This is a genomic window from Klebsiella sp. ZJOU C1, from assembly GCF_035620215.1.
GTDB classification, from domain to species: domain Bacteria; phylum Pseudomonadota; class Gammaproteobacteria; order Enterobacterales; family Enterobacteriaceae; genus Klebsiella; species Klebsiella variicola.
Map to the genome: position 1 here is coordinate 3,871,690 of NZ_CP141644.1, position 57,671 is coordinate 3,929,360.

Genomic DNA, 57,671 nt, shown 5'->3' on the forward strand with positions numbered 1-57,671 from the left:
CCGACTCTCAACGGTGATCGCCGGTCTGGTGCTGCTCCTGCTGGTGACAGCGCTCAGCCAGGTGATGGCGCAGATCCCGATGGCGGTGCTGGCAGGGGTGATGGTGATTGTGGCGGTGAAAACCTTTAGCTGGCACAGTATTCGCCCGGGCGAACTGGCGCGTAATCCGTGGCCGGAAACGCTGGTGATGCTGGTGACCGTCGCCGCGACGGTGGGAACCAGCAATCTGGCGATCGGCGTGCTGGCGGGGATCGTCGCCATGGCGCTCATCCCCCGCCGCCTGCGCACGAAGGCGCAGGCTACATCAGAAACAGCGTCGCCAGACCAAGGAAAATAAAGAAGCCGCCGGTGTCGGTGATAGCGGTGATCATCACGCTGGAGCCGACCGCCGGGTCGCGCCCCAGCTTCACCATAACCATCGGGATTATCACGCCCATCATCGCCGCCATCAGCAGGTTGAGCATCATGGCCAGCGTCATCACCCCACCGAGCTGCGGATCGTCATACAGCCACCAGGTAATGGCCCCCATAATCCCGCCCCATACCAGGCCGTTAATCAGGGCGACGCCCATTTCACGCAGGATCAGGAAGGTAAAGCTGCCGGGCTGGATCTGCTGTAGCGCCATCGCCCGGACGATCATGGTGATCGTCTGGTTGCCGGTATTGCCGCCGATCCCGGCGACGATCGGCATCAGCGAGGCCAGCGCCACCAGCTGTGAAATGGTGTGTTCGAAGCCGTCGATGACCCTGGAAGCGATAAACGCCGTACACAGGTTGACCGCCAGCCACGCCCAGCGCGTTTTCACCGCCTTGCTGACCGGGGCGAAGACATCCTCTTCATCGCTCAGGCCCCCCATCCGGCGCAGATCGTTATCGGTTTCTTCATAGACCACATCGACGATCTCATCGATGGTCAGTCGCCCGATCAGCTTACCATCGGCATCAATGACGGCGGCGCTGAGCAAGTCATCACGTTCGAAGGTGCGCGCCACCTTCTCCGCCTCTTCGTGCGGCTGAAAGGTGACCGGATCGCCCTCCATCACCTCCCCTACCCGCTTCTGCGCATCGTTGAGCAGAATGGTCTGCAGCTCCAGCTCGCCGAGCAGCAGCTTGTTACGGGTGGTGACGAACAGCTTATCGGTGTTTTCCGGCATTTTACCCAGACGCCGCAGATAGCGCTGCACCGCTGCCAGCGTGGCCTCCGGTCGCACCGTAATGACCTCAAACTCCATGATCGACCCGACGCTGTTGTCGGCGTAGCGCATAATCTGGCGAATACGGGCACGCTTCTCGGCCGGCAGGGTCGCCAGCAGCCGTCCGGTCAGGTTGCGCGGCAGATGCTGCAGCAGGTAAACCTGTTCATCGATATCCAGCGGCTGCATCGCCTGCAGCAGCTCGGGGTCGCTCATCTTGTCGATCAGGTCGCCCCAGACGTTTTCTGAGGCTTCCAGCAGCACTTCGCCACGTTTATCGTCAGGCACCAGGCACCACAGCGCGGTGCGGGCGTCATAGGGGAGCGCTTCCAGCGCATCGGCGAGATCCGGCGGCGGCAGATGCGAGACCAGGATCTCGACTTCCGCCAGGTCATCGGCCAGCGTGCCTTCATCATAGCGTTCGGCCAGCGTCAGTTTGCCCAGCAGCGCGGAGGTCACTGCTTTATCGGTACTCAAGAGCCAAATCAGACGGGCGCGCTCTTCGTCACGTAAGCGGGCGCTTTTTTTATGCAAAACGGACATCGATCGGGCAATCCTTTTGAGAATAGTGAGCCGGCCTGCGGGCCGGAAGCCTTAAGCATAGCGCGAGGAGGGGGAAATAATAACCGCCAGCAATGTAGTCGCTGAAAATTTCAGCGGCGCGGCACCCGGCTTTTCCCCCGGGCTCGCGGCGAGCATCAGGCCGTACGGGCCACCGCATCGCGGGAAGCCTGCGCCCGCTCCTCCCCGGTGAGCTCGGACAGCTGGCCGGCACGCATCTCCAGCAGGCGATCGGCGTGCTGGAAATAGTGATCGTCATGGCTGATGGCGAACACGGTTTTCCCCATCTGCTGCATCAGCGGCAGCAGCACCTGATAGAACTCGCGGCGGAAATGCGGATCCTGATCCGCCGCCCATTCATCCAGCAGAATGATGTCCCGGGACTCGGCCAGCGCCAGCAGGAGCGCCACGCGCTTCTTCTGCCCTTTCGACAGCCGGAGGTCGGCGATTTTCCCGTTCTCCAGCTGTAGCTTGTGGGCCATTTGCAAACGCTCCAGCCACGTTGCCACCAGCGCCGGATCGGCCTCCTCTCCCTGCGGCCCGAGCAGGCGGTCAAACAGCCAGACGTCGGTAAACACCGCGGAGAACAGTTTGCGATACTCCTCCGGTTTATCCGCCGCCAGCGGCTGGCCGTCCACGAGGATCTGACCGGAAACCGGCTGATACAGGCCGGTCAGGAGCATCGCCAGGGTTGACTTGCCGCTGCCGTTGCCGCCGATCAGAAACACCAGCTCGCCGCGTTTCAGCGTCAGGTTAAGCGGCCCTACCGCAAAGCGCTGGTCCGGATAATGGAAAGTGACATCGCGCAACTCCAGCGTCTGCCAGTCAGGATGCGCCTGCGGCCGGGGAAATTCGGCTTGATATGGGGCGAGAGAGAACTGGCGCAGCTTGTTAAACGCCACCTGGGCGCTGAGCAAGGTGGGCAGCGCGCCGACGGCGGAGAGCAGCGGCGTGCGCAGAAACAGCAGCGTCAGGGAATAGGTCGCCGCCACGGCGGTATCGGCCCAGCCGAGGCTGTTGGCCATCCAGAACACCAGCCCGATGGCGCCAAGCATCATAATATTCGACCAGTTAACCGCGCTGAGATGGAAGGTATCGGCGCGAACGATATGGTGCCGATACTCCCGGGCGTCCGGGAGGTAGAGCTGATTAAACACATACTCCGCGCGTTCGCGATTGAGGGTCAGCTCTTTGCGCCCCTCCAGCACCGTCTGGTAGTCGTGATACAGCTTATCTTCCGTTTCGCGCAGGCTGGCCATATGTTTGTACACCCGCGACACCAGCACAAAACCGCCCCAGATGGTGAGCGCCATCCACAGCGCCGTCACCAGCATCATTTTGCCTGACAGCCAGGCCAGATAGGCGGCAGAGCCGAAGGTCAGAATGATCCCCTGCACCAGCTCCGGCAGGCGCACAAAGGCGATGGTGATGTTACGGATATCGCTGGTCAGCCCGGCAAGCAGCGACGCGCTGCCGATCTTCTCCACCTGTTCAATCTGAGTATCGAGGATGCGTTTAACAAATTCGCCGCGCAGGCGATAAACAAAATGGTGGCCGAGGGTGGTCAGCGCCAGCTGGGAGCCCAGCGTCACCGCCATCAGCAGCCCCAGCAGGCCTAGAAACTCCGGCAGGACCCGCAGCGAGGTATCGACAGCGGTAATCAGGCGCAGGTTAATGAAGGCGATTAAGCCGATACCCAGCGCGGCGCTGAGCAGACTGAGGGCAATCACGCCGAGAAACGGCCAGCGATACTGACGCCAGACGAGAGAGAGAAGTTCCATAACAGGCTATCCGGAAAAGCAAAACAGCCAGCAGTTTAAACGGCTCGCCGATGACATCAAGAATAATTCTTATTTTAATACTGGCGACTGCCCGCCTGCCGAAAAGTGAGGTTGTAACGACAGTCGCCCGTTTCGGGGTGATGCCCGGCTTTCAGCGGCTGAATACCATGATAAAACAGACGCGACTCGCCGCCCCAGACCACCACATCGCCATGCTCCAGCAGCAGCCGCTGTAGCGGGTCGCTGCGTTGCAACCCGCCAAACTGAAAGATGGCCGGCAGACCCAGCGAGACCGAGACGATCGGCGCCCGCAGATCCTGTTCATCTTTATCCTGATGCAACGACAGTTTTGCGCCCGGCTGATAGCGGTTAATCAGACAGGCGTCGGGGGAAAAGTTCGGATAGCCGCCGGCCGCGGCTGCCGCCAGCGCCAGTTCGCGGAATACGGCAGGCATCGGCGGCCAGGTTTGATCGGTTAACGGGTCGACCGGGTCGTACAGGTAGCCGTGGCGATCGGTGGTCCAGCCCAGCGCGCCGCAGTTGGTCATGGCGACCGACATGGTGTATCCGCCCGGCGTGACCATCTGGCGAAATGGCGACTGGCGGGCGACATCGGCAATCGCCTGCAGCAGCGCCGGGGCGCGCTCGCGGGAGAAGCGTCGGAGCACCACCGCACCGGGTGCCAGCGGCTCCTGCCACGGTGGCGTATCGCTAAACAGATCGAGCATTATTCCTCCTCGTGTTGGGCCTCACGCGCCAGCAGCTGCGCTTTCCGCGCCGTTCCCCAGCGATAACCGGACAGCGCGCCGCCCTCCCGTACCACCCGATGGCAGGGAACGATCACCGCCAGCGAATTCGCCGCGCAGGCGCCAGCCACCGCTCTTGCCGCTCGTGGCAGACCAATATGCTCTGCCACCTGGCGGTAGCTGCGGGTCTCGCCCGCCGGGATCTGCCGCAGCGCCTGCCAGACCTGCAACTGAAAGGCGGTGCCCTGCAGATCCAGCGGCAGCGATACCGGCCGCCGGCTGTCGTCGAGGTGAGCGAAAACCTCGGCCATTTGGCGACGGAACTCTGGGGTGCCTTGGCGCAACTCGGCGTTGGGAAAGCGCTGGCGCAGGTCGTCGAGCAATGCCGTATCGTTATCGCCCGGCAGAACGGCGCAAACGCCACGCTCACTCTGCGCCACCAGACAGCGGCCCAGCGCGCAGTCGCCCGTGGTCCAGGTCACCACGGTGGCGGCGCCGCCGCGGCGAAACTGACGGGCCGTCATGCCTAATGCCGCATCGGCCTGACGATAATAGCTGCTGCTGTCGGGAAAACCGGCCGCCAGCGCGGCGCGGGTCACCGTGTTCCCCTGCTCCAGCGCTTCCCGCAGACGTCGGGCGCGCCACGCCTGTTGCCACGCTTTGGGGGTCATACCGGTGACGGATTTAAACAAACGGTGGAAATGAAACGGGCTGACCGCCAGCTCACGAGCCAGCGCCTCAAGGGTCAGGGGCGCGTCCTGCTCCAGCAACCGGCAGGCCTGCGCCACTTTGTCGACCCTTTGCTGCTGCGGATCGTCTTTATCCGGCTGGCAGCGTTTGCAGGGGCGGAACCCCGCCGCCACGGCAGCGGCGACGTCGGCAAAAAAGCGCACGTTTTCCCGCCGCGCACGACGCGAGCGGCAGGAAGGGCGGCAGCAGATACCGGTGGTCAGTACCGCAAAGACAAACTGACCATCGGCCCGGGTATCACGTTCGCAGACCGCCTGCCAGCGGCGGTCATCGGTATCGGCAACTATCGGTTTCATGACGAGGCTCCTGCTGTAAGTGTATCCTCAGTCTGCGGCGACGCCCGCAGCAAAAAACCCGCAATCTTGCTTTTTAATTTTTCTCGCCGACGAGGAAGGTGCGAAACTGTGGCGACATCCAGGTTTTAAACCCCTCGCCCTCTTTGACGATCATATAGACTGCCAGCCCCTGCTCGCGCACCACCTGCTGCGCTTTTTCCGGCCCGAGGACCATCAGTCCGGTATCCCAGCCATCCGCCTCCAGCGCCGTTGGCGCAATGACGGTGACGGAGACCAGCTTATGGCTTATCGGCTGCCCGGTCTGCGGATCGATGACGTGCGAGATACGTTTGCCGTCGAGTTCATAGTAATTACGATAGCTGCCGGAGGTGCTGATGCCGTGACCATTGATGTCGACAATCGCCTGGACGGCGTTTTCCCGGTCGGTCGGTTTCTGGATCGCCACCCGCCAGGGCTTGCCTTCGCCGTTCATCCCGCGGCTCACCAACGCCCCGCCCACCGACACCAGATAGCGGGAGATCCCCTCCTGCTCCATCAATCGCGCGAGGTGATCGGCAGCATAGCCCTCCCCCACCGTGGAGAGATCGACAAACAGATCGGGGATATCTTTTTGCAGGAATTGCCTGCCGCTCTGATTGATAACCTGCAGATGCTGCAGGCCGGTGCGCGCCTTCGCCGCGGCTATCGCCTGGGCATCCGGGGTGGTGACCGGCTGTTTATCCGGACCAAAGCCCCACAGATTGACCAGCGGCCCCACGGTAATATCCATCGCGCCGTGCGTTTTGGCGCCAATCCGCAACGACAGCGTCACGATGTCCGCCATCGCTTCGCTCACTGGCCAGGGCCGGGTATCCGCCGCGTGGTTGAAACGCATCAGCGCCGAGTCGTTTTTCCAGGTCGACAGCAGGCGATCGTCGGCGTCCAGCTGGGCCTGAACCTTGGCGCGCAACGCCTCAGCCTTTGCCTCATCCACGCCAATGACGCTGACCCGCCAGAAGGTGCCCATGGTTTTGCCATCCAGCACGGTGGCCGTCGAAGCAGGGGTCGCAGGGGTGATGGCTGAATCGCAGCCAGAGAGCAGTACGCAGGCGCCCAGCAGTGCGGCGCGAAAGAAAGTCATGTCCATTAGTCGAGGCTCCTCTTACCAGGGCGACAAGAGTATACCAGCGAGGTTAAACCAGACATAAAAAAAGGCGCCAGAGGCGCCTTTTTCTTGTGCAGCTTGCGACTTAGAACTGGTAAACCAGGCCCAGTGCAACCACGTCGTCGGTAGAAACACCGGCGTTACGGGTGAAGCTGTTGTCGTCCAGCAGGTTGATTTTGTAGTCAACATAGGTGGACATGTTTTTGTTGAAGTAGTAGGTCGCGCCAACATCAACATATTTCAGGAGGTCCTGGTCGCCGTAGCCTTCCAGATCCTTACCTTTAGACTGCAGGTAAGCCACGGACGGACGCAGACCGAAGTCGAACTGGTACTGAGCAACCACTTCGAAGTTCTGTGCTTTGTTAGCAAAGCCCAGGGAACCGGCGCGGGTCGCGTTGTAGGTCTGGGTGTACTGAGTGGCCAGGTAGATGTTGTTCGCGTCGTATTTCAGACCACCGGTGTAGGTTTCAGCGTTGTCGCCGTTACCCAGAACCAGGTTGTTCTGATCGTCGGTACGTTTAGAGTGAGAGTACGCGAAACCAGCGCTGATGCCATCAAAGATGTCATAAGTTACAGAAGTACCGTAGCCGTCGCCGTTCTGTTTCTGCGCGCCACGACCGTTGTTGGTCGCGCCTTCGCCGCTGACGCTGCCGTTTTTACCCTGGTACTGCAGAGCAAAGTTCAGGCCGTCAACCAGACCGAAGAAGTCAGAGTTACGGTAGGTTGCAACGCCGTTAGCACGGGACTGCAGGAAGTTGTCAGAACCGTAGGTGTCGCCGCCGAATTCCGGCAGAACGTCGGTCCAGGACGTTACGTCGTATACCACGCCGTAGTTACGACCGTAGTCGAAAGAACCCGCGTCACCAAATTTCAGACCGGCGAATGCCAGACGAGTCCATGCCTGATCGCTGGAGCTTTCAGTGTTGTTCGCCTGAACGTTGTATTCCCACTGGCCGTAACCGGTCAGCTGGTCGTTGATCTGAGTTTCGCCTTTAACGCCTACACGCATGTAGGTCTGGTCGCCGTCTACGCTCTTGTCGTCAGAGAAGTAGTGCAGACCATCGATTTTACCGTACAGGTCTAATTTGTTGCCATCTTTGTTATAAATTTCAGCCGCATTTGCTGCGCCTGCTACCAGCAGAGCCGGTACCAGGAGGGACAGTACTTTAACTTTCATGTTATTAACCCTCTGTTTGTTATATGCCTTTTATTATGCCACTGCTTACTGATTACCCTTCTAATCAGTCGGCTATTTCATTGTGCTGCAAAATGCAGAATAATCCAACAAGAATATGATACTAAAACTTCTAAGATGTTTCAAAATGCCCACAAGATGTTTCAATTTGTAAAAATGGCGGAACTTTTTGCACCACAAAATGGTCTGGGAAATACGCACTAATAATCAAAAAAAATATTTATTGGTTCACAATCAATCACATACACACAAATAACTCTATAGCACTGAATGGTAAAACAAAACTATCATTGGTGACTAAAATAACAGTCGCTATCATCATTAACTTTATTTATTACCGTCATTCAGTTCTGAATGTCTGTTTACCCCTATTTCAACCGGATGCCTCGCATCCGGTTTTTTTTACCCTTCTTTACACAACTTTAATTTATCTGTGCTACGGCAAAAAATTCCCTAACGACTATTAATCAATCAATTAGCCTGTCAATTGCCCTTATTCAGCCAATGTCTTGTTATTTCGTGCGATTGTTCGTCCTGTACTTTGTCAATATCGCGACTGGTCAGCGTTGTTGGCGCGGTTTCATTGGCGCTTCGATTCTAAGATAATTCCTGGAGAGTATCGCGCCGCTGGCACCATTCTGTAGTATGGATTTACGCCATTAGCCTTTATACTGCCTGCAGCATCTGCTTTGTTGCCAGTTACTCTGGCGCTACATCCTGTTTACAAACAATGATGAGTCGTTCAGCCACAAGATGACCCCGAAAAAATTCTCCCTGATCCCCGGCAACATCAGCCGCTTCTTCATTTTGATGGTTATTGTCCTGCTGGCGACGATGGGGGTGATGATTCAAAGTGCCGTCAATGCCTGGCTGAAAGAGAAGAGCTATCAGGTGGTTGATGTCTCCCACGCCTTGCACCAGCGCATTGACACCTGGCGCTATGCCACCTGGCAGATCTACGACAATATCGCCGCGACCTCGGCTAACGCTGCGAGCGGTGGCTTGCAGGAGACGCGTTTAAAACAGGACGTCTACTACCTTGAGAAGCCCCGGCGTAAAACCGAAGCGCTGATTTTTGGCTCCCACGATAGCTCGACCCTCGAGATGACGCAGAAAATGTCCGATTATCTCGATATTTTGTGGGGTGCGGAAACCATCCCATGGTCGATGTACTATCTCAATGGTCTGGATAATAGCCTGATTCTGGTCTCAACCCTGCCGTTGAAGGACCTCTCCTCAAGCTTTAAAGAGTCAACGATCAGTAGCGTCGTGGAATCCCGGCGCGCGGAGATGCTGCTGCAGGCCAATACCCTTGATGAGCGCGAGACCTTCTCGCCGCTGCGCCATCTCGCCTGGCAGAACGCGCACTACTTTACGTTACGCACCACCTTCAACCAGCCTGGACATCTGGCCACGGTGGTCGCTTTCGACCTGCCGATTAACGATCTGATCCCGCCAGGCATGGCGTTGGACAGCTTCCGTATCGAGCCAGACCCGTCGCAAAACATTGCCACCAATCCTGACAAAGAGACGACCGACCATATCGGGATCACCTTTAACGGCATGCAGATCGACATCGCCACCGATATCAGCACTACCGGTATGCAGTTGCTCTGGACGGTACCGCTGAGCAGCATGCTGCTGGCCGCCCTGCAGAATATTCTTCTGCCGCTGCTGCTCAACATTGGCCTGCTGGCGCTAGCGCTGTTTGGTTTTACCACCTTTCGTCACTTTAAAGGACGCAGCAATCCGTCTGGCGCCGGGCTCCCTTCCGCCGCCAACAGCGAACTGCGTCTGCTACGCGCTATAAATGAAGAAATTGTTTCTTTGCTGCCGCTGGGGCTGCTGGTTCACGATCAGGAAGCCAACCGAACCCTTATCAGCAACCCTATTGCCGACCATCTGCTTCCGCACCTGAATCTGCAGAACATCACCAATATGGCGGACCAGCATCAGGGGGTGATTCAGGCTACCGTCAATAATGAGCAGTATGAAATCCGCCAGTATCGCAGCCAGGTAGCCCCGCGCACGCAGATCCTGATTATCCGAGACCAGGACCGCGAAGTGCTGGTCAATAAAAAGCTCAAGCAGGCCCAGCGCTTGTATGAGAAAAACCAGCAGGGGCGGGCGGCCTTTATGCAGCATATTGGCAGCGCCCTGAAGCAGCCCGCGCTGAACCTGGCGGCAGAGGCGGCGGCGCTCGACAGCGCAGAGAACCGGACGCTGGCGCAGCATGCCGATGAGCTGGTCAAACTGATCGATGACATTCAGCTCGCCAATCTGCTGGAAAGCGACACCTGGAAAACCAGCCAGGCGCTGTTCTCGGTTCAGGAACTGATCGATGACGTTGTACCGGAAGTTCTGCCGGCGATGAAGCGCAAGGGTTTGCAGCTGCTGATCAATAACGCGCTCCCTGCCGGTGAGCAGCGCTACGGTGACCGTGAAGCCCTGCGACGCACACTGGTGCTGTTAATCCAGTATTCCATCACCACCACGCCTATCGGCAAGATCACCCTCGACGTTTGTCAGGACGAGTCGGCCAGCGATCGTTTGACCTTCCGCATTCTGGATACTGGCAACGGCGTCTCGGCAAACGAGAGCGACAATTTGCACTTCCCGTATCTCAACGAGACCCAGAGCGATCTGTACGGCAAGGCGAACGCCCTCACCTTCTGGCTGTGCGACCGCATGACGCGCAAACTGGGTGGGCAGTTGACCATCAAAGCGCGGGAGTCGCTGGGAACGCGCTATACCCTGCACCTGAAAATGCCGGCCAGCGAAGAGGCGCCAGAGGCGGGCGAACATCTGCTGGATGACGTTATCGTCCTGCTGGATGTGACTTCCAGTGAAGTGCGGCGGATTGTCACCCGCCAGCTGGAGAGCTGGGGGGCGTCGTGCATCACGCCGGACGATCGGGCGACAAGTCAAGCGTTCGATCTGTATTTAACGGATAATCCGTCTAATCTTACTGCTTCGGGCTTGCTTTTAAGCGATGATGAGGTCGGGATACGCAAGATCGGCCCGGGACAACTGCGGGTCAACTTTAATATTAGCACGGCGATGCAGGAGGCTATCCTGCAGCTTATTGAGCAGCAGCTGGCGGAGGAGGCGGTTCAGCCCGCCACCTCAGGAAACGAGAGTAACGCCGAACTCCATGCCAGCGGCTATTACGCACTGTTTGCCGATACGGTACCGGATGATGTTCAGAGATTGTATACTGAAATCGAAGCGGGCGATTTTGCTGCTCTGGCGCAAACCGCCCACCGCCTCAAAGGGGCATTTGCTATGCTTAATCTGATACCCGGCAAGCAGTTATGTGAAACGCTTGAGCATCTGATTCGCGAAAAGGATGCGCAAGGCATAGAAAAATATATCAGCGACATTGACGCTTACGTCAAGAGCTTGCTGTAGAAGGTAGCCTTATACATGAACACTATGAACGTAATTATTGCCGATGACCATCCGATCGTACTGTTCGGTATTCGTAAGTCACTTGAGCAAATTGAGTGGGTGAACGTCGTTGGCGAGTTTGAAGACTCCACGGCCCTTATCAACAATCTTCCGAAGCTGGACGCCCATGTGCTGATCACCGATCTGTCCATGCCCGGTGATAAATACGGCGACGGGATCACGCTGATTAAATACATCAAGCGCCACTTCCCGGATCTGTCGATCATTGTTCTGACCATGAACAACAACCCGGCGATCCTCAGCGCGGTGCTGGATTTGGATATCGAAGGGATCGTTCTCAAGCAAGGAGCGCCGACCGACCTGCCAAAAGCGCTGGCCGCGCTGCAGAAAGGGAAGAAATTCACACCGGAAAGCGTCTCTCGTCTGCTGGAAAAAATCAGCGCCAGCGGCTATGGCGATAAACGCCTGTCGCCGAAAGAGAGCGAAGTGCTGCGTCTGTTCGCTGAAGGCTTCCTGGTGACCGAGATCGCCAAAAAGCTCAACCGCAGCATCAAAACCATCAGTAGCCAGAAGAAGTCGGCAATGATGAAGCTGGGCGTGGAAAACGACATTGCGCTGCTGAACTACCTCTCCTCCGTCTCGCTGAGTTCAACGGATAAAGAGTAATCCCTTTGTTTTCTCCGTCTCGCCCCGGCGAGACGGAGCTCCCCGTTATTCCCGCCCGTTACGTACCCGCGCCGCATACACCGTCAGCGTTTGCTTCAGCACGTCGAGGGTGACCGGCTTGGACAGGCAGCTGTCCATCCCCGATTCAAGACAGCGCTGCTTCTCTTCCGCCAGGGCATTGGCGGTGACGCCGATCACCGGCAGCGTCAGGCCAAGCTGACGAATGCGCTGCGTCAGACGATAACCATCCATATTGGGCATGTTGACGTCGCTGAGCACGATATCGATATGCTGTTTGCTAAGTACGTTGAGCGCGTCGACCCCGTCGTTAGCGGTCACGCACTGGTAGCCGAGCGATCCCAGCTGATCCGCCAGCAGACGGCGGTTAATCGGGTGATCGTCGACCACGAGGATCATCATGTCGTCGTTATTACCGATCTGCGCGTCCGGCGCCATCAGCGCCCGGCTATTCTCCGCGCTGGCGAGGGCGACGTGGAAAATACGCCCCAGCAGCGGCAGCAGTTCATGCGGCGTCGTCACGCTGTGCAGCCACTCTCCGGCCGCTCGCTCCTGCGGGATGCCGATATGGCGGCGGCAGAAGATGACCATCGCACTCCCCTGCCAGCCCCTCTGCGCTTCATCGTCAGTCAGCAAGACATCGTCGGCGTCCGGCGTTTCTCCGGCATGGCGGCGTACCGTCAGGCCGTGATAGCTGAGCAGCGACGTGACGAACATCGCCAGCGAGGTATTATGGATTGCCAGCCAGCAGGTCTTGCCTGCGAAACCGTCCGCCGTCACCTGCGGTGTGTTCTGCACGCCATACAGCGGGATACGGATGGTAAAACGGCTGCCCATCCCCGGCTCCGTTTCCACGGCGATATCGCCATCCATCATGCTGATCAGCTTTTCACAGATCGCCAGGCCAAGGCCGGTGCCCTGGAAGTTTCGCTGCACGCCGGTCCCCACCTGGAAGAAGGGATCGAACAGGCGCAACACCTCTTTCGCCGGGATCCCCTCCCCGGTATCGCGGACGCTGATCTGCAGATAATCCCCCGCACACTGGACGTGCAGGATAATACAGCCGGTGTCGGTGAACTTAATCGCATTGCTCAGCAGGTTAGAGATCACCTGCTGCAGGCGCATCGGGTCGCCGGACATCTGCTCCGGGACATCCGGCTCGATAAAACAGTACAGACCCAGCTGCTTGCGTACCACCAGCGGCAGATAGTTAGCAGAGATATGGTTCATCACTTCGCGCGGGGAAAACTCCCGCGGCTCGATCTTCAACTGCTCAGACTCGATTTTCGAGAAATCGAGAATATCGCTGATGATTTTCAGCAGCAGGCTGGAAGAGTTGTTCATCGCCGTCACCAGGCGATCAACGCCCTTCGGCAGGGCCTTAGTCTGCAGCAGATCGAGGTTACCGATGATGCCGTATAGCGGGGTACGCAGCTCATGGCTGACGGTCGCAAGGAACATCGATTTCGACTGGCTGGCCTGTTCAGCCGCCTGGGCCATCTCCTGCAGCGACTCCTCCATTTTCACGCGGGCGGAAACGTCCACCAGCACGCAAATGGCGACGTTTTCATTGCGATAACGCGAATGGACAAAGCTAATCTGCAGGTTGGTATGGTTGCTGGTCAGCACATCGACAAAGTTGACCTGCTGGCCGCAGATAATCTGCGTCAGCCGCTGGCGATCCTCATGGGTCAGCATATTCAGGTAGTTGTGCGCCAGCTCGTTACTGAGAATATTGGTCCCGTCGACGGTGCGCAGAATACAGATCCCCACCGGGGCTGAGGCCACGATTTTGCGGTTGAACTGTTCATGCTCTTCCAGTCGCTGCGCATCATTTTCCGCCGGGATAAAAATGCGCCGCTCATACATTCGCGCCAGCGCAAACAGCATTGCTCCGGTCAGAATATTGAGAATGATGGCGTTGATGATGAGCATGCGGATCCGCTCCAGCACCTGGTCCACCGAAACGGAATAGACGATACTTAAGGAGGACGGCGCCAGGCTTTTTTTCAGCACCAGCTCGCGAAAGCCTGCGCTGTAGCCAAACCACATCCGCTCCTGCATCCACTTCGCTTCGCTCTGGATTTTGCCTTCCGCGCCGGCCAGCGAGATCAGCGGCTGGCCGTTATCGTCAAAAATCGTCACGCTCATCGGCAAACTGCCTGGCGTGAAGAAGCTTTCCATACGGATGGTCTGCTCCACGCCGAGCATCGCCTGCAGACGGTTGGCCATATAGACCGGGGTCAGGGCATAAAAGTAGCCCACGCCGGGGCGCACGCCCTGGCTTATCCAGAACAGGTTGTTGCCGCGCTCGTTTTGCGGCGCGTTGCGATATTGCTCAATGCGCTGATGCAGGACTTTCAGCGCCTGATCGCGCTCAATCGGCACGTCCCGTAGGCCAAAGTTGGCCATGCAGAGGTTATCGCTGCCAATGAGAAAGATGCGGTTAAGGTCGTAGGCAGCGGTAAAATTATCCCGCCAGTAGCGCATAAACCACGCCAGTGATTGCAGCGAATTACGCCAGGTGCTGCTCATCGCGCTGCAGTCGGAATCTGGGTACAGGGGTTCAAAGTTGGGCACCGCGATATCGCCGTTTTGCCCTTGCGCTACCGCGTCCCCTGCCGACAAGCGGTTACCGGCGACGTACTTCAGCTCTTTAATCACGTCCGCCGTACGCTGAATATAGCGCTGGGCCTGGTCGGCGTTGAGATTGAGCTCCTGATGGATCTCGGCTTCCCGCTCGTGCAGGGCATTGACGATATAGAACACAGAGACAAACGCAATCAGCAGCCACAGTAATACCGCCAGCGCTCTGAACAGATAACGTGAAACCTTCAGGGTTGTATGAAACGAGGCAAGATATTTCAATGTGGCGATGCTCGGCCGTCAGGGACTCAACAGAATGGGGTTAAAGTAGCGGTAAACCGGCTTTGCCGCAATCTTAATGCAAAAAGGGCCGGGAGAATACCCGGCCCTTTCAGAACATTTACCTGGGACGATTACTCTTCGTCTTCGGCGATGTCGTCATCGGTATCCGCTTCCGGGGCGATATCGTCATCGCCTTCCGCTACGCTACCGTCGATGGCATCCAGTTCTTCGTCGTCCACCGGCTCTGCCACGCGCTGCAGACCCACCACGTTTTCATCTTCCGCGGTGCGGATGAGGATCACACCCTGGGTGTTACGGCCCACGATGCTCACTTCGGAAACGCGGGTACGAACCAGCGTCCCGGCGTCGGTGATCATCATGATCTGATCGCAGTCATCCACCTGCACGGCGCCCACAACGGAGCCGTTACGCTCGGTGACTTTGATCGAGATAACGCCCTGAGTGGCACGCGATTTGGTCGGATACTCCGCCGCTGCGGTACGTTTACCGTAACCGTTTTGCGTTACCGTCAGGATCGCGCCTTCGCCGCGCGGAATAATCAGCGAGACGACGCTGTCGTTTTCCGCCAGCTTGATGCCGCGTACGCCGGTGGCGGTACGGCCCATGGCGCGAACGGCGTCTTCTTTGAAGCGCACAACCTTACCGGCCGCGGAGAACAGCATCACTTCGTCCTGACCAGAGGTCAGATCGACGCCGATCAGCTCATCGCCTTCGTTCAGATTGACCGCGATGATACCGGCGGAACGCGGACGGCTGAACTCGGTCAGCGCGGTTTTCTTCACGGTACCGCTGGCGGTCGCCATAAAGACGTTGACGCCCTCTTCGTACTCGCGGACCGGCAGGATGGCGGTGATACGCTCATCGGCTTCCAGCGGCAGCAGGTTGACGATCGGACGACCGCGCGCGCCGCGACTGGCTTCCGGCAGCTGATAGACCTTCATCCAGTACAGACGGCCACGGCTCGAGAAGCAGAGGATAGTGTCATGGGTGTTAGCCACCAGCAGGCGGTCGATAAAGTCTTCTTCTTTAATGCGCGCTGCTGACTTGCCTTTACCGCCACGACGCTGTGCTTCGTAGTCGGTCAGCGGCTGATACTTCACATAGCCCTGATGCGACAGGGTGACCACCACGTCTTCCTGGTTGATCAGATCTTCGATGTTAATATCAGCGCTGTTGGCAGTGATTTCGGTACGACGTTCGTCGCCGAACTGGTCGCGGATCAGTTCCAGCTCTTCGCGAATCACTTCCATCAGACGGTCGGCGCTGCCGAGAATGTGCAGCAGCTCTGCGATCTGCTCCAGCAGCTCTTTATATTCGTCGAGCAGTTTTTCATGCTCAAGGCCGGTCAGTTTCTGCAGACGCAGATCCAGAATCGCCTGAGCCTGCTGCTCGGTCAGGTAGTATTTACCGTCGCGCACGCCGAACTCTGGTTCCAGCCATTCCGGACGCGCGGCGTCATCACCGGCGCGCTCCAGCATCGCCGCAACGTTACCGAGATCCCACGCCTGGGCAACCAGCGCCGTTTTCGCTTCTGCCGGGGTCGGCGCGCGACGGATCAGTTCGATAATCGGGTCGATGTTGGCCAGCGCAACGGCCAGCGCTTCGAGGATATGCGCCCGGTCGCGCGCTTTGCGCAGTTCGAAAATCGTACGACGGGTCACCACTTCACGGCGGTGGCGTACAAACGCGGCGATGATGTCCTTCAGGTTCATGATCTTCGGCTGACCATGGTGCAGAGCAACCATGTTGATGCCGAAGGAGACCTGCAGCTGGGTCTGGGAGTAGAGGTTGTTGAGCACCACTTCCCCTACCGCATCGCGCTTCACTTCAATCACGATGCGCATCCCGTCTTTATCAGACTCGTCACGCAGCGCGCTGATGCCTTCCACGCGTTTTTCTTTGACCAGCTCGGCGATTTTCTCAATCAGGCGCGCTTTGTTCACCTGATACGGAATTTCGTGCACGATGATGGTTTCGCGGCCGGATTTCGCGTCCACTTCCACTTCCGCGCGCGCGCGGATGTACACTTTACCGCGACCGGTGCGGTAAGCCTCTTCAATGCCACGACGGCCATTAATAATGGCGGCGGTCGGGAAATCAGGGCCTGGAATATGCGCCATCAACCCTTCAATGCTGATGTCTTCATCGTCAACATACGCCAGACAGCCGTTGATCACTTCCGTCAGGTTATGCGGCGGTATATTGGTCGCCATCCCTACCGCGATCCCGGAGGCGCCGTTCACCAGCAGGTTAGGAATTTTGGTCGGCATGACGTCCGGAATACGCTCCGTACCGTCATAGTTGTCGACGAAATCGACCGTCTCTTTTTCAAGATCGGCCATCAGCTCATGAGCGATTTTCGCCAGACGAATTTCGGTATAACGCATCGCCGCGGCGGAGTCGCCGTCGATGGAACCGAAGTTACCCTGGCCGTCCACCAGCATGTAACGCAGCGAGAACGGCTGCGCCATACGAACGATGGTGTCGTATACCGCGGAGTCGCCGTGCGGGTGGTATTTACCGATTACGTCACCAACGACACGGGCTGATTTTTTATAGGCTTTGTTCCAGTCATTGCCCAATACGTTCATGGCGTAAAGTACGCGACGGTGTACCGGCTTCAGGCCATCTCGGACATCCGGCAGCGCACGGCCAACAATGACCGACATCGCATAATCCAGATAAGAGTTCTTAAGCTCTTCCTCAATGTTGACCGGTGTAATTTCTCTCGCAAGGTCGCTCATCTAACCGCTATCCCTCTACTGTATCCCGGATTCAAAGGTCGCAAATTATAACACAGCCGCGCTAATAGAGGTAAAGCAATACGGTTTATTCATGGCGCGCTGCTGATATACTCGCAGGTCTGAACAGAAAAGGAGTAAAAGCGCCCATGAATGCCGAAAAAACGTCGGTAGCCCCTAACGTCGATCATGCTGAAATCGCCAAATTCGAAGCCGTCGCCTCGCGCTGGTGGGATCTGGAGGGCGAGTTCAAACCGCTCCACCGCATCAACCCGCTGCGGCTGGGTTATATCGCCGAACGCTCCGGCGGCCTGTTCGGTAAAAAAGTCCTCGATGTCGGCTGCGGCGGCGGCATTCTCACCGAGAGCATGGCGCGCGAAGGTGCGACGGTCACCGGACTGGACATGGGTGCCGAACCGCTGCAGGTCGCGAAGCTGCACGCCCTGGAGAGCGGTATTCAGGTGGACTATGTTCAGGAAACGGTTGAGGAACATGCCGCGAAGCATCCGCAGCAGTATGACGTCGTGACCTGTATGGAGATGCTGGAGCACGTGCCCGACCCGCAGTCGGTGGTGCATGCCTGCGCGCGGCTGGTGAAGCCCGGCGGCCAGGTCTTCTTCTCCACCATCAACCGCAACGGCAAGGCCTGGCTGATGGCGGTGGTCGGTGCGGAATATGTCATGAAGATGGTGCCTAAGGGCACTCATGATGTGAAGAAGTTTATCAAACCGGCCGAGCTGCTGAGCTGGGTAGATCAGACTACTCTGAAAGAGCAGCATATCATCGGTCTGCATTACAATCCGCTGACCAACACCTTCAAGTTAGCGCCGGGGGTTGATGTTAACTATATGTTGCATACGACCGCCAAACAGGACTGAGGTCAGCACCTGCGCTTATGATGATTGCGCGGCATCAAGCCGCGTGATTATTTCTTCCGATGAAGAAATCAGCACTCGATCAAATTTTCATTTTTTTTTCTGTTTTATTGACTTCTTCTCCAGGCCTTATGCGACGTGGACTTGCGGATTATTACCCTTCCGCAACCTCAATTTAACGTCAAAATCAACCCTTGTACTCAAAAGATTCCTTACTAAAATACTCACCATATAGCGTTTCTTTTATCGACAACCCCCTACATATAGTATTTATCCACAGAGTTAGTCACAACGGCCTTCTGTGGATAAACGGGGGATATTTTCTTTCACGGACAGGTAAAATCCACATGAATCAGAGTCTGCTGGTGACAAAGCGCGACGGGACCACCGAGCGCATCAATCTCGACAAAATCCATCGCGTACTGGATTGGGCGGCAGAAGGACTGAATAACGTTTCGATTTCCCAGGTAGAGCTGCGCTCTCATATCCAGTTCTATGACGGCATCAAAACCGCGGACATCCACGAAACCATTATTAAAGCCGCTGCGGATCTGATCTCCCGCGACGCGCCGGATTACCAGTACCTCGCCGCGCGTCTGGCGATTTTCCATTTGCGTAAAAAAGCCTTCGGCCAGTTTGAGCCGCCGGCGCTCTACGATCACGTGGTGAAGATGGTCGAGAAGGGTAAATACGATCATCATCTGCTGGAAGACTACACGGAAGAAGAGTTCCAGCAGATGGACGGTTTCCTCGACCACTGGCGCGACATGAACTTCTCCTACGCAGCCGTTAAGCAGCTGGAAGGCAAGTATCTGGTACAAAACCGCGTTACCGGCGAAATTTATGAGAGCGCACAGTTCCTCTATATTCTGGTCGCCGCGTGTCTGTTCTCGAACTACCCGCGCGAAACCCGTCTGGACTATATTAAGCGTTTCTACGACGCGGTATCGACCTTTAAAATCTCGCTGCCGACGCCAATCATGTCCGGCGTGCGCACCCCAACCCGTCAGTTCAGCTCCTGCGTGCTGATCGAGTGCGGCGACAGCCTGGATTCCATCAACGCCACCTCCAGCGCGATTGTGAAATACGTTTCCCAGCGCGCCGGGATCGGCATCAACGCCGGGCGCATTCGCGCGCTGGGCAGCCCGATCCGCGGCGGCGAAGCCTTCCACACCGGTTGCATTCCGTTCTACAAACATTTCCAGACCGCGGTGAAATCCTGCTCGCAGGGCGGCGTTCGCGGCGGCGCGGCGACCCTCTTCTACCCAATGTGGCATCTGGAAGTGGAAAGCCTGCTGGTGCTGAAAAACAACCGCGGTACCGACGCCAACCGCGTTCGTCATATGGACTACGGCGTACAGATCAACAAGCTGATGTACACCCGTCTGCTGAAGGGCGGCGACATTACCCTGTTCAGCCCTTCCGATGTCCCGGGCCTGTATGACGCCTTCTTTGCCGATCAGGACGAGTTTGAGCGCCTGTACACCCAGTACGAGCAGGACGACAGCATTCGCAAGCAGCGTATTAAAGCCGTTGAGCTGTTCTCGCTGATGATGCAGGAACGCGCCTCTACCGGCCGCATCTACATCCAGAACGTCGACCACTGCAACACCCACAGCCCGTTCGATCCGGTAGTCGCCCCGGTGCGTCAGTCTAACCTGTGCCTGGAGATCGCCCTGCCGACCAAACCGCTGGAAGACGTCAACGACGAAAACGGCGAAATCGCGCTGTGCACCCTGTCGGCCTTCAACCTCGGCGCGATTGACAGCCTCGACGAGCTGGAAGAGCTGGCGGTGCTGGCGGTGCGTGCCCTGGATGCACTGCTGGACTATCAGGATTACCCGATCCCGGCCGCCAAACGCGGCGCGATGGGGCGTCGTACGCTGGGCATCGGCGTGATCAACTTCGCTTACTATCTGGCGAAGCATGGCAAACGCTACTCCGACGGCAGCGCCAACAACCTGACGCACAAAACCTTCGAAGCGATTCAGTACTACCTGCTGAAGGCCTCCAACGAGCTGGCTATCGAGCAGGGCGCCTGCCCGTGGTTCAATGAAACCACCTATGCGCAGGGTATCCTGCCGATCGATACCTATAAGAAAGACCTGGACGGCATCGTCAGCGAATCTCTGCACTTCGACTGGGAAGCATTGCGCGAATCCATTAAAACCCACGGTCTGCGTAACTCCACGCTCTCCGCACTGATGCCGTCCGAGACCTCGTCGCAGATCTCCAACGCCACCAACGGCATTGAGCCGCCGCGCGGCCACGTCAGTATCAAAGCGTCCAAGGACGGTATCCTGCGCCAGGTGGTGCCGGATTACGAAAATCTGCAGAACGCCTATGAGCTGCTGTGGGAAATGCCGAACAACGACGGTTATCTGCAGCTGGTGGGTATCATGCAGAAGTTTATCGACCAGTCGATCTCTGCCAACACCAACTACGATCCGACGCGCTTCCCGTCCGGAAAAGTGCCGATGCAGCAGTTGCTCAAAGACCTGCTCAACGCCTATAAATTCGGTGTCAAAACGCTGTACTATCACAACACCCGTGATGGCGCAGAAGACGCTCAGGATGACCTGGCCCCGTCCATCCAGGACGACGGCTGCGAAAGCGGCGCTTGTAAGATCTAAGTTATTTTTGCCGGGTGGCGCGATGCTTACCCGGCCTACGATTGTGTAGGCCCGGCCAATGCAGTACCGCCGGGCAATACATTTCAACAGGACTCACTTCAATGGCATACACCACTTTTTCACAGACGAAAAACGATCAGCTGCTGGAACCGATGTTTTTTGGCCAGCCGGTTAACGTGGCCCGCTACGATCAGCAAAAATATGACATCTTTGAAAAGCTGATTGAAAAGCAGCTCTCCTTCTTCTGGCGTCCGGAAGAGGTTGACGTTTCCCGCGATCGCATCGACTACCAGGCGCTGCCGGAACATGAAAAACATATTTTCATCAGCAACCTGAAGTACCAGACGCTGCTCGACTCCATCCAGGGCCGCAGCCCGAACGTTGCGCTGCTGCCGCTGATCTCCATCCCGGAGCTGGAAACCTGGGTGGAAACCTGGGCCTTCTCCGAGACCATCCACTCGCGCTCCTACACCCATATCATCCGCAACATCGTCAACGATCCGGCGACCGTGTTCGACGATATCGTGACCAACGAGCAGATCCAGAAACGTGCGGAAGGCATCTCTCACTATTACGATTCGCTGATCGAAATGACCAGCTACTGGCACCTGCTGGGCGAAGGCACCCACACCGTCAACGGCAAAACCGTGACCGTGAATCTGCGCGAGCTGAAAAAGAAACTCTATCTGTGCCTGATGAGCGTCAACGCGCTGGAAGCGATCCGCTTCTACGTTAGCTTCGCCTGCTCCTTCGCTTTCGCCGAGCGCAAGCTGATGGAAGGTAACGCCAAAATTATCCGCCTGATCGCTCGCGATGAAGCGCTGCACCTGACCGGCACCCAGCATATGCTGAACCTGCTGCGCTCCGGCAGCGACGATCCGGAGATGGCGGAAATCGCCGAAGAGTGCAAGCAGGAGTGCTATGACCTGTTCGTGCTGGCGGCGCAGCAGGAGAAAGAGTGGGCGGACTATCTGTTCCGCGACGGCTCGATGATCGGCCTGAACAAAGATATTCTCTGCCAGTACGTCGAGTACATCACCAATATCCGCATGCAGGCAGTGGGCCTTGATCTGCCATTCCAGACCCGCTCCAACCCAATCCCATGGATCAACACCTGGCTGGTCTCCGATAACGTCCAGGTGGCGCCGCAGGAAGTGGAAGTCAGCTCGTATCTCGTCGGTCAGATCGATTCTGAAGTCGATGCCGACGACCTGAGCAACTTCCAGCTGTAATGAAGCGGATTTTCCTGAAAATCTCTGACACTCGCCTTGAGTGTCAGGATGAACACCCTTCCCTGCTGGCGGCGCTGGAGTCGCATAATATCGATGTGGAATATCAGTGCCGCGAAGGCTATTGCGGTTCCTGCCGCACGCGTCTGGTTTCCGGCCAGGTTGACTGGCTGACCGAGCCGCTGGCCTTTATCCAGCCGGGGGAAATTTTGCCCTGCTGCTGCCGGGCGAAAGGCGATATTGAGATCGAGATGTAAGTGTTGTCGATGTGTGCGGCCTGATGCCCTCACCCCGGCCCTCTCCCATAAGGAGAGGGGGAAAACATAAAAGGGCCTTACGGCCCTTTTGTTTTATTTCGCGTCCAGGAACTGCACCGCTTTATCCGGGAAATCGGTAAACAAGCCGTCGACGCCCGCCTGGTGATACAGCAGGTCATAGAGCTGATTAACGTTAGTGGCGTACTCCGGCAACTGATCCGCGCGCACGGTGTACGGATGCACCTGCAGATGGCTGGCATGCGCCTCTTTCACCATCGCCGTCAGCTTCACCGCGCCCGGCTTCGAGCCTTCCGCCACCAGCATATGGTAATCCGGGCCAATACCGTCGGCGTACTGCGCAATCTGCGCCATCGCACCCGGCTGGAACATCCAGTCGTAGCTGTAGTTCACCCATTTGCCATCTGCCTGTTTCTGCTGGGTTTCATTCCAGTCGGTATAGGCGATGAGCTGCACCAGATTGAGATCCATGCCCATCTTCGGTTCCAGCTCATTTTTGATACGTTTGAGCTCGTTGGCGTCAAAGCACTGCAGATAAACCTTATCCTGCTTGCTGGTGTAGCCATATTCCTTCAGCACTTTCAGGGTACTGGCAGCAATATCTTTGCCTTCCTGATGGTGGAACCACGGCGCTTTGATTTCCGGGTAGATACCGATATTTTTACCCGTCGAATGGTTCAGCCCCTGGACAAACTCAATCTCTTCTTCAAAGGTATGAATGCGAAAATCGGATTTGCCCATCGGGAAACGCCCGGGATAGGTTTGGACGTTCTTACCATTTTTCGGCTCAAAACCTTCGGTAAACTTCAACGACTTAATCTCGGCCAGGGTAAAGTCGATGGCGTAGAAACGGCCATCTTTACGCGCCCGCTGCGGGAAACGCTGCGCAACGTCAGTCACCCGATCGAGATAATGGTCGTGTAACACCACCAGCCGGTCGTCTTTGGTCATCACCAGATCTTGCTCAAGGTAATCCGCCCCCTGAGCGTAAGCCATCGCTTTCGCCGGCAGGGTATGTTCCGGCAGATACCCGCTGGCGCCGCGGTGGGCGATGACCATTTTCTCCGCTGCGACAGCGCTGAAGCACAGTGCCGAACTGGCCAAAATCATGCCGCTCATTAGCGCGGTGAGTTTCATGTTCATCGTCGCTCCTTAGGCTTGTTTCAGTTGTTGATGATGACGACGCTCGCCAAGCATCACGATAACCAGCAGGATAACCGCCAGCACGCTGCCGCCGATCATCACCATGAAGCCGCCGTCCCAGCCGAAGAAATCGACGGTGTAGCCGACGATGGCGCTCGCCGCCACGGAACCGCCAAGATAGCCGAACAGGCCGGTGAAGCCCGCGGCGGTACCGGCGGCTTTTTTCGGCGCCAGCTCGAGGGCATGCAGACCGATCAGCATCACCGGGCCGTAGATCAGGAAGCCGATAATAATCATACAGGCCATATCGACGCCCGGATTGCCCGGCGGATTGAGCCAGTAAACGACAGTGGCGATGGTCACCAGGGTCATAAAGAACACGCCGGTCGCGCCGCGGTTGCCTTTAAACACTTTGTCCGACATCCAGCCGCACAGCAGCGTGCCCGGGATCCCCGCGTACTCATAGAGGAAGTAGGCCCAGGAGGATTTATCCAGCGCGAAGTGTTTGACCTCTTTCAGGTAGGTCGGCGACCAGTCCAGAATGCCGTAGCGCAGCAGATAAACGAAGACGTTAGCGATAGCGATGTACCACAGCAGCTTGTTCGGCAGAATGTACTGCATAAAGATCTGCTTCGCCGTCAGCTCTTCTTCGTGCTTTTCACTATAGTCATCCGGATAGTCGTTTTTATACTCTTCGATCGGCGGCAGACCGCAGGACTGCGGGGTATCGCGCATCATCGCGAAGGCAAAAATCGCCAGCAGGATCGCGCCGAAAGCCGGCATATACAGCGCCGCGTGCCAGTCGTTAAACCACGCCATCCCCAGCAGGAACAGCAGCGGCGGAATACCGCCGCCGACGTTATGCGCGCAGTTCCACACCGAGACAATCCCACCGCGCTCTTTCTGCGACCACCAGTGCACCATGGTCCGGCCGCACGGCGGCCAGCCCATCCCCTGGAACCATCCGCAAAGAAACAGCAATACGAACATGATCATGATGCTGGAAGTCGCCCACGGTACAAAGCCCATCACCAGCATCACCAGCGCGGCGAGGATCAAGCCGGCCGGCAGGAAAATGCGCGGATTCGAGCGGTCAGAGACCGAGCCCATGATGAATTTCGAAAATCCGTAGGCGATGGAGATGCCGGAAAGGGCGAAACCGAGGTCGCCACGGGAGAAGCCCTGCTCAATCAAATAAGGCATCGCCAGGGCAAAGTTCTTACGAACCAGATAGTAAGCGGCATAACCAAAAAAGATGCCAATGAAAATCTGCCAGCGTAATCGACGATACAGCGGGTCGATCTCCGCTGCTGGCAAACGCGCTTTATGCGCGGCGGGTTTAAAAATACTTAACATATCAGCCTCCGTGGCCCTTGCTGTTTTCTACTGACGTCACGACAAAATCCCAGATTAATCACCAACTTCAAATATGGTCGCGATGGTAGGCAATACGTAGAGTTGATACTGTGAAACATCGCACAATTTGTTACAGAAATATGACAAAACGTTCTAATGTGAGCACGAAATCACATAACACGCTCAAATAACGCGCGAATATGCTCGAAATCAAACAATAACCTTATGAATTGTGGCTAAATGGCGTTAAACGAAAGCAGAGGAGCTGAAGATGACGGGACGTCTTGATAGCGAGGTCATTATCATCGGCGGCGGAGCAACCGGCGCCGGTATCGCCCGCGACTGCGCCCGGCGCGGATTACGAACGCTGCTCATTGAGCGCCATGATATCGCCACCGGGGCCACCGGCCGTAATCATGGACTGCTGCACAGCGGCGCCCGCTATGCGGTGACCGACAACGAATCCGCCCGCGAATGCATCAGTGAGAACCGCATCCTGCGCCGCATCGCCCGCCACTGCATTGAACCGACCAATGGGCTGTTTATCACCCTGCCTGAAGATGACATGGCCTGGCAGCAAACCTTTATCGACGCCTGTCAGCAGGCTGGCATAGAGGCCACGCCGCTCTCGCCGCAGGACGCGCTGCGCCAGGAGCCCGCCGTCAACCCGACGCTGCTGGGCGCAGTGCAGGTCCCGGACGGCACCATCGACCCGTTTCGCCTCACCGCAGCCAATATGCTCGACGCCCGCGAACACGGCGCGCAGATCCTTACCGGCTGCGAAGTAACAAGCCTGCTGCGCCAGAGCGATCGCGTCTGTGGCGTCCAGGTATACGACCGCCAACTTCACCAGGCCCGCACGCTGTACGCCGGGGTGGTGGTTAACGCCGCCGGGATCTGGGGGCAGCGCATTGCGCAATATGCCGACCTGCGCATCACCATGTTCCCGGCGAAGGGATCGCTGTTGATCCTTGACCACCGGATTAACAACCTGGTGATCAACCGCTGCCGTAAGCCGGCCGACGCCGATATTCTGGTGCCCGGGGATACCATCTCGCTGATCGGCACCACCTCAATGCATATTCCTTATGACGACATTGACGACAACCGGGTAACGACGGCGGAAGTCGATACCCTGCTGCGCGAAGGCGAAAAGCTGGCGCCGATCATGGGCCGCACCCGGATCCTCCGCGCCTACTCCGGCGTCCGCCCGCTGGTGGCCAGCGATAACGATCCCAGCGGGCGCAGCGTCAGCCGCGGCATCGTCCTGCTCGACCATGCCCAGCGTGACGGTATGGAAGGCTTCATTACTATCACCGGCGGCAAGCTGATGACCTATCGCCTGATGGCCGAGTGGGCCACCGACGCCGTCTGTCGTAAGCTGGGAAACACCACCCCCTGTAGCACGGCCGAGACCCCGCTGCCCGGTTCACAGGAGCCAACGGAAAGTACCCTGCAAAAAATTATCTCCCTCCCCACCCCGCTGCGCGGCTCGGCCGTCTACCGTCACGGCGATCGCACTCCGGCCTGGCTTGGCGATAGCCGCCAGCACCGTAGCCTGGTCTGCGAATGCGAAGCCGTTACCGCTGGCGAAGTGAAATACGCGGTGGAAAATCTGGCGGTCAACACCCTCCTCGACCTGCGCCGCCGCACCCGGATTGGCATGGGCACCTGCCAGGGGGAACTCTGCGCCTGCCGCGCTGCCGGAATGTTGCAGCGCTTTAACGTCACCACCCCCGCGCAGTCGTTGACCCAGCTCTCGGCGTTTCTCAATGAACGCTGGAAGGGCGTGCAGCCCATCGCCTGGGGCGACGCACTGCGCGAAAGCGAATTCACCCGCTGGGTCTACCTCGGCCTGTGCGGACTGCCACAGGAGCACCAGGATGAAGTTTGATTGCGCAATTGTCGGCGGCGGGCTCGCCGGCCTGTTGTGCGGGCTGGCGCTGAATCAGTACGGCCTGCGCAGCGTCATTATCAGCCGCGGGCAGAGCGCGCTGCATTTTTCCTCCGCGTCGTTAGACCTGCTCTCGGCGCTGCCGAACGGCGATAACGTTACTGACGTCGCACAAGGTCTGCAGCAACTCGCTGAACAGCTTCCTGAACACCCTTATTCCCGGCTCGGCGCCGGGGCGGTACTCGAATACGCGACACAGACCGAAGCCCTGCTGGCCGCCTGCGGCGCGAACATGCAAGGCGAAGCGCGCCAACCTCATCTGCGGGTGACCCCGCTGGGGACGTTGCGACCGGCGTGGCTGTCGCCGGAAGAGGTTCCGCTGGCACCCTTCGCGCAGCAACACGTATGCCTGGTAGGGATTAGCGGTTTTGCTGATTTTCAGCCGCATCTCGCCGCCGCCGCGCTCGGTCAACACGGAGTTACCGCCGCGGCGGTGGAAATCGAGTTACCGGTGCTGGATGTGCTGCGTGACAACCCCACCGAGTTTCGCGCCGCTAACATCGCCCGCGTGCTGGATGATGAGAATCTATGGCCGGCCCTGCATGCAGCGCTGCTGCCGCTGGCACAGCAGCATGACCTGCTGATCATGCCCGCCTGTTTTGGCCTCGCCGACGATCGCCTGTACCGCTGGCTGCAGACGCGTCTGCCCTGCCCGCTGCGTCTGCTGCCGACGCTGCCGCCTTCGGTGCCGGGGATGCGTTTACATTCTCAGCTGCAACGCCAGTTCATTCGTGGGGGCGGCACCTGGCTTGCTGGCGATGAAGTGGTGAAAATCAGCCATCAGCAGGGCGCCGTCGAGGCCGTCTGGACGCGAAATCACGGCGATGTCGCGCTGCGTCCGCGTTTCACCGTGCTGGCCAGCGGCAGCTTTTTCAGCAACGGTCTTGTCGCCACTCGCGATAGCGTGCGCGAGCCGATCCTCGGCCTCGATCTGCAGCAGACCCTGCCACGGGAAAGCTGGTACCAGCGCGATTTCTTCGTCTCACAACCGTGGCAGCGCTTCGGCGTGAAAACCGATGCCCTGCTGCGCCCCGTGCTGGGCGGGCAGCCGTTCCATAATCTGTTCGCCATTGGCTCATTGATCGGCGGGTTCGATGCCATTCAGCTCGGCTGTGGCGGCGGCGTCTGCGCCGTCACCGCGCTGCACGCCGCCAGACAGATCCACGCCCTTGCCGGAGACCGGCCATGAACGATACCCGTTTTGAAAGCTGCATTAAGTGCACGGTCTGTACCACCACCTGCCCGGTAAGTCGGGTCAATCCACGCTATCCCGGCCCGAAACAGGCGGGGCCGGACGGCGAACGTCTGCGTCTGAAGGATGGCGCGCTGTACGACGAGGCGCTGAAGTACTGCATTAACTGCAAGCGCTGCGAGGTTGCCTGCCCGTCGGATGTGAAAATTGGCGATATCATTCAGCGCGCCCGGGCACAGTACGGCCAGCAAAAGCCGACCCTGCGCGACGCCATCCTCAGCCATACCGACCTGATGGGCACCCTTTCCACTCCCTTTGCCCCCCTGGTCAACGCCACGACCGGTTTAAAACCGGTGCGCCGCCTGCTCGACGCGGCGCTTAAAATCGATCACCGGCGTACGCTGCCGAAATATGGCTTCGGCACCTTCCGCCGCGCTTACCGCCAGCTCGCGGCCAGACAGGCGGAGTATCCTGAGCAGGTGGTCTTCTTTCATGGCTGCTACGTCAACTATAACCACCCGCAGCTGGGTAAGGATCTGATCCGCGTCGTCAACGCGCTGGGTACCGGTGTGCAGTTGTTATCAAAGGAAAAATGCTGCGGCGTGCCGCTGATCGCCAACGGCTTTTTCGACAAGGCGCATAAGCAGGCGCAGAGTAACGTCGCTGCGATGCGGGAAAACACGCTGCCGATCATTGCCACCTCCTCGACCTGCACCTTTACGCTACGTGATGAATACCCTCATCTCCTCGATGTCGACAACAGCGATCTTCGCGATCGGGTCGAGCTGGCCACCCGCTGGATCTGGAAACAGCTGGATGCCGGCAAGACGCTACCGCTGCGCCGGCTGCCGCTGAAGGTGGTCTATCACACCCCGTGTCATATGGAAAAGATGGGCTGGTCGCTGTATACCCTCGAGCTGCTGCGGCTGATCCCCGGCCTGCAGCTGGAGGTGCTGGATTCACAGTGCTGCGGCATCGCCGGCACCTACGGGTTTAAAAGTGAGAATTATGCGGTATCCCAGGCTATCGGCGCCCCGCTGTTCCGCCAGATTGAGGAGAGCGGCGCCGACATCGTCGTGACCGACTGCGAGACCTGCAAGTGGCAGATTGAGATGTCCACCCGCAAACGCTGCGAGCATCCGCTGACGGTACTGGCGCAAGCGCTCGCCTGAGCCCAGCGCCAGCCTCCGCCATCAATAGTTAATAGCTCGCTTTCTCCTGCGGCTGGGCGCAGGTGGGTTTGAACATCGCCAGCCGGCGGTCCAGCGCCTGGGTATACAGCATGGTGTCCACCCCGACCGCCACGAAGTTGGCCCCCCAGGCAAGACATTTTTCTGCCATCGCCGGGTCGACTGCCAGAAATCCGGCCGCTTTCCCCGCCGCGCGAATGCGCCGGATGCTCTGCTCGATCACCTGCTGCACGTCAGGATGGCCGGCATCGTCCGGGTGACCCAGCGAGGCGGAGAGATCCGCCGGACCGATAAACACCCCGTCAATGCCGTCCACCTCAAGAATCGCGTCCAGATTCTCCAGCGCGGTTCGGCTCTCGACCTGTATCAGCAGACAGAGTTCGTCATTCGCCTCCGCCATATAATTCTCTATCCTTCCCCAGCGCGCCGCTCTCGCCACGCCAGCGCCAACACCGCGGCTACCGATGGGCGGATAACGGGTCGCCGAGACCACTTCCCGCGCTTGCTCGGCGGTATCGACCATCGGCACCAGCAAGGTTCTGGCGCCAATATCCAGCACCTGTTTTATCAGGCTGCGGTTGCCCTCGACCGGACGAATGACCGGCTGGCTGGCGTAGGGGGCAATCGCCTGCAGCTGATGATAAAGGTCCTGAATGGTGTTCGGGGCATGCTCGCCGTCGATCAGCAGCCAGTCGTATCCCGAGGTCGCGGCGATCTCGGCCATGTAGGAGGAGGTGGAGCTCAGCCACAGGCCGATTTGCGTCTCACCGCGTAATAATCCCCGTTTGAAGGGGTTAGATAACAGTGCGTTCATAGCGATTCCTTTATTCAATGCTGTACGCTGCCGCGCTGGGGTACCGCGCGGGTAAGGCTCAATGAAAAGATAATGACCACCCCGACAATGGCGACGCCGGCCAGGATTAACAGTCCGGCGGCGCTGCTGGCGAACAAATTTTCGGCCTGCACGCGCACGATCGGCGCCAGAAAACCGCCGATGGCGCCAAACAGGTTAACAAAGCCAATCCCGGCGGCCAGCGCTGTGCCGGACAGCAGCTGCGTCGGCATCGTCCAGAAGACCGGCTGCACGGCAATCACCCCAACCGCCGCCACGCACAGCGCGATGATAGCCAGCACCGGCGCCACCAGTCCGGACACCGCAATCCCGACCGCCGCCGCCAACAGCGTCAGCGCGGCAATATTGCGCCGCTCGCCGGTGCGATCGGAGTAGCGAGGGATAAGCCAGGTGCCAAACAGCGCTGCCACCCACGGGATAGCCGTCACCACCGAGGCAACGAAGCCAACTTTGGTGCCCAGCAGCGCAGCAACCTGGGTGGGCAGGAAGAAAATCAGACCATAGACCGCCACCTGAATGGTCAGATAAATCAGCGCCAGCTGCCAGACCCGCCCGTTACGCAGCGCATCGGACAGGCGCGAGGCAATCTTTTTCTCCTCCTCGCGCGCCAGCTCGCCGATCAGCGCCTGTTTCTCCTCTATGCTCAGGAAGCGGGCATGCTGCGGCGAATCGTCCAGCCAGAAGAAGGTGAACGCTCCCGCGGCGACGGCGAGCAAGCCTTCAATGACGAACATCCAGAACCAGCCGGGATGGCCCATCAACCCATGCATCTCCAGCAGCGCACCGGATAAAGGCGATCCCAGCGTCAGGGCCAGCGGCGCCCCCATATAAAACAGCCCCATAATGCTGGCGCGGTTTTGCTGGGGAAACCACTGTGAAGTGAGGTAGATCATTCCGGGAAAGAAGCCCGCCTCCGCCGCGCCCAGCAGGGTACGTACCAGCAGGAATTTCGCTTCCGTATCCGCCCACGCCATCGCCGCCGACAGCACGCCCCACAGGAGAGTGGTGAAGCCGATCCATTTTCTGGCGCCAAATTTGCGCATCAGCAGATTGGCCGGCACCCCGAGGAAGGCATAGACCACAAAGAAGATACCGGCCCCCAGCGCGTAGGCCTCATTGCTGAGCCCGGTATCCAGTTGGTAGGTCTCTTTGGCGAAACCGATATTCGAACGGTCAAGAAACGCCAGCACGTACAGCGCCAGCATAAAGGGGATTAAGCGGGCGCGGTTTTTCTTCACCACGCTCTCCAGCAGAGTGTTGCTCATCATAATATCCTCAGGCGCGGGCCGCCGGGCGGCCCGACGCAATCAGTGTTGATAAGGACGCTTCAGGTTGCAGTCGCGATTGAGCTCGACGCCAAAGCCGGGTTTATCCAGGACCGATTTATGAATGCGCCCTCTCTCCGGCACCGGCTCGCCGAGCAGGATCGGGTCGAACTGCGGACGCAGCGTGGCGCAGTCCGGGCTGGTCATCAGAAACTCGCTGAACGGCGTGTTGGTGAAGGTGATCACCGCATGATGGGAGTAAACCGACGAGCCGTGGGGCACCACCAGCTGCCCGCGCGCTTTGGCGATGGCCGCGATCTCCACCAGGGTGGTTAAGCCGCCGCACCAGCCGACGTCGGGCTGCATAATATCGATGCCGGTTTCCGACAGGGTGCGGAAGGACTGCAGTGTGCCGTGGTGCTCGCCGCTGGTCACCATCATCCCGGCCGGCGCCTGGCGCTTCAGCTCGCGATAGCCTTCATACTGCTGCGGCGGCAGGCACTCTTCGATCCACTTGAGGTTATAAGGGGCGCAGGCATGGGCAAGTTTGGTGGCATAGTTAACGTCCTGGCTCATCCAGCAGTCCAGCATTAACCAGAAATCCGGGCCGCACTTTTCACGCATATCCGCCACCATGGCGACGTCTTTGCGGATCCCGGCGTCGCCATCGTGCGGCCCCCAGTGGGTGGGCATTTTGCCGCCGATAAAGCCCATCTCCTGCGCCAGGTCCGGACGCGCGCCGGTGGCATAGAACTGGATTTCGTCGCGCACCGCCCCGCCCAACAGTTTGTAGACCGGCAGGCCAACCACTTTCCCGAACAGATCCCACAGCGCCAGGTCGACACAGGAGAGGGTATTCATTACCAGGCCGCCGGATCCCGCGTAGTAAAGGGTGGCGTTAAGCATCTGGTCATGGATCAGTTTGATATCGCTGACGCATTTGCCTTCGATAAAGCGGTTGAGATGTTTTTCCACGATAAAGCAGCCCATCTCCCCGGCCGTCGACACCGCAAAGCCGGTCTGTCCGTTGTCGGCTTCCACTTCCACAATCAGCGTGCCCAGCACGTTGATGCCAAAAGACTGGCGGGACTGCTCATACTCTTTATATTTGCTCATCGGGGTGGCGATATGATCGTCAATCCAGTGGTTAGCCCCCTGGTCGTGGTAATCACCGCCGCCGGCGCCCTGCTCTGCTGTGGCGCCGCCGGTAAACCAGGCGCGGACGTGTTTAATTTTCGGTAGGGTCATGATGTTCTCCTTATGATGAGGCGAGTTGTTCGAAGGGGCTTTTCCACCCCAGCAGACGGGAAATATCTTTCGCGCAGGCAATCGCCTTACCGGCCAGATAATCGCGATTGTCTTCATTGATTTGCAGACGGGTGCCCACCACCGAGATGGCGGCGGTCAGGTCGTTATTGGCGTTAAATACCGGGGCGGCCACGCAGCGCACATCCAGATAGTCCTCGCCATTATCAAAGCTCCAGCCCCGAGCGCGAATGCGCCCCAGCTCCTCCCGCAGCTGTTGAGCATCGGTGATGGTCGTTGGCGTGGCCCGCTCCCACTGCAGGTCGTCGATAATCGACGCCTGAACGCTGGCGGGCTGCCAGGCCAGCAAACATTTGCCGATCCCGGAGCGATAAAGCGACAGGCTCTTGCCTTCGTGCGAACGCACGCTAATGGTGGCAGGAGACTCAATTTTAAGAATGTAGTAGGCGTTACCCTGATCGATGATGCCCAGATGACAAAGCAGGCCGCACTCATCCATCAGTCGGGTGAGGCGCGGACGCGCCAGCTCGCGCAGATCCATTTTGCTCAGCGCCTGCCCGGCCAGCTCCACCAGCTTGGTCCACAGGCAGTAGTTATCCTGATTATCCATACTGATGAAGCGCTGCTTTTTTAGCTCGCCCAGCAGCAGATAAACCGTGCTTTTCGGGATCCCCAGTTCGGCAATGATGGTGGCTGCGCTGCAGGGACCAATCCGGCTGATTAAATTGAGGATCTCAATCGCGCGGGTCAGCGCCGGGACTTTTGTTGATTCCAACATACTGGACTCCAATCCTGAATACTGGAATCAGTGTTGCGATTGTGCGGGCGGTAAAGTGTGAGCGATATCGCGGGGCAATCGTTTTCCCGTATGCTGGACCATCCGCTGCAGATTATTGCGACTTAACGCACAGAATTTTTTCAGGAGAGTACAACAGGCTGGACAACCGGCGCCCGGGAGAAGCCCGCGCGCCGGAGGAAACGACTTACAGCGAGAGGGAATCCACCACGTTAATCCAGCCATGTTCGCTGGCCAGCGGTTGACCATTCAGCCAGCGACGCAGCATATTTAATGCCATCATGGCGCAGACTTCCTGGCGTACCGCCAGGCTGTGGCGGGTGACGCTAAACTTCACGCGCAGCGCGAAGGTGCCGTCCGGGGTGGCCAGGGCCACGTTAAGATGATCGTTCTCCTGGCCGCTCACCGCCAGGGCCAGGCCGGCAAAATGGTTTATTCGCCGCTCGGCCGCCCAGCGAGCCGCCTGCGCCAGCGTCTCCTCCTGCGCCGGAACCACTTCGCTGGCCAGCAGCGGCGCGCCGGCGCGGGACAGCTGCAGCGCCAGCAGGCCGCCGGTAAACTGCTCGCTGAGCGTCAGGCTCAGCTGCCGCTCCTGCAGGCAGCGCGCAATCTGCGCCGGTAACCCTTCCGTGCCTTCGAAAATCAGACTGTCGCCAGCCACCTTGCGGACTTCCGGCCACAGGGCCAGCATGGCGTCGCGCTGGTCAGCCGGTCCGGTTAGCTTGAGTTCGATAATCGGCATCGACGAACGGTAACCCATCACCACGCCAGGCGGTAACGTCAGCGGATTGAGGCTTTGCGCCAGCTCGCTCTCCGAGCGGCCAAAGGTGGTCAAACGCAGGCATACCGGCGGTTCCGGCAGCGTAAAGCGCTGACGCAGACGCGGTAAAATCTCCTGCTCGACCATCACCTTAAATTCAGAAGGTACACCGGGGGTGAAAAACATCAGGCAGCGGTTGAGCTGAACGGCAAAGCCACAGGCCGTGCCGACCGGGTTATTGATCATCTCGGCGCTGGCGGGGATTTCCGCCTGCTTGCGGTTACTTTCCGCCATCGGCCGGCCGCGCTCGGCAAAGAAACGGGTCATGGTTTCCAGCCACTCCGGATGCAAAATAAGCCCTTCGCCTTTCGCGGTGGCGGCGGCCAGCGCGCTCAGATCGTCGCTGGTCGGCCCAAGGCCGCCGTTAACGATCAGCACATCCGCCTGTTCGCTGCGTTCGCGCAGAATCGCCACCAGCGCATCAAGATCGTCGCCAACGGTATGGCGGCGCGTTAACGGTAACCCCTGATTAAAAAAGAAATCCGCCAGCCATGCCGCATTGGTATCAACGATTTGACCATGCAACACTTCATCGCCAGTGGACAGCATTTCCACATTCAACATTGCTCACTCCTTGCCTGCCAGGTGGCAAATACTATAACGCAAAGCGGGATGCTGACGAGGAGGAAAATCTGGCGCGGCAAGAAGATACCGCGCCGGAGGAGATTAGAAGCTGGCGCTGGCGCCGATGTACGGACCGTCGGCGATGGTGTTATCGCGGTTGCCATCTTTACCCGCCAGGTTCAGATAGCGATAGCCTGCCTGGATGCTGAGCGGACGCATGATGGTCCAGCTGGCGCCGACATTAGCTTCCTGATAGCTGTCAATGCCGCTGGAGAGGGAATCCGGCGAGTAGTAGTAGTCGCCGTACAGGCGGAAGCTGTCGCCAATTTTCCACTGCAGGCCGCCGCCGACCGCTGCTGCATAACCTTCATCGCCCTGTTTCGGGTTGGTGTATACGCCTTTACCGCCCACGGTCGCGAGGAACGGCCCCAGCGGAATATTGAGCCCCAGGCCTAAACCCGCGGCGTCGCCGTCGTTATCGCTATGCAGCCAGTTACCGGAAACGGCCAGGCCGGTAGACTCCGTGCCAAACCCGACGCCAAGATTGGTGTAATGCTCGCCTGCTTCACCGGTAACGCTGATCGCATGGGCCGCGGAAGAAACCAGCATGACGCCAGCCAGCGCCATAAAAATGCTTTTTTTCATTATTTACTCTATCCAGAAAATTAAAATCAAAGAAGTCCCGAAAAAACCTGAAAATTCTACTGCGCACCCGTCAGGAATCAATGACCTGGCGAAATGAATTTTCACAAGAGTGTAACCAGTTGCGTTTTTTTACGGCATCGGGCGTTGCCAGAATGACGAACCGCCCATTCAGCGCCATGAATATTCATGCTTATTATGATTAACGCTGATACATTGACGAAGACAGAGAGCTGACGCCGCACGATCGGCGCGGCGCGGGTGGATAAGGGAATAATTAATGCTGCAGCCGGGCCAGACATTCCGGGGCGAGGCCGGTCAGTTTCGCCACCAGCGACAGGTCGAGTCCGCTAGCGAGCATCGCCCGGGCAATACGCTCCGCGGTCTGCTGCTCACCTTGCTCCAGACCTTGTTGCAGACCTTGTTGCAGACCTTGCTTTAACCCTTGCTGATGGCCGCGTTGTTCCAGAAACTGGGCAATATTCATGAGCGTCTCCTTGTGCGACCGCCGGGGAACGCTTTGCGCAAGATGGCGCAAAAAAGCGACCGGATCGGCGGCGTTTCCTGCCTGTAACAGATAATGCAGCAGCGTCTTTAGCTGCCTGCGGCTAGTGTATCCCAGAGCTAACAGGCTGACCAGCTGCTCGTGCAGGTCCATCATGTCGCGCTGGCGGATATGCTTCTGCAGCAGCTCCAGCATCGCCACACGCCGGTGGCGCATGATTTCATCATCCGGGGTGGTGGTGATATCGATTAAGGGAAAATCATCACCATAGATCCGCCGCGCAACGTCCGGATCGGCAAAGCCTGCCAGCCAGCACATCGGGTACGGCCAGGGCGAAACGCGGCCATGATAAAACAGCAGGGGGATAACCAGCGGCAGCTGCGTATGCCCCTTATCCAGATGACGTTGCATCGCGGCGATGGCATAGCGCATCAGGCGAAAGGCCATATGGCGGTCCGCCGAGCTTTGGTGCTCAATCAACAGATAGATATAGCCCTCCCCCGCCTGCGTTTGCAGCGAGTAAAGGATATCGGAATGACTCGCTCGTAGCTCATCGTCAATAAAGCTCCCGGATTCCAGTTGCAGCGTATTCAGGTTGCATAACGCGCGCAGCGGTCCGGGGAGATGAATGTCAAGGAAGTCCTTTGCCGTCGCCCGGTGCGACAACAGGTGTTTAAATACGGCGTCATGCGGGGAATGGGGCGCCCTGTCCATGGCGAAACTCCATGCGATTATTTTCACCTAACTTAACACCCAACAGGACCAGGGCCGCATTTCGCTTGCGGTTTACCGAGGCGGCTCGCAAACTATTTCATCGGCATACCGCCCCATCCCTCTGAAGGAGAAAAACCGTGCGCCAAAGGACGATTGTTTGCCCGCTTATCCAGAATGAAGGCCATTATCTGCTCTGCAAAATGGCCGCCGACCGCGGGGTTTTTCCCGGGCAATGGGCCTTATCCGGCGGCGGCGTGGAGCCAGGGGAGCGTATTGAAGAGGCGCTGCGGCGGGAGATACGCGAAGAGCTTGGCGAAAAACTCATTCTTACCCATATCGCGCCGTGGAGCTTTCGCGATGATACCCGCGTCAAAACTTACCCGGATGGTCGGCAGGAAACGATCTATATGATCTACCTGATCTTCGACTGCGTCAGCGCCAATCGCGACGTGACGATCAACGACGAGTTTGACGATTACGCCTGGGTCAAAGCAGAAGATCTCAAAAACTACGATCTCAATGCCGCCACCCGCGTTACGCTCAGCCAGAAAGGGCTACTTTAGTCCAGCATACCACGTTCAACCCACCCGGCGTTATGCCGCGGGATATGGCGGGTGGCTACGATACGGTCGCATACGTCTGCTGTCTGGCCCATTCGCGCAGCGCCTGACGGGAAATCTTAATCCCACCGTTCTTTAACGTGTCCGGCAGCCGTAGCCAACGCACTGGCTGCTGGAAGCGCGCTAACCGCTCAGCGCTCCATGTCGCCAGCGCGCTCAACTCGCAGCCGTCATCGCATTCCACCACGGCGACCGGGCGTTGACCATATTCGACATCATCCAGCGGTACAATAAACACCTGTTGTACCGCTGGATATGCGAGTATCACGCGCTCGACCTCTTCCGGTTGAATACCTTCGCCGCCGCTAAAAAAAAGATTATCCAGTCGCCCAACAACCGTCAGCCGACCATTGTGTAATTCCCCGCGATCGCGTGTCGCAAACCAGCCTTCATCATTGGTTAATGGCATTAACTGACCGTCGCGCCAGTAACCCGCCGCCATACTCGACGCCCGCAGCCAGATCTCGCCGGCGACAATTTTCACCTCCCGCCCCGGCAGCGGTTCGCCCACATCCGCCGCGCCGTCGGCCGCTTTGGCACAGACCGTGGAAGCGAACTCGGTGAGGCCGTAGCCGCAGAAACTGCGTATTCCCTGCGCGAGGGCACGCTCAGTCAATTCGACCGGGATCGCTGCGCCGCCGAGCAGCACCGCCTTGAGGGAAAGCGCAGCATCATCATTCAGCAGGCGCCACAGCTGAGTCGGCACCAGCGAAGCATGGGTACAGCCCTGCAGCATCTGCGCCAGCGGTTGCTTGTCGCGCACCGTCATTCGCGCGCCGGCCAGCAGCCAGCGCCAGATGATCCCCTGCCCGGAGACATGAAACAACGGCAGCGACAGTAGCCAGTCGTCTTCTGCGGCAAACGGCATCAGCGCCAGCACGCCAGCGGCGCTGGCCAGATGGGCGCTGGCGCTATGTACCGCCGCTTTCGGCAGGCCGGTTGAGCCGGAGGTTAACGTCATCGACACCAGCCGTTCGCCATGCCAGCAAACGGCATGGACGCCTTCGGCCGCCTGCAGAGTTAACGCCGGTAAATCCCCCGGCAGCGCAGCACCATTCAGCACCAGCTGATGCTGGACGTTTAACGCAGGCAGCAGTTCCTGCAGCAACACCTCTGGCAGCTGCGGATTCAGCGGCAACACCCGCGCCCCGCACTGCAGCAATGCCAGCCAGGCGAGTAGCGTCTCCGGCTGGTTGTAGGCCCGGAGCGCCACGCCATGACCTTCCATAACGCCCTGCGCGGCAAAGCCGGCCGCCAGCGCGTCAACCCGCGCGCATAGCTCACGCCAGGTCAGCAGCCGATCGTTCAGGCGTAACGCCTGCGCCTCACCGCGTAACTGGCGCCAGTGGCGCCATGGCCAGTCGGAAAACATCACAGCAGCGGCTCCAGCGCATCAATGTTGATCATCGGCAGCGTACTTTCCGGCCACGGCCGTACCAGTTGGGCGCTCATCAGCGCCAGCGTATCGAGTCCGGGGATGGTCTGCGGCGTCAGCCAGGCGGCAACCCGCGCCAGCTGGGTTAACCCGAGGCTGGACTCGATTGACGAGCTAATCACCGCGCTAAGCCCCAGGGCGTGTGCCGCGGCGACCTGTTGCTGAACCTTTTGCACACTGCCGGTCAGCGTCGGTTTGATCACCACCGCGCGCACGCCGGGCTCCGCGACAAAGCGGAAATCCGCCTCGCGCAGGCTTTCATCCCAGGCGATAGCGATCCCCGTCTCGCGGCTAAAGGCCCGCGAATCCTCCCGCGTTTTGCAGGGTTCCTCAAGAAACGCAATGCGCTGGCGATATGCGGGATTGACGTATTTGGCGAACTGCTGCGCTTTAAGCGGCGTCCACGCCCGGTTGGCATCCAGCCGCAGCTGGAGATCGGGGATGGCTTCCAGTAGCAGATTAACCACCATGCCGTCGCGGACCGCCTCCCACAGACCCACTTTCACCTTAGCGACTTTCTCGCCGGGCATCGCCGCCAGTTTGGCGAACAGCTCATCCGGATCGCCGGAACAGAGCGGCGCTGCGCGATAATCCGCGGCCTGCGGTAGTTCGCCGTAAAGCTCCGCCTGCGCGCAGCTAATACCAAAAGCGACAGAAGGCAGTGTGGGAAGCGGCGGTTCCGCGCCGTCGCGCCAGGCCTGCGCCCACGCCAGCAGCGCCGTTTGCGCCTCTTCCAGCGTCTCGTCACTGAATCCCGGCAGGGGAGAAATTTCCCCCCAGCCTTCGCGTTCATCCTCCTGCAGGCGGATGAACAGCCCGTCGCGGGTTTTTAACCGCCGTTCGCGCAGAACCACGCCCGCGTCCATCGGGATCTGCCAGCGGTAAACCTGCGAAACGCGCATTATGGATTCCGTTTAAATTTGCTGAAGTCCGGCTGACGTTTCTGGTTGAAGGCATTGCGGCCTTCCTGCCCTTCTTCCGTCATGTAGAACAGCATGGTGGCGTTGCCCGCCAGCTCCTGCAGACCGGCCTGGCCGTCGCAGTCGGCGTTCAGCGCCGCTTTCAGGCAGCGCAGCGCCATTGGGCTGTTTTGCAGCATTTCACGGCACCAGCGCACGGTCTCTTTTTCCAGCTCCGCCAGCGGAACTACGGTATTCACCAGCCCCATGTCCAGCGCCTGCTGGGCGTCATACTGACGGCACAGGAACCAGATTTCGCGCGCTTTTTTCTGCCCGACGATACGCGCCATATAGGAGGCGCCCCAGCCGCCATCAAAGGAGCCGACTTTTGGCCCGGTCTGGCCGAAGATGGCATTGTCCGCCGCGATGGTCAGATCGCACATCATGTGCAGCACGTGGCCGCCGCCGATAGAGTAGCCGGCCACCATCGCCACCACCGGTTTCGGGCAAGTGCGGATCTGGCGCTGGAAGTCGAGCACGTTGAGATGGTGAACGCCGGAGTCGTCCTGATAGCCGCCGTAGTCGCCGCGGACTTTCTGGTCGCCGCCGGCGCAGAAGGCTTTCTCACCTTCACCGGTCAGGACAATCACCCCGATATTGTCGTCATAGCGGGCATCCGCCAGCGCCTGAATCATCTCTTTGACGGTCAGCGGGCGGAAGGCGTTGCGTACCTGTGGGCGGTTGATGGTGATTTTGGCAATGCCGTCGGCCGATTTGTGATAGCGAATATCGGTATAGCCTTCGGAACAATCGTGCCATTCCACAGGGGCATAGAGCATTGCTTCATCAAGAGAGATCATAGAATGTCCTTCAGTTAACTTGCCAGAATCTGCGCCAGACAAGCAATCACCGCGGCGGGGTTGTCCCGGTGCGCGTTGTGTCCGGCATGGTGAATGATATGGGTATCGGCAGCGAGCGCTTGCGCGATGGCGCGAAACTTCGCGTCGCGTTCGCCACACAGGTAGTGAAAAGGAAAATCGCGCGCCTGCAGAGGCGCGCGCAGATCGGCCTGCCCGGCAAGGGAGGTTGCCTGCAGCATCGCCGCCAGCGTGGCGCCGTTATTGCGGCTACGTAAGGCGACCAATGACTCGCGCTGCGCGGCATCCAGTGAGGCAAAAACCGGCTGCTGATACCAGTCGGCAAAGACCTGCGCCAACGGATCGCGGCGAAAACGTTCTGCCCAGGCGCGGTCATTGCTGCGCCGCGCCTGCCGCGCTTCTGCATCCTGCAGGCCAGGATGGCCGCCTTCAACGATCAGGCCGCGCAGGCCCGCACGCGGCTGACAGGCGAAGTTCATCGCCACCCGGCCGCCCAGTGAGTAGCCAATCAGCCAGTAGTTAAGGATGTTGTAACTATTAAGCGTAGCCAGCAGCAGAGTATTGACCCCGGCAAAGTCCTGTACCGCGATATCCGCGGAGCCGCCGTGGCCCGGCAGATCGAGATACAGACGCGGCCAGGCGGGAAAAGCGTCGCCCACTTCACGCCACTCGTCGCGGTCGCCGGAAAACCCGTGCAGAAACACCAGCCAGGGATAACCTGACTGGCCGTTGTCGACCGCGGCGCTGAGGGTCACAGGCGGCTTACCTGCGCCAGCAGCTGCTGGAGAGTCTGCGTGCCGTCAGTCTCGTTGACCGCCAGCTCAATCACCGTCGCCCCCGCCCTGCGCCAGGCACCCGCCAGCGCCTCATCCAGCGACTGCCAGTCATCGGGACGATGATAGGCCAGGCCGAACATCGCCGCCGCGTGGCTGAAATCCACGTCCTGCGGCATTAAATAGAACTGGCGGCGCTCGTCCTGCGGTGTCGGCAGCATAGAGAAAATCTGTCCGCCGTTGTTATTTACCACGATCAGCACCAGCGGCGCCGACGCCTGGCGCAGCAGGGCCAGCGAGTTAAGATCGTATAAGGCCGACAGATCGCCGACGATCGCCAGCGTCGGCCGCGCACTGGCGCGCTGCACGCCGGCGGCGGTGGCGATTAAACCATCAATCCCGCTGGCGCCGCGGTTGCTGTAAACCGGATACCCGGCCGGTAGCTGCGCCAGGGCGTCGATCAGGCGCACCACCAGACTGTTACCGACAAACAGTTGCCCCTGCTCCGGCAGATAGCGCCGAATGCGCTGCGCCAGCTGCGCTTCGCCAAAAGGCTCATTGCTGGCGACCGCGGCCTGCCACGCCTGCCCGGCCAGCTGCGGGATCACCGTCGCCCACGGCTGGCGTTTTTCCGCCGGATGCAGCTCAAGCCAGCGCTCAACGCTGGCGAGCAGACGGCGGCCGCGGTGCTGCGCCGGGTCGAGGCGGCCTGGCAGATTATCCACCAGCCAGTATTCATCCGGCTCACAGGTCGCCTGCCACTGGAGGACGCGTTTGCCGGTCAGGCTGCTGCCGAGCTGCACCACGATCTGCGCCTGCGCCAGTTCGCTGACCGCTTTACCGTTGCCCAGCCACAGGTCGGCGCACGGCAGCGGCTGCCCGGTCTGCGACAGGACATCGCCGATCAGCGGCCAGCCGAGAGTTTGCGCCCACTCAGCCACTTTTTTCCCTTCCGCGGCGCTCATTCTCCCCGCCACGACGACGCCGCGTTTTTGCCGCCAGAAGAACCAGTCGCGCTGCTTCTCGCTCTCTAACTGCAGCGCCTGACGCAGCCAGGGTTTATCGCTCTGCCACCAGTTGCCGAGCTGCTGCTGCCACTCCACGCCGGTCTCATCCATATCGCCATACAGCGGTTCGGCGAACGGACAGTTGATATGCACCCCGCCGGCGTGCAGCGCCCCCAGCGCCTGGTCGATGGTTGAGACCAGCCAGCGGGCAGGAATATCCTGCGAGGGACGCGGCAGAGAAATCGTCTGCGACGGATGGGAGGCAAACATTCCGGGCTGGCGGATCGCCTGGTTCGCGCCGCAGTCGATCAGCTCCGGTGGACGGTCGGCGGTCAACAGGATCAGCTTTTCGCCGGTGAGGCCCGCCTCAATCAGCGCCGGATAGAGGTTTGCGGTGGCGGTCCCGGAGGTGACTATCACCGCCACCGGCTGCCGGCTGGCCTTCGCCAGGCCGAGCGCCAGGTGGCCGAGGCCGCGTTCGTCGAAATGGGTATGATGTATAAAGGCGCGGTTTTCCGCCGCCGCCAGGGTTAAGGGTGTCGAGCGCGAACCCGGCGCGATGCAGATATGCTGCACGCCATGGCGCGTTAAAGCTTCCAGGATCACCGCCGCCCAGCGTCGGTTAAATGCGCTTACTGACATGAAATTGTCCGGTATCAAATATTGATGCTAAGTATAGATAAGGCAAAGTGACGACGTTTTGATATGCATCGTCATTCCCGCCTTATGGACACAGCAGCGAGCGCAGCCCGGCCGCTTTGTTGTCAATCTCCTGCCACTCCTGCTGCGCATCGGAGCCGCTGACGATCCCCGCTCCGGCATACAACCGCAGGGTGTCGTGGTCCACTTTCGCCGAACGCAGCGCCACGCAAAACTCGCTTTGCGCCAGCGACAGATAGCCGGCGGACCCGGCATACCATTCGCGGGCAAAGGGTTCATGGCGCTGAATGAATGCCAGCGCCGCCCGACGCGGCAGGCCGGCCACTGCGGCGGTGGGCTGCAGCTGCAGCAGACAGCGGCTGTCGTCAGGCGCCGCCAGCTCGGTCCAGATGCAGCGCCTGAGATGCTGCACCTTACGCAGCCTCACCACCTGCGGCGGCAGGACGTCCAGCGTCGAGGCCTCACTCTGCAGGCGCTGGCAGATATCCTCTACCACCAGCATGTTTTCCCGCTGGTTTTTGTCATCTTTCATCAACCAGTCGGCCAGTTGCTGCGCCTTCGCGTCTTCCTGATGGTTCGCGACGGTCCCTGCCAGCGCTTCGGTGCGCAGCAGCGCGCCGCGCCGGCGCCACAGCCGTTCCGGCGTGGAGCCGAAAAATGCCTGCCGGGCATTAAACGCCATCAGGAAATGAAAACAGTTAAGATTGCTGCGGCGGCTGGCCGCCATGATGCTCACGGCGTCCAGCGGCGCGGCAAACTGCAGGTCGGTTGCCCGCGCCAGTACCACTTTATCCATTTCACCGGCGCTAATCGCCTTAGTCGCCCGCGCAATCATTGCCTGCCATTGAGGATAGTCGGATGAGTGGCGCTCGCTCAGTAGCCGCGGGATAGCGCCAGGGGTCGCCTGAGTGGTGGTCAGACTGGCGAGAAACGCGCGGGCCGTCGCGGCATCCTCACGCAGGGAGATATCACTATGCAGCACCAGCCGCAGCACGGCCCTGCCGCCGCACCGGCGCCACTCCAGACGCGGCAGCACCAGGCTGCCCTGCTGCGGTTCAAACGCGTTCAGGCCGCAGATACGCAGATCCTGCCGCCCGGTCTGGCATAAAAAGCGGTTCGCCGCGTCGAGCGAGGAAAAGGTTTTTACCGCCCCCAGCGCCGCCAGTTCCTCATCGCCATTGCGCTGCTGCCAGTAAAACTGCGGCCATTGCGCCTGCTGGCCGCACCATAGTAGCGGATCGAACGTATCATTCAGCGGAAAGGCAATATCGATAATTCGCGTGCCGGGCGAGTCAGGAAAGGGCTCACTCAGGCCGTCACGTAAACGGGCCAGCGCAGTGGAAACAGACAGCACGCAAACCTCCACGGTAGTAAAACCCCACATTATAAGGGGTTCGACGGCGGAATAGCAGTACCCATGACGAGGGAGCGGGTTTTATCTTACCCGCTCGCCGGGCCAAAGCAGCGTGTGGACGAGGGTGCAGAGGGGTCAGATAGCGCGCTTTTCTCGCGCCATGCCAATGTGGGGGATGCCATCCTCATCATAGACCTCGGTCACCGGCGTAAACCCGAAGTGGGCGTAAAAGGATTGCAGGTGCGCCTGCGCCCCGAGGTAAATTGCCTTTTGCGGCCAGTACTGCTGACAACTGGCCAGCGCCTGCTCCATCAGCTGATAGCCGAGCTTCTCACCGCGGGCGGCGGGGCTAACGATGACCCGGCCAATCACCACCGGATCGTACGTCTCTTCGCTTTTGAGGATCCGCGCGTAGGCCAGCAGTTCGCCATCGCGCCAGCCGAGCAGATGGCGATTTTCACCGACCAAATCATCGCCGTCGACATCCTGATAGACGCACTGCTGCTCCACGACAAAGACTTCACTGCGCAATTTCAGCAGCGCATATAGCTGGGGAACGGTGAGTTCACTATGGTGGAGATCCTGCCAGGTCATCATCTGTAGCTCCTTATTGATATACTGATACTTTGCGACTCGCCCTGAGGACACTGGACGATGGAATTAACTTTTTTGGGGACATCCGCCGGGGTGCCGACCCGCACGCGTAATATGACGTCGATAATACTCAATTTGCAACAGCCGACCCGCGCCGAAATGTGGTTGTTTGACTGCGGTGAAGGGACCCAGCATCAGTTTCTTCGCACGCCCTATCACCCCGGCAAACTGAATAAAATTTTCATCACTCACCTGCACGGCGACCACCTGTTCGGCCTGCCCGGCCTGCTGTGCAGCCGCTCGATGCAGGGGAACTCTCTGCCCCTCACCCTCTACGGGCCAAAAGGGCTCAAAGAGTTTGTTGAGACCGCGCTGCGTCTGAGCGGTTCGTGGACCGACTATCCGCTCACCATCATCGAAGTCGGCCCTGGTCTGGTGTTCGACGAAGAGGGCTATCGGGTCACCGCGTACCCGCTCAGCCATCCGGTGGAGTGCTACGGGTATCGCATTGAGCAGCATGACAAGCCCGGCACCCTCGACGCCGCCCAGCTGATTGCCGATGGCGTGCCTCCCGGGCCGCTGTTCCATCAACTCAAGCGCGGACAGCGCGTCACGCTGGAAGATGGCCGGGTCATCGACGGCAGCCGCTATCTGGGGCCAGCGACCCCGGGTAAAACGCTGGCCATCTTCGGCGATACCGCCCCCTGCCCGCAGGCGCTGGAGATGGCTCGCGGGGCGGATGTGATGGTCCACGAAACCACCCTTGAGCAGGCGATGGCGGAGAAAGCCAATAGCCGCGGCCACTCCTCGAGCCAGCAGACCGCGGCGCTTGCCAAAGAAGCGGGGGTCGGCACGCTAATCGCTACCCACTTTAGCTCGCGCTACGATGCCGAAGGCTGCCTGAAGATGCTGGCGGAATGCCGGGAGATTTTCGCCAATACGCTACTGGCGGAAGACTTTATGGTCTACAAGATGGCGTAAAATCCGGGCATAAAAAAACCGCCATCCCGGCGGTTTTTTATTGAGTCAATCAACTTACATCAGCGGCGTCGCCAGCTGCACGATGCTAATCAGCGGCTGCGGCCAGATACCGAGCACCAGCACCAGCAGGGCGGAGATCAGCACCACGATACCGCCGGCGCTGTACTGCCAGTTCGACGGCGCATCGCGGTTCAGTTGCTCCGGTGCGCTCAGGTACAGGCTCACTGCCACGCGCAGATAGTAGTAGAGACCAATCGCCGAACCGACAACCACTGCGGCAACCAGCCACCACAGGTGCGCATGCACACCGACGGCCAGCACGTAGAACTTACCGATAAAGCCGAGGGTCATCGGAATACCGGCCAGCGACAGCATCATCACCGTCATGACCGCCGACAGAATCGGACGGTGCCAGAACAGGCCGCGGTAGGAGAACAGCGAGTCCGCATCCGGACCGCGGTACGGGCTGGACATCAGGCTGACCACGCCGAACGCGCCCAGGCTGCTGAACAGGTAACCGGCCAGGTAGACGCCAACGGCTTCCATCGACATTTCGCCGCTCTGCAGGGCGATCAGCGCCACCAGCAGATAACCGAGGTGGGAGATGGAGGAGTAGCCGAGCAGACGCTTAATGTTGGTCTGGCTCAGCGCCATCAGGTTACCGAAGATGATAGAGGCGAAGGCGATCAGGCCCAGCACCACGCGTACCGCTTCGCTGTTGCCCACCGGCATGTACAGGAACAGACGCATCACCACGCCGAAGATGGCGATCTTGCTGGCGGTCGCCAGGAAGGTGGAGACCGGCGCAGGCGCGCCCTGGTAAACGTCCGGCGTCCACAGATGGAACGGCACCAGCGACAGTTTAAAGCCAAGACCGACGATCATCAGACCGAGGCCCGCCAGCAGCAGCGGCTCGTGCAGCGTATTGTCCGCCAGGCTTTTACCCAGCGCGAGGAAGGACAGGTTGCCGGAGTTCGCATACACCAGCGCCATACCGAACAGCAGGAAAGACGAGGCTGCAGCGGAGAGGATAGTGTATTTGATGCTCGCTTCCAGCGAACGCTTCTGGCGGAAGGCGTAGCCGACCAGGCCGAACAGCGGTAGCGAAATCAGTTCGATACCGAGGAACAGCGCCGCCAGATGATTCGCACCGGCCAGCAGAATGCCGCCCAGCGCGGCGATCAGCACCAGCAGGTAGAACTCTTCTTTGTTGTCCTTGTAACCCTCAAGCCACGGGTAGGCGAAAGTACAGGTCGCGAGGCTCGCCAGCAGCACCAGCCCTGTGTAGAGCATGGCGTAGCCGTCAACACGGATCATCGGCGTGACGTCCATCGCCCCGTTCTGACCAACAAACCAGAGCGAGACCAGCGCAGCGTTAAGCCCGAGAACCGACAGCGTGGCATTGAGAAAATGATTGCGTCGCCACGCAATGGAGAGCATCACAACCACCACCGTCAAGCCGACGATCAGCAGCGGTAGCAGTGCGATCAGTTGTTGTGGAGTTATTGTCATGGCGAATTACGGCCTTGTAGTAGAAACAGAATTAACAAACCACTGCTGAATGTTGCTCATCGCAGCATGCGAGGTGTCGAGGATCGGCTGCGGGAAGAAGCCCAACAGCACCAGCAGCACCACCAGCAGCAAGATGATAGACAGTTCACGCAGGGACATCCCCGGCAGCGCTTTCGTCGCGATTTCGCTTTTCGCTTTACCGAAGTAGGCGCGATGCAGCATCGACAGCGAATAAACGGAAGCGAATACCAGACCAAAGGTCGAGATAACGGTGATCACCGGCACCACTTTATAGCTGCCGAACAGGATCATAAATTCGCCGACAAAGTTACCGGTGCCCGGCATCCCCAGGGTGGCGACAGCGAAGAACATCGACATCGCCGGCAGCCATTTAATTTTGCTCCACAAACCGCCCATCTGACGCATATCGCGGGTGTGCAGACGTTCGTACAGCTGGCCGCACAGAATAAACAGACCCGCCGCGGACAGACCGTGGGCGATCATCTGGATCACCGCCCCCTGATAAGCCAGCTGGCTGCCGGTGTAGATAGCAATCAGCACGAAGCCCATGTGGGAAACGGAGGTATAAGCGATCAGACGTTTGATATCGGTCTGGGCGAAGGCCATCCACGCGCCGTAGAAGATACCGATCACGCCCAGCCACATGGCGATGGGCGCAAACTCGGCGGAGGCGTTCGGGAACAGCGGCAGCGCAAAGCGCAGTAGACCGTAGGCCGCGGTTTTCAGCAAGATGCCCGCGAGGTCGACGGAACCGGCAGTCGGCGCCTGGGAGTGGGCGTCCGGCAGCCAGCCGTGCAGCGGTACCACCGGCATTTTCACCGCGAAGGCGATGAAGAAGCCCAGCATCAGCAGGTATTCCACGCCGTGGGACATCGGCGTTTTCAGCAGATCTTCATAGTTGAAGGTCCACACGCCGGTGGCGTTGAAGTGGACGAAGGCCAGCGCCAGAATGGCGATCAGCATCACCAGACCGCTCGCCTGGGTATAGATGAAGAACTTGGTGGCCGCTGTGATACGCGTTTTACCGTCCGAGGCTTTATGACCCCACAGTGCGATCAGGAAGTACATCGGCACCAACATCATTTCCCAGAAGAAGAAGAACAGGAACATGTCGATGGCGAGGAATACGCCGATGACGCCGCCCAGGATCCACATCAGGTTGAGGTGGAAGAAGCCCTGGTACTTTTCGATTTCGCGCCAGGAACAGAGCACCGCCAGCACGCCGAGGAGACCGGTCAGCACCACCATCAGCAGCGACAGGCCGTCGATCGCCAGATGGATGCTAATGCCGAAGCGTGGGATCCACGGCAGCACGAATTCCGACTGCCATTGCGGAATACCCGCGGATTGCGTCAGAGAATAGCCGCCCTGCATCCACAGCTGCAGGCCAAGCGCCAGCGTCAGTCCCATGGTAATCAGCGCGATCCAGCGCGGCACTTTCACGCCAAAGCGTTCGGTCTGCCAGCACAGGAAGCCGCCGATAAAGGGGATTAATATCAACCAAGGCAATAACATGGTGATTTTTATTCCTTATTTAAGTCCGGTTCAGGCTATCTTACTCGTCATAGCGAACGTCGGCTGTGCTCACAATCCTCACGCATTTTAATACGCTCCGGTTGCTCCGCGCAGGCGGTGTCCACTCTGACTTCGCCGATAAAGCCTGTCCTTTACGACCTGATTTTCAACGAATTCTCACAGAAAATTCACTTCGGATTGAGGCTTGTTTTGTCGGGTGACGCTAACGCTTACCCGACCTACGGTCCCGTAGGCCCGGCAAGCACCGCGCCGCCGGGCAAAACAATCCCAATCCTCAAACTCAACGCAATACCATCAGCAGCGCCAGCACCACCACCGCGCCGATGCTCATTGATGCCACATACCAGCGCAGATAACCGTTCTCGCTCACCAGCAGACCTTTGCCTGCGAAGCGGGACAGAATCGCCGGGATATTCATCAACGCATTCAGCGGATCGCTCTTCAGCAGCCAGGCAATCCCGAGGAAAGGTTTCACGAACACCTTGTCGTATAACCAGTCGAAGCCCCAGGCATGGAACCACCAGGTACCGAAGAAGCGGCCAGGCGCGCTGTTGGCGATGGAGGTCACCAGGGTACGTTTACCCAGCCACAACCATGCGGCGATCAGGATGCCGGCAATCGCGATAATCCCGGAGGTAATTTCCAGCGTCATCACGCTGCCGTGGGCAAGCTCAGTGGTCTGCGGCAGTACGCCCTCCAGCGGCGGCACAATCAGCGCGCCAACAAAGGTGGACAGCACCAGCAGCACGATCAGCGGCAGATGATGGGTAATCCCCTTCCCTGCGTGCGCGTGAATTTGCTCTTTACCGTGGAACACGATGAAAATCATACGGAAGGTGTACAGCGAGGTCATAAAGGCGCCGACCAGGCCCGCCACCATCAGATTGATATGGCCGTTGGCCATCGCGCCCGCCAGAATCTCATCCTTACTGAAGAAGCCTGCGGTGATAAGCGGCAGAGCGGACAGCGCCGCGCCCCCCACCAGGAAGCAGACATACACCAGCGGAATGGATTTGCGCAGGCCGCCCATCTTGAAGATGTTCTGTTCGTGATGGCAGGCCAGAATGACCGAGCCAGACGACAGGAACAACAGCGCTTTAAAGAACGCGTGGGTCATCAGGTGGAAAATCGCCGCGTCCCATGCCTGCACGCCCAGCGCGAGGAACATGTAGCCAATCTGACTCATGGTCGAGTAAGCCAGCACACGTTTGATGTCGGTCTGCACCAGCGCGGCGAAGCCCGCCAGCACCAGCGTTACCGCACCAACGATACCCACCAGATGCAGCACTTCCGGCGTCATCAGGAACAGGCCGTGGGTACGGGCAATCAGGTACACGCCCGCGGTCACCATGGTGGCCGCGTGGATCAGAGCGGAGACCGGCGTCGGGCCAGCCATCGCATCGGCAAGCCACGTTTGCAGCGGCAACTGAGCGGATTTACCTACCGCGCCGCCGAGCAGCATCAGCGTCGCCCACTGCAGCGTGGTGCTGCCGTTAGCGAAGTGCTGCGGCGCCAGCTCTACCATTTCACGGAAGTTCAGGGTGCCCAGTTCGTTATAAAGAATGAACAGCGCGAAGGCGAGGAACACGTCGCCGACGCGGGTGACCACGAAGGCTTTCATCGCTGCGGCATTGTTCTTCGGATCGGTGTAGTAGAAACCGATCAGCAGGTAAGAACAGAGACCCACGCCTTCCCAGCCGAGGTACATCAACAGCAGGTTATCGGCCAGTACCAGAACGACCATGCTGGCGATAAACAGGTTGGTGTAAGCGAAGAAGCGAGAGTAGCCCTCTTCGCCGCGCATGTACCAGGAGGCAAACATGTGGATCAGGAAGCCGACGCCGGTCACCACAGAGAGCATGGTCAGCGACAGGCCATCCAGCACCAGGTTGAAGCCGATGTTGAAATCACCGACCGACATCCAGTTCCACAGCGGTACGCTGACCGCTTGTTTGCCGTTAGCGAAAAAGTCGACGCCAACGTACGCGGTGACCAGCGCCGCCAGGCCTACCGACCCCATGCCAACGGTGGCGGAAAGGTTTTCCGACCAGCGCCCGCGGGAGAAGGCCAGCAGCACAAAGCCAATCAATGGCAAAAGAATGGTTAAGGCAAGCATGTTCATCCACGCAACTCACTTACTGAATCGATGTTCAGGTTCTGGCGGCGACGATGGAGCTGCAGCAGCAGCGCCAGGCCGATACTCGCTTCCGCAGCCGCGAGGCTGATGGCGAGGATATACATTATCTGACCATCTGCCTGGCCCCAGTAGCTACCCGCCACCACAAAGGCCAGCGCGGCGGCGTTAATCATGATTTCCAGGCTAATCAACATAAACAGCAGATTGCGGCGGATCACCAGCCCCGTCAGACCAAGCACAAACAGGATGGCCGCGAGGATCAGTCCATGTGTTAAGGGGATCATGCGTGTTCCTCCGTTTTTCTTTTGTCGCTGTCGTTCACGCGGTTGCTCAGCACCTCGCCGGCACGCTCTTCGCGGCCGATGTGGAAGGCGACCACCAGGCCCGCCAGCAGCAGCATGGAGGCCAGCTCCACCGCCAGGACGTACGGCCCAAACAGCGCAATACCCACTTCTTTGGCGTTGATCGCCGCGCCGTCGATACCCTGGTCGTTAATACCAAGGATGGCGTAAACGATAACCACCAGCAGCACCGCGGAAAGGATGGCCGGGCCAATCCAGATCCCCGGCTGCAGCCATTTGCGTTCCTGTTCGATCTCGCTGCCGCCCAGGTTGAGCATCATCACCACAAAGACGAACAGCACCATAATGGCCCCGGCGTAGACGATGATTTCCAGCGCACCAGCAAAGTAAGCGCCCAGCGAAAAGAACACCCCGGCAATCGCCAGCAGCGAAATAATCAGGTACAGCAGCGCATGCACCGGATTGGTGTGGGTGACGACCCGCAAGGTTGCGAGGATGGCTATCAGGCCACAGATATAAAAAGCGAATTCCATTGCCCTCTCCTTACGGTAACAGGCTCTTGACGTCGATTGGCTTAGCTTCGTTTTCCGCTTCACCTTTATCTTTGCCGTCGATTGCCATACCCGCCATCCGGTAGAAGTTATATTCCGGGTATTTGCCCGGACCGGAAATCAGCAGATCCTCTTTTTCGTACACCAGATCCTGACGCTTGTATTCACCCAGTTCGAAGTCCGGGGTCAACTGGATCGCCGTGGTCGGGCACGCTTCTTCGCACAGGCCGCAGAAAATGCAGCGTGAGAAGTTGATGCGGAAGAACTCCGGATACCAGCGGCCGTCTTTGGTCTCTGCTTTCTGCAGCGAGATACAGCCCACCGGGCAGGCTACCGCACACAGGTTACAGGCAACGCAGCGCTCTGCACCGTCCGGATCGCGGGTCAGCACGATGCGGCCGCGGTAGCGCGGCGGCAGATAGACCGGCTCTTCCGGATACATCCGGGTTTCACGTTTGGCGAAGGCATGCAGGCCAATCATCCAGATACTACGGACCTGGGTGCCGAACCCCACCAATAATTCTTTTAAGGTCATGTTCAATTCACCCCTTATTGCGCCTGCCAGAGAATGACAGCCGCCGTTACCAACAAGTTGACCAGCGTTAACGGCAGGCATACCTTCCAGCCAAAGGACATTACCTGGTCATAGCGCGGACGCGGTAATGATGCGCGGATCAAAATGAACATCATCATGAAGAACGCGGTTTTCAGCGCGAACCAGATGAAAGGTGGTAACCACGGGCCATTCCAGCCGCCGAAGAACAGCGTGACGATCAGCGCTGAAACGGTGACGATACCGATGTATTCACCGACGAAGAACAGACCGAATTTCATGCCGGAATATTCAATGTGGTAACCATCGGCCAGTTCCTGCTCCGCTTCCGGCTGGTCGAACGGGTGACGGTGACACACCGCCACGCCGGCGATGGCGAAAGTGACGAAGCCGAAGAACTGCGGAATGACGTTCCACAGATGCGCCTGGTTGTTGACGATATCGGTCATATTGAATGACCCCGCCTGCGCCACCACGCCCATCAGGGAGAGACCGAGAAACACTTCGTAGCTCAGGGTCTGCGCGGAAGCACGCATCGCCCCCAGCAGCGAGTATTTGTTGTTGCTCGACCAGCCGGCGAACAGCACCGCATAGACCGCCAGGCCTGCCATCATCAGGAAGAACAGGATGCCGATGTTCAGGTCAGCCACCACCCACGTCGGGCTGACCGGCACGATAGCAAAGGCCAGCAGCAGCGAGGTAAAGGCGATAACCGGCGCCAGAGTAAAGATCACGCGATCGGAGAAGCGCGGGATCCAGTCCTCTTTGAAGAACATCTTGATCATGTCGGCGACCAGCTGCAGCGAACCGCCCCAGCCGACGCGGTTAGGTCCGTAGCGGTTCTGGAACAAGCCGAGCAGACGACGCTCGCCGAAGCTCATGAACGCGCCGCAGGTGACGACCACCAGCAGAATGACCACGGCCTTCAGGATGCTTAACAGAATGTCGATAAGATCCGGCGTTAACCAGCTCATGCTTTCGCCTCCTGCAGTGAATCAATACGCGATCCGGTCAGCACCGGCGCAATGCCCGGCATGCCCATCGGTAAGCCAACCTGTCCTGCGGTCAGGCCTTCAGAGATAACCAGCGGCAGACGCAGGGTCTGGCCTTCCACGCTAAAGGAGAGCATTGCCCCCGCGTTAACGCCCAGCTTCGCGGCATCCGCCGGATTCAGCTTGATGTACGGCTCAGGCATCCGGCTCTCGAACACCGGCGCGCGCTGTGACAGCTCATCGCTACCAAACAGGTGGTAATACGGCGCGATACGCCATTTGCCCTCTTCCGCCTGGAAGCTGGCCGGCACCGCGGTGAAATACTCCAGCCCGTTGGCGGACGCTTCAAACAGTCGAACACCCGGATCGCCGTGGCGCAGTTTCCCGCCCACTTCATCCTGGAACTTGTTCCATGCCTGCGGGGAGTTCCAGCCCGGCGCCCAGGCGAACGGGATCTGCGAACGCGGGGCGGACGGCTGGTTGTTCCCTTCCATGGAGAAGGCGAACATGGTGTCTTTATCCTGCGGCTGACGCGGCTCGTGCACGCTGATGTTGGCGCGCATCGCCGTGCGGCCGCTGTAGCGGTGTGGTTCACGCGCCAGCTTCTGACCGCGGATGCGGAAGGTCGCATCCGGCGCGGCATCTTTAATGCCCGCCAGCTGCGGCAGCGCGGCAATCGCCGCATCGATGACGTGGTCCAGCTGCGTCCAGTCAACCTGACGGTTGTTGACGGTGCTGTGCAGCGAATGCAGCCAGCGCCAGCTCTCCAGCATCACGGTTTTCGCATCGTAGTAAGCCGGATCGTAAACCTGGAAGAAACGCTGGGCGCGGCCTTCGTTGTTCACCACAGTCCCGTCGCTTTCCGCAAAGCTTGCGGCAGAGAGCACCAGGTGCGCTTTGTCCATAATCGCGGTGCGCTGATGGTCAACCACCATCACCAGCGGGGCTTTCGCCAGCGCAGCGTCAACGCGCGCGGCGGAAGCATGACGGTGAAGGTCGTTTTCCAGCACGATAACCGCGTCGGCGGCGCCGCTTTCCAGTTCGTCCAGCGCCTCTTCAAGCGAGCCGCCGCCGATCATGCCCAGACCGACGCTGTTCACCGCGCGGGCGACCATGGTCACGCCGACGTCGGCGCCGCGGCCTTTCAACGCTTTTGCGACGTTAGCGGCGGCCTGGATGATCTCCATGCTGCCGGCGTTGGTTCCGGAGATAATCAGTGGTTTTTTCGCCCCGGCCAGCGCCTGGACGATGACATCGACTTTGCCCTGCAGGTCCTGGCTCAGGCCGTCAACCGCTGGCGCGCTGTCGTCCAGCGCATGAGCGATGGCGAAGCCGAGACGCGCCTGATCTTCCACCGGCGCGCGGTAGGTCCACGCGGCAATGTCATCCAGGCGGGTGTCATCGATGTTGGTGACGAATAACGGGTGCTTGGCGCGCTGCCCGATGTTGAGGATCGCGGCGATCTGCCAGTCGGCTACTTTCTGCGCCGCTGCCATTTCGCGTGCTTTCCCTTTCACCGCCTGGCGGACTGCCAGGGCCACGCGCGCGCCGGTCTGGGTAATGTCTTCGCCCAGCACCAGTACCGCATCGTAGGATTCGATATCGCGCAGGCTTGGGGTATGGACCCCACCTTCACGCAGCACTTTCAGCATCATCTGCAGGCGCGCTTGTTCGCCTTTGGCGATGCCGGTATAGAAGTTGTCGGCGCCCACCAGCTCACGCAGCGCAAAGTTGCTTTCGATGCTGGCGCGCGGGGAGCCAATACCGATCACTTTCTTCGACTGGCGCAGGATATCTGCCGCGCCCTGCATCGCCTGCTCGGCGTTGAGAGTGATCAGATCGTCGCCGCGGCGCTGCACCGGCTGACGCGGACGGTCTTTCAGGTTGACATAGCCATAGCCGAAGCGACCGCGGTCGCAGAGGAAGTAGCGGTTAACGGTCCCGTTATAGCGGTTTTCGATACGACGCAGCTCGCCATAGCGTTCGCCCGGGCTGATGTTGCAGCCGATGGAACACTGCTGGCAGATGCTCGGCGCAAACTGCATGTCCCACTTACGGTTGTAACGCTCGGAGTGCGTTTTGTCGGTGAAGACGCCGGTCGGGCAGACTTCCACCAGGTTGCCGGAGAACTCGCTTTCCAGGGTGCCATCTTCCGGGCGACCGAAGTAGACGTTGTCGTGCGCGCCATAGACGCCCAGGTCGGTGCCGTCGGCATAATCTTTGTAGTAGCGCACACAACGGTAACAGGCGATGCAGCGGTTCATTTCGTGAGAAATAAACGGCCCCAGATCCTGATTGCGGTGGGTACGCTTGGTGAAACGATAGCGGCGGAAACTATGGCCGGTCATCACCGTCATATCCTGCAGGTGGCAGTTGCCCCCTTCTTCACAGACCGGGCAGTCGTGCGGGTGGTTAGTCATCAACCACTCCACCACGCTTTCGCGGAACTGCTTCGCTTCGCCGTCGTCAATAGAAATAAAGGTGCCGTCGGATGCCGGAGTCATACAGGACATCACCAGGCGACCACGCGTGTCTTCCGCGTTCTGATATTGCTTCACCGCACACTGGCGGCAAGCACCGACGCTCCCTAGCGCCGGGTGCCAGCAAAAGTAGGGAATATCAAGACCAAGAGAGAGACAAGCCTCTAGCAGGTTGTCCGCCCCGTTGACCTCGTATTCTTTGCCGTCTACATGAATCGTAGCCATTTGCGTGCTTCCAAAAATAAAAAACCTTTGATTACCAGCGCGTCTTAAGCAGGTTCGGCTGAATCCCGTTGATTGCATGGGTATTGCTGAACTGCTGCTTAATGCCAGCCTCGAATTCTTCGCGGAAATATTTAATCGCGCTCTGTAGCGGTTCGACCGCACCCGGCGCGTGTGCGCAGAAGGTTTTACCCGGGCCCAGGAATCGACACAGTTGCTCAAGCGTTTCGATATCGCCAGGCTGGCCTTCGCCGCGCTCCAGGGCGCGCAGGATCTTCACGCTCCACGGCAGTCCATCACGGCACGGCGTACACCAGCCGCAGGACTCGCGGGCAAAGAACTCTTCAAGGTTGCGCACCAGCGAGACCATGTTGATCTCGTGGTCAACGGCCATCGCCAGCGAGGTGCCCAGACGGCTGCCCGCTTTACCAATGCTTTCGAACTCCATCGGCAGATCGAGGTGCGCTTCGGTCAGGAAGTCGGTCCCTGCCCCACCCGGCTGCCAGGCTTTAAACTTCAGGCCATCGCGCATGCCGCCGGCGTAATCTTCGAGGATCTCACGCGCGGTGGTGCCGAACGGCAGCTCCCAAACGCCTGGATTCTTCACCCGGCCGGAGAAGCCCATCAGCTTGGTGCCAGCATCTTTGCTGGTGGAAATGTTCTGGTACCACTCGACGCCGTTGGCGAGGATCGCCGGCACGTTGCACAGGGTTTCCACGTTGTTGACGCAGGTCGGCTTGCCCCACACGCCGGAGCTCGCCGGGAACGGCGGTTTGGAGCGCGGGTTAGCACGGCGGCCTTCCAGGGAGTTGATCAGCGCCGTCTCTTCACCGCAGATATAGCGCCCTGCCCCGGTGTGGACAAACAGTTCGAAGTCAAACCCGGTGCCAAGGATGTTTTTCCCCAACAGGCCCGCTTCAGTGGCTTCGGCAATCGCGCGACGCAGATGCTGGGCCGCTTCGATATATTCGCCGCGCAGGAAGATGTAGCCGCGGTACGCTTTCAGCGCAAACGCGGAGATCAGCATGCCTTCCACCAGCAGGTGCGGCAGCTGCTCCATCAGCAGACGGTCTTTATAGGTGCCCGGCTCCATTTCATCGGCGTTACACAGCAGGTAACGGATGTTCATGGATTCGTCTTTCGGCATCAGGCTCCACTTCAGACCCGTGGAGAAGCCCGCGCCGCCGCGCCCTTTCAGGCCAGCGTCTTTTACCGCCGTGACAATCTCATCCGGCGCCATCCCGGTCAGGGCTTTACGTGCCCCTTCGTAACCGTTTTTGCTGCGATATTCGTCCAGCCATACCGGCTGCTTGTCGTCGCGCAGACGCCAGGTGAGCGGATGCGTTTCCGCAGTACGAATTACGGTTTTCATTTGTACTGCTCCAGCAGGTCAGGAATTGCCTCCGGCGTCAGATGACTGTGAGTATCCTCATCAATCATCATGGTCGGTCCCTTGTCGCAGTTGCCCAGGCAACAGGTCGGCAGCAGCGTGAAGCGGCCA

Annotated in this window: 46 protein-coding genes (2 of these 46 only partly in view); 12 read left to right on the top strand and 34 right to left on the bottom strand. The window is 59.1% G+C overall.

Translation table 11 applies throughout. The annotated features are described in order from the left end of the window. Positions 1-337: the 3' end of a SulP family inorganic anion transporter gene (locus tag SPE70_RS18510; protein WP_074188486.1), read on the top strand. The gene continues 824 nt to the left of window position 1, outside the view; 337 of the gene's 1,161 nt are visible here — the last part of the coding sequence; its start codon lies beyond the left edge, outside the window; the stop codon is at positions 335-337. Here SPE70_RS18510 and mgtE read toward each other — a convergent pair. The 6 genes from mgtE to SPE70_RS18540 form a co-directional block, all read right to left on the bottom strand. After that, the gene (mgtE, locus tag SPE70_RS18515) at positions 300-1,736 is read right to left on the bottom strand and encodes a magnesium transporter (RefSeq protein WP_012541001.1); all 1,437 of its coding nucleotides are present in this window, start codon (positions 1,734-1,736) and stop codon (positions 300-302) included. The genes SPE70_RS18510 and mgtE overlap by 38 nt on opposite strands. Positions 1,737-1,891: 155 nt before the next feature. Further along, positions 1,892-3,535, bottom strand: a complete 1,644-nt coding sequence (locus SPE70_RS18520) for a multidrug ABC transporter permease/ATP-binding protein (protein ID WP_016161571.1) — start codon at positions 3,533-3,535, stop codon at positions 1,892-1,894. 74 nt (positions 3,536-3,609) lie between these two features. Beyond that, positions 3,610-4,263 (bottom strand): DNA oxidative demethylase AlkB, encoded by a 654-nt coding sequence (gene alkB / locus SPE70_RS18525; RefSeq protein WP_032730834.1) that lies wholly within the window; start codon positions 4,261-4,263, stop codon positions 3,610-3,612. Further along, on the bottom strand, positions 4,263-5,327 hold the full coding sequence (ada, locus tag SPE70_RS18530; protein ID WP_023340559.1) for a bifunctional DNA-binding transcriptional regulator/O6-methylguanine-DNA methyltransferase Ada: 1,065 nt from the start codon (positions 5,325-5,327) through the stop codon (positions 4,263-4,265). The genes alkB and ada overlap by 1 nt, the downstream gene beginning before the upstream one ends. 73 nt (positions 5,328-5,400) lie before the next feature. Next, entirely contained in the window at positions 5,401-6,453 is a 1,053-nt protein-coding gene (gene apbE / locus SPE70_RS18535) for an FAD:protein FMN transferase ApbE (protein ID WP_023298015.1), read from the bottom strand. Between the two features lie 103 nt (positions 6,454-6,556). After that, a complete protein-coding gene (locus tag SPE70_RS18540; protein ID WP_008803977.1) occupies positions 6,557-7,648 on the bottom strand; it encodes a porin OmpC in 1,092 nt (363 codons plus the stop codon). A 771-nt stretch (positions 7,649-8,419) separates the two neighbouring features. On the opposite strand from SPE70_RS18540, the gene rcsD reads away from it, so the two are divergent. Then, positions 8,420-11,077 (top strand): phosphotransferase RcsD, encoded by a 2,658-nt coding sequence (rcsD, locus tag SPE70_RS18545; protein ID WP_324726398.1) that lies wholly within the window; start codon positions 8,420-8,422, stop codon positions 11,075-11,077. A gap of 15 nt (positions 11,078-11,092) precedes the next feature. Further along, positions 11,093-11,743 (top strand): response regulator transcription factor RcsB, encoded by a 651-nt coding sequence (rcsB, locus tag SPE70_RS18550; protein WP_004201684.1) that lies wholly within the window; start codon positions 11,093-11,095, stop codon positions 11,741-11,743. A gap of 45 nt (positions 11,744-11,788) precedes the next feature. On the opposite strand, the gene rcsC is transcribed toward rcsB, so the two are convergent. Continuing rightward, positions 11,789-14,629, bottom strand: a complete 2,841-nt coding sequence (gene rcsC / locus SPE70_RS18555) for a two-component system sensor histidine kinase RcsC (RefSeq protein WP_012967528.1) — start codon at positions 14,627-14,629, stop codon at positions 11,789-11,791. A 131-nt stretch (positions 14,630-14,760) separates the two neighbouring features. Further along, a complete protein-coding gene (gene gyrA, locus SPE70_RS18560; RefSeq protein WP_008803974.1) occupies positions 14,761-17,394 on the bottom strand; it encodes a DNA topoisomerase (ATP-hydrolyzing) subunit A in 2,634 nt (877 codons plus the stop codon). A gap of 146 nt (positions 17,395-17,540) precedes the next feature. Between gyrA and ubiG the strand changes: the two genes are divergently transcribed. The 4 genes from ubiG (at position 17,541) to yfaE (ending at position 22,385) form a co-directional block, all read left to right on the top strand. Then, positions 17,541-18,269 carry a bifunctional 2-polyprenyl-6-hydroxyphenol methylase/3-demethylubiquinol 3-O-methyltransferase UbiG gene (gene ubiG, locus SPE70_RS18565; protein ID WP_063105989.1) on the top strand — a complete coding sequence of 243 codons (729 nt, stop codon included), beginning with the start codon at positions 17,541-17,543 and terminating at the stop codon, positions 18,267-18,269. 344 nt (positions 18,270-18,613) lie between these two features. Continuing rightward, the gene (nrdA, locus tag SPE70_RS18570; protein WP_008803972.1) at positions 18,614-20,899 is read left to right on the top strand and encodes a class 1a ribonucleoside-diphosphate reductase subunit alpha; all 2,286 of its coding nucleotides are present in this window, start codon (positions 18,614-18,616) and stop codon (positions 20,897-20,899) included. A gap of 101 nt (positions 20,900-21,000) precedes the next feature. Beyond that, positions 21,001-22,131: a class Ia ribonucleoside-diphosphate reductase subunit beta gene (nrdB, locus tag SPE70_RS18575; protein WP_004140835.1), complete on the top strand. Its 1,131-nt coding sequence runs from the start codon at positions 21,001-21,003 to the stop codon at positions 22,129-22,131. After that, positions 22,131-22,385 carry a class I ribonucleotide reductase maintenance protein YfaE gene (gene yfaE, locus SPE70_RS18580; RefSeq protein ID WP_002913017.1) on the top strand — a complete coding sequence of 85 codons (255 nt, stop codon included), beginning with the start codon at positions 22,131-22,133 and terminating at the stop codon, positions 22,383-22,385. The genes nrdB and yfaE overlap by 1 nt, the downstream gene beginning before the upstream one ends. Before the next feature lie 93 nt (positions 22,386-22,478). Here yfaE and glpQ read toward each other — a convergent pair whose 3' ends face one another. Both glpQ and glpT read right to left on the bottom strand, forming a co-directional pair. Next, positions 22,479-23,546 (bottom strand): glycerophosphodiester phosphodiesterase, encoded by a 1,068-nt coding sequence (gene glpQ, locus SPE70_RS18585; protein ID WP_064170372.1) that lies wholly within the window; start codon positions 23,544-23,546, stop codon positions 22,479-22,481. Positions 23,547-23,555: 9 nt separating this feature from the next. Next, positions 23,556-24,902 carry a glycerol-3-phosphate transporter gene (glpT, locus tag SPE70_RS18590; protein WP_002913019.1) on the bottom strand — a complete coding sequence of 449 codons (1,347 nt, stop codon included), beginning with the start codon at positions 24,900-24,902 and terminating at the stop codon, positions 23,556-23,558. A gap of 271 nt (positions 24,903-25,173) precedes the next feature. Here glpT and glpA point away from each other — a divergent pair, with 271 nt between their 5' ends. Genes glpA through glpC form a run of 3 tightly spaced genes read left to right on the top strand, consistent with a single transcriptional unit; the run spans position 25,174 to position 29,220 of the window. Continuing rightward, positions 25,174-26,796, top strand: a complete 1,623-nt coding sequence (gene glpA, locus SPE70_RS18595; protein ID WP_064166905.1) for an anaerobic glycerol-3-phosphate dehydrogenase subunit A — start codon at positions 25,174-25,176, stop codon at positions 26,794-26,796. Beyond that, positions 26,786-28,045 carry a glycerol-3-phosphate dehydrogenase subunit GlpB gene (gene glpB, locus SPE70_RS18600; protein WP_064170371.1) on the top strand — a complete coding sequence of 420 codons (1,260 nt, stop codon included), beginning with the start codon at positions 26,786-26,788 and terminating at the stop codon, positions 28,043-28,045. Before glpA ends, glpB begins: the two co-directional genes overlap by 11 nt. Continuing rightward, positions 28,042-29,220, top strand: a complete 1,179-nt coding sequence (gene glpC, locus SPE70_RS18605) for an anaerobic glycerol-3-phosphate dehydrogenase subunit GlpC (RefSeq protein ID WP_064170370.1) — start codon at positions 28,042-28,044, stop codon at positions 29,218-29,220. Before glpB ends, glpC begins: the two co-directional genes overlap by 4 nt. Before the next feature lie 28 nt (positions 29,221-29,248). Here the strand turns inward: glpC and yfaU are convergent, their stop codons facing one another. The 7 genes from yfaU to SPE70_RS18640 form a co-directional block, all read right to left on the bottom strand. Continuing rightward, complete coding sequence (gene yfaU / locus SPE70_RS18610) at positions 29,249-30,052, bottom strand: 2-keto-3-deoxy-L-rhamnonate aldolase (RefSeq protein ID WP_023298024.1); 804 nt, start codon at positions 30,050-30,052, stop codon at positions 29,249-29,251. 14 nt (positions 30,053-30,066) lie between these two features. After that, the gene (locus tag SPE70_RS18615) at positions 30,067-31,356 is read right to left on the bottom strand and encodes an MFS transporter (protein WP_064170369.1); all 1,290 of its coding nucleotides are present in this window, start codon (positions 31,354-31,356) and stop codon (positions 30,067-30,069) included. 42 nt (positions 31,357-31,398) lie between these two features. Further along, complete coding sequence (gene rhmD, locus SPE70_RS18620; protein ID WP_008803964.1) at positions 31,399-32,604, bottom strand: L-rhamnonate dehydratase; 1,206 nt, start codon at positions 32,602-32,604, stop codon at positions 31,399-31,401. Positions 32,605-32,614: 10 nt separating this feature from the next. Continuing rightward, positions 32,615-33,400: an IclR family transcriptional regulator gene (locus SPE70_RS18625; RefSeq protein ID WP_324726399.1), complete on the bottom strand. Its 786-nt coding sequence runs from the start codon at positions 33,398-33,400 to the stop codon at positions 32,615-32,617. Between the two features lie 205 nt (positions 33,401-33,605). Continuing rightward, complete coding sequence (locus SPE70_RS18630; RefSeq protein ID WP_008803962.1) at positions 33,606-34,802, bottom strand: nicotinamide mononucleotide deamidase-related protein YfaY; 1,197 nt, start codon at positions 34,800-34,802, stop codon at positions 33,606-33,608. Between the two features lie 102 nt (positions 34,803-34,904). Next, positions 34,905-35,447 carry a YfaZ family outer membrane protein gene (locus SPE70_RS18635; protein ID WP_004201712.1) on the bottom strand — a complete coding sequence of 181 codons (543 nt, stop codon included), beginning with the start codon at positions 35,445-35,447 and terminating at the stop codon, positions 34,905-34,907. A 274-nt stretch (positions 35,448-35,721) separates the two neighbouring features. After that, a complete protein-coding gene (locus tag SPE70_RS18640; protein WP_040968757.1) occupies positions 35,722-36,663 on the bottom strand; it encodes an Rpn family recombination-promoting nuclease/putative transposase in 942 nt (313 codons plus the stop codon). A 137-nt stretch (positions 36,664-36,800) separates the two neighbouring features. Here SPE70_RS18640 and nudI point away from each other — a divergent pair, with 137 nt between their 5' ends. Next, positions 36,801-37,226 (top strand): nucleoside triphosphatase NudI, encoded by a 426-nt coding sequence (gene nudI, locus SPE70_RS18645; protein WP_064170368.1) that lies wholly within the window; start codon positions 36,801-36,803, stop codon positions 37,224-37,226. Between the two features lie 55 nt (positions 37,227-37,281). On the opposite strand, the gene menE is transcribed toward nudI, so the two are convergent. The 7 genes from menE to SPE70_RS18680 all read right to left on the bottom strand — a co-directional run bounded on the left by menE (position 37,282) and on the right by SPE70_RS18680 (position 44,886). Next, entirely contained in the window at positions 37,282-38,658 is a 1,377-nt protein-coding gene (gene menE / locus SPE70_RS18650) for an o-succinylbenzoate--CoA ligase (RefSeq protein ID WP_064170367.1), read from the bottom strand. Continuing rightward, positions 38,655-39,620: an o-succinylbenzoate synthase gene (gene menC, locus SPE70_RS18655; RefSeq protein ID WP_022066041.1), complete on the bottom strand. Its 966-nt coding sequence runs from the start codon at positions 39,618-39,620 to the stop codon at positions 38,655-38,657. The genes menE and menC overlap by 4 nt, the downstream gene beginning before the upstream one ends. Further along, positions 39,620-40,477, bottom strand: coding sequence for a 1,4-dihydroxy-2-naphthoyl-CoA synthase (gene menB, locus SPE70_RS18660; RefSeq protein WP_008803957.1), 858 nt, complete (start codon positions 40,475-40,477; stop codon positions 39,620-39,622). The genes menC and menB overlap by 1 nt, the downstream gene beginning before the upstream one ends. 14 nt (positions 40,478-40,491) lie before the next feature. Further along, positions 40,492-41,250, bottom strand: coding sequence for a 2-succinyl-6-hydroxy-2,4-cyclohexadiene-1-carboxylate synthase (menH, locus tag SPE70_RS18665; RefSeq protein ID WP_008803956.1), 759 nt, complete (start codon positions 41,248-41,250; stop codon positions 40,492-40,494). Next, a complete protein-coding gene (gene menD / locus SPE70_RS18670; RefSeq protein ID WP_012967516.1) occupies positions 41,247-42,917 on the bottom strand; it encodes a 2-succinyl-5-enolpyruvyl-6-hydroxy-3-cyclohexene-1-carboxylic-acid synthase in 1,671 nt (556 codons plus the stop codon). The genes menH and menD overlap by 4 nt, the downstream gene beginning before the upstream one ends. An 82-nt stretch (positions 42,918-42,999) precedes the next feature. Next, positions 43,000-44,289, bottom strand: a complete 1,290-nt coding sequence (menF, locus tag SPE70_RS18675; protein WP_023340570.1) for an isochorismate synthase MenF — start codon at positions 44,287-44,289, stop codon at positions 43,000-43,002. A 135-nt stretch (positions 44,290-44,424) separates the two neighbouring features. After that, the gene (locus tag SPE70_RS18680; RefSeq protein WP_032737129.1) at positions 44,425-44,886 is read right to left on the bottom strand and encodes a GNAT family N-acetyltransferase; all 462 of its coding nucleotides are present in this window, start codon (positions 44,884-44,886) and stop codon (positions 44,425-44,427) included. Between the two features lie 57 nt (positions 44,887-44,943). Here SPE70_RS18680 and rnz point away from each other — a divergent pair, with 57 nt between their 5' ends. Then, positions 44,944-45,864 carry a ribonuclease Z gene (rnz, locus tag SPE70_RS18685; protein WP_023298031.1) on the top strand — a complete coding sequence of 307 codons (921 nt, stop codon included), beginning with the start codon at positions 44,944-44,946 and terminating at the stop codon, positions 45,862-45,864. Between the two features lie 54 nt (positions 45,865-45,918). Here the strand turns inward: rnz and nuoN are convergent, their stop codons facing one another. From nuoN to nuoE, 10 genes are all read right to left on the bottom strand, one after another. Beyond that, positions 45,919-47,376, bottom strand: coding sequence for an NADH-quinone oxidoreductase subunit NuoN (gene nuoN / locus SPE70_RS18690; protein WP_008803951.1), 1,458 nt, complete (start codon positions 47,374-47,376; stop codon positions 45,919-45,921). 6 nt (positions 47,377-47,382) lie between these two features. Further along, positions 47,383-48,912, bottom strand: a complete 1,530-nt coding sequence (nuoM, locus tag SPE70_RS18695) for an NADH-quinone oxidoreductase subunit M (RefSeq protein WP_039102398.1) — start codon at positions 48,910-48,912, stop codon at positions 47,383-47,385. A gap of 301 nt (positions 48,913-49,213) precedes the next feature. Next, a complete protein-coding gene (gene nuoL, locus SPE70_RS18700; protein WP_012540986.1) occupies positions 49,214-51,055 on the bottom strand; it encodes an NADH-quinone oxidoreductase subunit L in 1,842 nt (613 codons plus the stop codon). After that, positions 51,052-51,354 carry an NADH-quinone oxidoreductase subunit NuoK gene (nuoK, locus tag SPE70_RS18705; protein ID WP_002913148.1) on the bottom strand — a complete coding sequence of 101 codons (303 nt, stop codon included), beginning with the start codon at positions 51,352-51,354 and terminating at the stop codon, positions 51,052-51,054. The genes nuoL and nuoK overlap by 4 nt, the downstream gene beginning before the upstream one ends. Then, the gene (gene nuoJ / locus SPE70_RS18710) at positions 51,351-51,905 is read right to left on the bottom strand and encodes an NADH-quinone oxidoreductase subunit J (RefSeq protein WP_004201743.1); all 555 of its coding nucleotides are present in this window, start codon (positions 51,903-51,905) and stop codon (positions 51,351-51,353) included. Before nuoJ ends, nuoK begins: the two co-directional genes overlap by 4 nt. 10 nt (positions 51,906-51,915) lie before the next feature. Next, on the bottom strand, positions 51,916-52,458 hold the full coding sequence (gene nuoI / locus SPE70_RS18715) for an NADH-quinone oxidoreductase subunit NuoI (RefSeq protein ID WP_008803948.1): 543 nt from the start codon (positions 52,456-52,458) through the stop codon (positions 51,916-51,918). A gap of 14 nt (positions 52,459-52,472) precedes the next feature. Then, a complete protein-coding gene (gene nuoH, locus SPE70_RS18720; protein ID WP_002913156.1) occupies positions 52,473-53,450 on the bottom strand; it encodes an NADH-quinone oxidoreductase subunit NuoH in 978 nt (325 codons plus the stop codon). Then, positions 53,447-56,173, bottom strand: coding sequence for an NADH-quinone oxidoreductase subunit NuoG (gene nuoG, locus SPE70_RS18725; protein ID WP_049139416.1), 2,727 nt, complete (start codon positions 56,171-56,173; stop codon positions 53,447-53,449). Before nuoG ends, nuoH begins: the two co-directional genes overlap by 4 nt. Before the next feature lie 31 nt (positions 56,174-56,204). Then, the gene (gene nuoF / locus SPE70_RS18730) at positions 56,205-57,542 is read right to left on the bottom strand and encodes an NADH-quinone oxidoreductase subunit NuoF (protein ID WP_002913158.1); all 1,338 of its coding nucleotides are present in this window, start codon (positions 57,540-57,542) and stop codon (positions 56,205-56,207) included. Then, positions 57,539-57,671, bottom strand: the end of a protein-coding gene (gene nuoE / locus SPE70_RS18735; RefSeq protein WP_002913160.1) for an NADH-quinone oxidoreductase subunit NuoE. 368 nt of this gene lie beyond the right edge of the window; the window shows 133 of its 501 coding nt (coding positions 369-501); the start codon falls outside the window, past its right edge — the gene reads right to left on this strand; its stop codon occupies positions 57,539-57,541. The genes nuoF and nuoE overlap by 4 nt, the downstream gene beginning before the upstream one ends.

Coding starts and splice junctions, on each gene's coding strand:
- mgtE (WP_012541001.1), bottom strand. CDS start 1,736: ATGTCCGTTTTGCATAAAAAAAGCGCCCGCTTACGTGACGAAGAGCGC.
- SPE70_RS18520 (WP_016161571.1), bottom strand. CDS start 3,535: ATGGAACTTCTCTCTCTCGTCTGGCGTCAGTATCGCTGGCCGTTTCTC.
- alkB (WP_032730834.1), bottom strand. CDS start 4,263: ATGCTCGATCTGTTTAGCGATACGCCACCGTGGCAGGAGCCGCTGGCA.
- ada (WP_023340559.1), bottom strand. CDS start 5,327: ATGAAACCGATAGTTGCCGATACCGATGACCGCCGCTGGCAGGCGGTC.
- apbE (WP_023298015.1), bottom strand. CDS start 6,453: ATGGACATGACTTTCTTTCGCGCCGCACTGCTGGGCGCCTGCGTACTG.
- SPE70_RS18540 (WP_008803977.1), bottom strand. CDS start 7,648: ATGAAAGTTAAAGTACTGTCCCTCCTGGTACCGGCTCTGCTGGTAGCA.
- rcsD (WP_324726398.1), top strand. CDS start 8,420: ATGACCCCGAAAAAATTCTCCCTGATCCCCGGCAACATCAGCCGCTTC.
- rcsB (WP_004201684.1), top strand. CDS start 11,093: ATGAACACTATGAACGTAATTATTGCCGATGACCATCCGATCGTACTG.
- gyrA (WP_008803974.1), bottom strand. CDS start 17,394: ATGAGCGACCTTGCGAGAGAAATTACACCGGTCAACATTGAGGAAGAG.
- ubiG (WP_063105989.1), top strand. CDS start 17,541: ATGAATGCCGAAAAAACGTCGGTAGCCCCTAACGTCGATCATGCTGAA.
- nrdA (WP_008803972.1), top strand. CDS start 18,614: ATGAATCAGAGTCTGCTGGTGACAAAGCGCGACGGGACCACCGAGCGC.
- nrdB (WP_004140835.1), top strand. CDS start 21,001: ATGGCATACACCACTTTTTCACAGACGAAAAACGATCAGCTGCTGGAA.
- yfaE (WP_002913017.1), top strand. CDS start 22,131: ATGAAGCGGATTTTCCTGAAAATCTCTGACACTCGCCTTGAGTGTCAG.
- glpQ (WP_064170372.1), bottom strand. CDS start 23,546: ATGAACATGAAACTCACCGCGCTAATGAGCGGCATGATTTTGGCCAGT.
- glpT (WP_002913019.1), bottom strand. CDS start 24,902: ATGTTAAGTATTTTTAAACCCGCCGCGCATAAAGCGCGTTTGCCAGCA.
- glpA (WP_064166905.1), top strand. CDS start 25,174: ATGACGGGACGTCTTGATAGCGAGGTCATTATCATCGGCGGCGGAGCA.
- glpB (WP_064170371.1), top strand. CDS start 26,786: ATGAAGTTTGATTGCGCAATTGTCGGCGGCGGGCTCGCCGGCCTGTTG.
- glpC (WP_064170370.1), top strand. CDS start 28,042: ATGAACGATACCCGTTTTGAAAGCTGCATTAAGTGCACGGTCTGTACC.
- yfaU (WP_023298024.1), bottom strand. CDS start 30,052: ATGAACGCACTGTTATCTAACCCCTTCAAACGGGGATTATTACGCGGT.
- SPE70_RS18615 (WP_064170369.1), bottom strand. CDS start 31,356: ATGAGCAACACTCTGCTGGAGAGCGTGGTGAAGAAAAACCGCGCCCGC.
- rhmD (WP_008803964.1), bottom strand. CDS start 32,604: ATGACCCTACCGAAAATTAAACACGTCCGCGCCTGGTTTACCGGCGGC.
- SPE70_RS18625 (WP_324726399.1), bottom strand. CDS start 33,400: ATGTTGGAATCAACAAAAGTCCCGGCGCTGACCCGCGCGATTGAGATC.
- SPE70_RS18630 (WP_008803962.1), bottom strand. CDS start 34,802: ATGTTGAATGTGGAAATGCTGTCCACTGGCGATGAAGTGTTGCATGGT.
- SPE70_RS18635 (WP_004201712.1), bottom strand. CDS start 35,447: ATGAAAAAAAGCATTTTTATGGCGCTGGCTGGCGTCATGCTGGTTTCT.
- SPE70_RS18640 (WP_040968757.1), bottom strand. CDS start 36,663: ATGGACAGGGCGCCCCATTCCCCGCATGACGCCGTATTTAAACACCTG.
- menC (WP_022066041.1), bottom strand. CDS start 39,620: ATGCGCGTTTCGCAGGTTTACCGCTGGCAGATCCCGATGGACGCGGGC.
- menB (WP_008803957.1), bottom strand. CDS start 40,477: ATGATCTCTCTTGATGAAGCAATGCTCTATGCCCCTGTGGAATGGCAC.
- menD (WP_012967516.1), bottom strand. CDS start 42,917: ATGTCAGTAAGCGCATTTAACCGACGCTGGGCGGCGGTGATCCTGGAA.
- SPE70_RS18680 (WP_032737129.1), bottom strand. CDS start 44,886: ATGATGACCTGGCAGGATCTCCACCATAGTGAACTCACCGTTCCCCAG.
- rnz (WP_023298031.1), top strand. CDS start 44,944: ATGGAATTAACTTTTTTGGGGACATCCGCCGGGGTGCCGACCCGCACG.
- nuoN (WP_008803951.1), bottom strand. CDS start 47,376: ATGACAATAACTCCACAACAACTGATCGCACTGCTACCGCTGCTGATC.
- nuoM (WP_039102398.1), bottom strand. CDS start 48,912: ATGTTATTGCCTTGGTTGATATTAATCCCCTTTATCGGCGGCTTCCTG.
- nuoL (WP_012540986.1), bottom strand. CDS start 51,055: ATGAACATGCTTGCCTTAACCATTCTTTTGCCATTGATTGGCTTTGTG.
- nuoK (WP_002913148.1), bottom strand. CDS start 51,354: ATGATCCCCTTAACACATGGACTGATCCTCGCGGCCATCCTGTTTGTG.
- nuoJ (WP_004201743.1), bottom strand. CDS start 51,905: ATGGAATTCGCTTTTTATATCTGTGGCCTGATAGCCATCCTCGCAACC.
- nuoI (WP_008803948.1), bottom strand. CDS start 52,458: ATGACCTTAAAAGAATTATTGGTGGGGTTCGGCACCCAGGTCCGTAGT.
- nuoH (WP_002913156.1), bottom strand. CDS start 53,450: ATGAGCTGGTTAACGCCGGATCTTATCGACATTCTGTTAAGCATCCTG.
- nuoG (WP_049139416.1), bottom strand. CDS start 56,173: ATGGCTACGATTCATGTAGACGGCAAAGAATACGAGGTCAACGGGGCG.
- nuoF (WP_002913158.1), bottom strand. CDS start 57,542: ATGAAAACCGTAATTCGTACTGCGGAAACGCATCCGCTCACCTGGCGT.